This is a genomic window from Kitasatospora sp. NPDC041988 (assembly GCF_055588525.1).
This window is the reverse complement of the sequence record NZ_JBVJCO010000036.1, coordinates 1-56,638: the sequence shown is the minus strand read 5'-3', so window position 1 is coordinate 56,638 and position 56,638 is coordinate 1. Positions and strand designations below refer to the sequence as shown.

The window sequence follows — 56,638 nt, the reverse complement described above, 5'->3', positions numbered from 1 at the left end:
GGCGGCCTCGCCTTCGACCTGGCCGGTCCCGGGCGGCAGCTGGCCCGCACGCCGTTCCTGGTCGACCCGCTCCGCGGGCTGCACCAGCCGCGCACCCTGGCCGACCTCGGCCGCGCCCTGGACACCCGGCTCGCCCCGCTCGGCGAGGAGGCGTACGGGCAGGCACTGCTCGCCGTCGACGAGGAGGGCCGGGTCTACAGCCTCGACCACACGGGAGAGTGGTTCCTCGGCCACGGCATCGACCAGGCGATCACCTCGCTGGTCCTCGGCACCGCGCCCGAGCGGCTGCGCACCGCCGACGAGACGTAGCGGGCAGGAGCCGCCCCGGGCAGGGCAGGGCAGCCGCTTCCCAGCCCGGGGCAGCCGCGCCTCAGGCCAGCCGGTCGGCGCGGACCGCCAGCCGGGACGGCAGCACCGCCTCCACCCGGAACCCGCCGTCCCGCTCGGGACCGGCCGAGAAGGTGCCGCCCAGCGCGACCACCCGCTCGCGCATCCCGACCAGCCCGTTACCCCCGCTGGGCAGCGCCGCCGCGCCGCGCTCGCCGTCCGGGCAGGCGTTCACCACGCTCACCCGCACACCGTTGGGCGCGTACGCCAGCAGGACGGAGACCTCCGCGCCGCCGGCGTGTTTGTGCGCGTTGGTCAGGCCCTCCTGCACCACCCGGTACGCGGTCTGCTCGGCCTCGGTGGTGAACTCCTGGCGGCCGCCGCTGACGGTCAGGGTGACGGCCATCCCGGCGGCCCGGGACTGGTCGACCAGCCGGGGCAGCCCGGTCAGCGAGTCCGGCTCCGGCGCGGTCTCGTCCGACATCCGCAGCACCCCGAGGATCTCGCGCAGCTCGTTCAGCGCCTGCCGGCCGACCTCGCCCATCAGCTTGGCGCTCTGCGCCGCCTTCTGCGGGTCCTTGGCCACGATCCGCTCCAGCGCCCCGGCGTGCACCACCATCAGCGACACCCGGTGCGCCACCACGTCGTGCATCTCCCTGGCGATCCTGGTCCGCTCCTCCAGCCGGGCCCGGCGGGCGCGCTCGCGGGCCTGCTCGGCCAGCAGGTCCAGCTCGGTCTCCAGGCCGTGGGCGCGGTCCTTGAGCGACTCGATCAGCCGCCGCCGCGCGCCCATGTAGAGGCCGGTCACCACCGGCGGCACGGTGAGGCCGACGGCCACCAGCACCGACAGCAGCACCTGACCCCAGAGCGGCGGCTGTTCCACCGTCGTGTCGGAGGGCGTCAGCATCTGCACCAGCATCACGGCCACCGCCTCGGCGAAGGCCAGCGCCGACAGCGCCACCACCCGACGGCGCCGGGTCGGCCACTCCCAGGTCTCCGCCAGCGTGTACAGCGACACCACCAGCAGCACCACGCCGAGCATCCCGGGCATCGCGAGCAGCGCCACCAGCAGCGGCACCGCCGGCCAGCGCCGCCGCAGCACCAGGCTGGCCCCGGCCAGCGCGCCGAACAGCGCGACCCCGACGATCGCGAGCGCCCCCAGGTGGACCCGGGGCGCCAGGAAGGCGACCGCGCTCGCCGCGCACTCCAGAGCCGCCAGCGCGGCCAGCCCGATGTCCAGGAGAGCGCTGCGGCGCCGCTCCCACCACCAGAACGACCGGTCCTGCGCGCGCTCCCCAGGCGACTTGCTCATAACCACACAGCCTAAGCGCGAACCCCCTCCCCTCCCCACCCGGTTCCGTTCCGACACCCTTTCGAGTGGCCAAGTGGTCCAGACCACATGCCGAGACTGTGATCTTGTCCGCCATCCGGCCACCTCGCGGACACCACCCCTCCCGACACCTATGCTGGTCGCGTCGGACAGCGCGGTCCGCACGCGTCACCCGCGCCACACGCGCGCGGAACTGTGGCGATGAGCCGTTGCCGAACCCCACCACCACAGGGAGCCAGCCGTGACCGCTCCGGTCCCCACCCCGGCGGACAGCCCAAGCCGTGTCGGCGCAGCCGGCGCCGATGCTGACAACACCGCCCTGCGCGCGGACATCCGCCGCCTCGGCGATCTGCTCGGCGAGACGCTGGTCCGCCAGGAGGGCCCCCAGCTCCTGGGCCTGGTCGAACAGGTCCGGCTGCTCAGCCGGACCGACGGCGAGGCCACCGCCGAGCTGCTCTCCGACATCGACCTGGAGACCGCCGCCAAGCTGGTCCGCGCCTTCTCCACCTACTTCCACCTCGCCAACGTCACCGAACAGGTGCACCGCGGCCGTGAGTTCGCCACCCGCCGGGCCCGCGAGGGCTCGCTGCTCGCCCAGACCGCCGACCAGCTGGCCGAGGCCGACCCCAAGCACCTCGCGGACACCCTGGCCCACCTGGCCGTCCGCCCGGTCTTCACGGCCCACCCCACCGAGGCCGCCCGCCGCAGCGTCCTCAACAAGCTCCGCCGGATCGGCGAACTCCTCGACCGGATCCACCGCGACCAGCTCGCCTCCGGCCTCGCCGAGGCGAACCCGGCCCGCACCTCGCCCGCCCGTACCCCGGCCACCACCCCCGACCGGGCCGCTGCGCGGCGCACCTCCCTTCAGCGCCAGGCCGACCGCCGGCTCGCCGAGGTCATCGACCTGCTCTGGCAGACCGACGAGCTGCGGATCGCCCGCCCGGAGCCCACCGACGAGGCCCGCAACGCCGTCTACTACCTGGACGAGCTCTACCGCGAGGCCGTCCCGGAAGTCCTGGAGGAGCTGCACGAGGAGCTCGCCCGGGTCGGCCTCACCCTGCCCGACGGCGTCCGCCCGCTCACCTTCGGCACCTGGATCGGCGGCGACCGCGACGGCAACCCCAACGTCACCCCGCAGGTCACCTGGGACGTCCTCAACCTCCAGCACGAGTACGGCATCAAGGACGCCCTTGCCGCCGTCGACGACCTGCGAGGCTCCCTCTCCACCTCCGAGCGGCTGGCCGGCGCCTCGGTCGAGCTGCTCGCCTCGCTCAACACCGACCTGCACCTGCTCCCCGAACTCAGCCCGCGCTACAAGCGGATGAACGCGGAGGAGCCCTACCGCCTCAAGGCCACCTGCGTCCGGCTCAAGCTGGAGAACACCCGCGAGCGGCTCGCCCACGGCACCCCGCACGTCGCCGGCCGCGACTACCTGGGCACCCGCGAGCTCATCGCCGACCTCCGGCTCGTCCAGGACTCGCTGCGCGCCCACCGCGGCGAGCTGATCGCCGACGGCCGCCTCGCCCGCGCCATCCGCACCATCGAGGCGTTCGGCCTCCAGCTCGCCACCATGGACGTCCGCGAGCACGCCGAGGCCCACCACCACGCGCTCGGCCAGCTCTTCGACCGCCTCGGCGAGGAGGCCTGGCGCTACGCCGACATGCCCCGCGAGTACCGGCAGAAGCTGCTCGCCAAGGAGCTCCGCTCGCGCCGGCCCCTCGCCCCCACCCCGGCCCCGCTGGACGCCGCCGGCACCAAGACCCTCGGCGTCTTCAACACCATCCGCGAGGGCTTCGAGCGGTTCGGCGACGAGATCGTCGAGAGCTACATCATCTCGATGTGCCAGGGCGCCGACGACGTCTTCGCCGCCACCGTCCTCGCCCGCGAGGCCGGCCTGATCGACCTGCACGCCGGCATCGCCACGATCGGCATCGTCCCGCTGCTGGAGACCACCGACGAACTCCAGGAGGCCGACCGCATCCTGGACGAGATGCTCTCCGACCCCTCCTACCGGCTGCTCGTCTCGCTCCGCGGCGACGTCCAGGAGGTCATGCTCGGCTACTCCGACTCCTCCAAGTTCGGCGGCATCACCACCTCCCAGTGGGAGATCCACCGCGCCCAGCGCCGGCTGCGCGACGTCGCCCACCGCTACGGCATCCGGCTGCGCCTCTTCCACGGCCGCGGCGGCACCGTCGGCCGCGGCGGCGGCCCCTCGCACGAGGCCATCCTGGCCCAGCCCTGGGGCACCCTGGAGGGCGAGATCAAGGTCACCGAGCAGGGCGAGGTCATCTCCGACAAGTACCTGCTGCCCTCGCTGGCCCGGGAGAACCTCGAACTGACCATCTCGGCCACCCTCTCCGCCTCCGCGCTGCACACCGCCCCGCGCCAGGCCCCCGAGGAGCTGGCCCGCTGGGACGCCGCGATGGACCAGGTCTCCGAGGCCGCCCACACCGCGTACCGGGCCCTGGTCGAGCAGGAGGACCTGCCGAAGTACTTCTTCGCCGCCACCCCGGTCGACCAGCTCGCCTCGCTGCACCTGGGCTCCCGCCCGTCCCGCCGCCCCGACTCCGGCGCCGGCCTGGACGGCCTGCGGGCCATCCCGTGGGTGTTCGGCTGGACCCAGTCCCGCCAGATCGTCCCCGGCTGGTACGGCGTCGGCTCCGGCCTCGCCGCCGCCCGCGAAGCCGGCCTCGGCGACGTGCTGGACGAGATGTACGGCCAGTGGCACTTCTTCCAGAACTTCCTGTCCAACGTCGCCATGACGCTGGCCAAGACCGACCTGCGGATCGCCCGCCACTACGTCGAGCAGCTGGTGCCGGCCGAGCTGCACCACATCTTCGACCAGATCACCGCCGAGCACGACCGCACCCTGCGCGAGGTGCTCCGGCTCACCGGCGAGACCGAGCTGCTGGAGCACAACCCGGTGCTCAAGCAGACCTTCACCGTCCGCGACGCCTACCTCGACCCGATCTCCTACCTCCAGGTGGCGCTGCTGCGCCGCCAGCGCGAGGAGGCCGCCACCGGCCGGCACGAGGACCCGCTGCGCGCCCGCGCGCTGCTGCTGACCGTCAACGGCATCGCCGCCGGCCTGCGCAACACCGGCTGATCCCGGCCGCCGCACGCAGAAGGGGCCGGCGGCGGGCAACACGCCCGCCGCCGGCCCCTTCGGCATCTCAGGACGAGGACGCACCGGCCGACGGCAACGGATGAAATTCGTTCGGAACAAAGGAGCGGGGCCGGTGCCCGGACCTCCGGACACCGGCCCCGCCGGGCACCTCGTGCGTCACTCCCCCAGATCGCCCGCGCGCCGGCGCTTCACCCACAGGGCCGCGCCGCCCGCCGCCACGACCAGGCCGCCGCCGACGGCCAGCAGGCCCGCGTCACCGCCGACCGAGCCACCCAGCACCGGGCTGAACTGCGCCGCCGCGGGTTCCGAGGACACCACGCCCGGATCGGGATCCGCCACCGACTCGGCGTGCGCCACGCCGCCGCCGGAGAGCAGCACCCCGGCCGCTCCCAGCGCACCGGCCGTACCCACTCGTCGTCCGAGCTGCTTCAGCCTGACCACCCGGACCCGGCGAAGGCGCCGGACCGGCCGAAAACTCCGCATCGAGAACTCCCCAGGACCCGTTCGCGTACTGGCCCGACGCTATCGGATCCCGCACGTGATTCTCACGCCCGTTCAGGTTTGGAGGGCCAAGCGTTGTACGACCGTTGCGTACCCACCGGGTTTCTGACGATCGGTCACCGACTCAGGAGTTGTACGTCCCCTGGGCCCGCTCCAGACCCTCCGTCAGCAGCGCCTCCACCGCGTCCGCCGACCGGTCCACGAACCAGTCCAGCTCCTTGCGCTCGGCGCCGGAGAAGTCCTTCAGGACGAAGTCCGCGACCTCCATCCGGCCCGGCGGGCGGCCGATCCCGCAGCGCACCCGGTGGTAGTCCGGGCCCAGCGACTTGGTGATCGACTTCAGCCCGTTGTGGCCGTTGTCCCCGCCGCCCAGCTTCAGCCGCAGCGTCGCGTAGTCGATGTCCAGCTCGTCGTGGACCGCCACCAGGGCCGAGGCCGGCGCCTTGTAGAAGTCCCGCAGCGCCGTCACCGGGCCGCCGGAGAGGTTCATGAACGACATCGGCTTGGCCAGCACCACCCGCCGGCCCGCCAGCCGGCCCTCGGCGACCTGGGCCCGGCTCTTGTGCGCCTTGAACTTCGCGCCCATCCGCTGCGCCAGCAGGTCCACCACCATGAACCCGATGTTGTGCCGGTTCCGGGCGTACTGCTCGCCCGGGTTGCCCAGCCCCACCACCAGCCAGGGCCCCTCGTACACGTCGTCGCTCATGCGCCCGCCTCGCTCCGCTCCGCGAGGGCATTCGCCCACGCGCGCCTCTCGATGGTTCGCTCGCTCCGCTCGCTCATCCCACCGCTCCTCGTGGTCATGTTCACCGTCATCATCCCGGACATGCCGCTGCCCCGGCCGCTCCAGCACGGGAGCGACCGGGGCAGCGGTCAGGCTGTGCGAGAGGCTCAGGCCTCGGCGCCGGCCTCGGCGGCCTCGGCAGCCTCGGCGTCCGCGTCGGCCTGCGACGCCTGGGCGCCGATGACCTGCAGCACGACGGTGTCGGCCTCGACGGCCAGCGTGGTGCCCTTGGGCAGCTCGATGTCACCGGCGGTGATCGAGGCACCGGCCTCCAGGCCCTCGACCGAGACGGTCACGGACTCGGGCAGGTGGGTGGCCTCGGCCTCGATCGGCAGGGCGTTGAGGACGTGCTCCAGCAGGTTGCCGCCGGGGGCCAGCTCGCCCTCGGTGTGCACCGGGATCTCGACGGTGACCTTCTCGCCGCGCTTCACGAGCAGCAGGTCGACGTGCTCGATGGTGCGCTTGATGGCCTCACGCTGGACGGCCTTCGGCAGGACGTACTCGTCCTTGCCCTCGATCGGGACGACCAGCAGGGCGTTCGGGGTCTTGAGGGCCATCATCAGGTCGTGGCTCGGCAGGTTCAGGTGAACCGGGGCGTGGCCGTGGCCGTAGACGACACCGGGGACGAAGCCGGCACGGCGGGCGCGACGGGCGGCACCCTTGCCGAACTCGGAACGGGTCTCAGCGGCAAGGCGGATCTCGGACACGACTGCACTCCTCGTGAAAAATGGCGCGGGGGTGCAGGCAACGCGAAAAACCGCCGGGACCACACCCTCAGTACGTTCGGGGGTCACTCGGCGGCGTACGACCTCTGCCGACAGCCGAAAATCCGGCACCGGCAGCGCGTCGATCACGGAGCGAGCACCCGTCAAGCAGGCACACGGCATCCCTCGCCGAGCAGTTTCACGAGTCTAACCGCACTGGTGGCCTCTCGCGAAATCGGCGGCGGCCCCGGCCCTTCCGGGACCGGGGCCGCCTGCGCGGGGCTTCGTCAGTGCACGCCCTCGAAGAGGCTGGTGACCGAGCCGTCCTCGAACACCTCGCGGATCGCGGCCGCGATCGACGGGGCGATCGACAGCGTGGTGATCTTGTCGAGCTGCAGCTCGGCCGGGGTCGGCAGCGTGTTGGTGAACACGAACTCGCTGACCCGGGAGTTCTTCAGGCGGTCGGCCGCCGGGCCGGAGAGCACGCCGTGGGTGGCGGCCACGATGACGTCCGCCGCGCCGTTCTCGAACAGCGCGTCGGCCGCGGCGCAGATGGTGCCCGCGGTGTCGATCATGTCGTCGACCAGGACGCAGACCCGGCCCTTGACGTCACCGACCACCTCGGCGGAGAGGATGGTGTTGGCCTGCGTCATGTCGCGGCGCTTGTGGATGATCGCCAGCGGCGCACCCAGGCGGTCCGACCACTGGTCGGCGACCTTCACCCGGCCGGCGTCCGGCGAGACGATGGTCAGCCGGTCGCGGTCGACCTTCTCGCCCAGGTAGTCCGCCAGCAGCGGCAGCGCGAACAGGTGGTCGACCGGGCCGTCGAAGAAGCCCTGGATCTGCGCGGTGTGCAGGTCCACCGCCATCAGGCGGTCGGCACCGGCCTGCCGCAGCAGGTCCGCGATCAGGCGGGCCGAGATCGGCTCGCGGCCCAGGTGCTTCTTGTCCTGGCGGGCGTAGCCGTAGAACGGCAGGATCGCGGTGATGCTCCGGGCCGAGGCCCGCTTCAGAGCATCGATCATGATCAGCTGTTCCATGATCCACTGGTTGATGGGAGCCGTGTGGCTCTGCATCACGAAGCAGTCCGCACCGCGGGCCGAATCCAGGAAGCGGACGTAGATCTCTCCGTTGGCGAAGTCCAGGGCCTTGGTCGGAACCAGCTCGGTCCCGAGCGACTCGGCCACCTCCCTCGCCAGCTCAGGGTGGGCACGGCCGGAGAAGAGCTTCAGTTTCTTCTCACCCGACGTCGTGATCCCGCTCACTGCACCGTCTCCTCGCGTTGCTGACGCTGAACCCGTCCGCACCGCAGGCAGGCGCGAGCCCGCTGGCGATAGGGGTCGGGGGAATGTCGGTACGCCTGGACACGGGCGGTAAGCCCAGTGGCGCACGTATGTCCCCAAGGTTACGCGCCCGCGCAGAAACCGTCCGCCCCGGGACCGCCCCTCGGACTCCCGCCCCGCCCCGTCAGGCCTCCGCAGCCTCTTCCGACGCGGCAGCCGCGGCCTGGGCCGATGTGGTCCCGGGGCGCTTGCGCTCCACCCAGCCCGCGATGTTGCGCTGCTGCGCCCGGGCCACGCCCAGTGCGCCGGGCGGCACGTCCGAGGAGATCACCGAGCCGGCCGCGGTGTAGGCGCCATCACCGACGGTGACCGGAGCGATGAACATGTTGTCGGATCCGGTCCGGCAGTGCGCCCCGATCACGGTGCGGTGCTTGTTCACCCCGTCGTAGTTCACCGTGACGGAGGCCGCACCGACGTTGGTGCCCTCACCGATGGTGGCGTCGCCGATGTAGGAGAGGTGCGGCACCTTGGCGCCCTCGCCCAGCTCCGAGTTCTTCACCTCGACGTAGGTGCCGACCTTCGCCTTGCGGGCCAGCTTCGCCCCCGGCCGCAGGTAGGCGTACGGGCCGGCGGTGGCGAGGTCGCCCACCTCGGCGCGGTCCGCCGTGGTGTTGCTCACACGGGCGCCGGCGCCGATCCGGGTGTCCTTCAGGGTCGAGTTCGGGCCCACCTCGCAGCCCTCGCCCAGGTGGGTGAGGCCCTGCAGCTGGGTGCCCGGCAGCACCACCGCGTCCGGCTCGTACGACACCTGCACGTCGATCCAGGTGGTCGCCGGGTCCACCACGGTGACGCCCGCGCGCATCGCCCGCTCCAGCAGGCGGTCGTTCAGCAGCCGCCGGGCCTGCGCCAGCTGCACCCGGTCGTTGATGCCCAGGATGTCCCGGTAGTCCGCGGCCACCACGGCGCCGACCCGGTGGCCCGCGGTCCGCAGGATCTCCAGGGTGTCGGTGAGGTACTCCTCGCCCTGCACGTTGTCGGTGGTCACCCGGGAGAGCGCCTCGGCCAGCAGCTTGGCGTCGAAGGCGAAGACCCCGGAGTTGATCTCGGCGATCGCCCGCTGGGCGTCCGAGGCGTCCTTCTCCTCGACGATCGCCGCGACCGCGCCGTCCGCCCCGTCCCGCAGGATCCGGCCGTAGCCGAACGGGTCCGGCACCACGGCCGTCAGCACGGTGACGCCGTTGCCCTGCTCGGCGTGGGCCCCGGCGAGCGCGGCCAGCGTCGCCCCGGTCAGCAGCGGCGCGTCCCCGGTGGTGACGATCACCGTGCCGTCCAGCTCCACCCCGTCCGCGGCCAGCGCCTCCAGCGCCGTCCGCACGGCGTGCCCGGTGCCCTTCTGCTCCTCCTGCACCACGGCCCGCGCCGCCGGGTGGTGCGCCGCCAGGTGCTCCTGCACCTTCTCGCGCATGTGCCCGACCACCACGACCAGCTGCTGCGGAGTCAACTCCTCGGCCGCCGCCACCGCATGACCCACCAGTGACCGCCCGCACACCTCGTGCAGCACCTTGGGCAGGCTGTTCGACTTCATCCGGGTCCCGCCACCGGCGGCAAGCACGACAACGGCGGCAGGCGAATTGGCACTCACGGGTGGAGGCTCCTCAGTCGGTTCACAGAGAGGGCAGTGCAGCCCGGCCAGGACACAGGCCGGTCGCCTTCGCACAGTCCGCCGAGCAGCCCCGACAATACCGGCGGTCGGGTGAAAGGCCCGAAAATCGGGCGCCCGTTGGCTCCGCCGCTAGGATTCGAACCCAGACAAAGGCCTCCAAAGGGCCCTGTGCTGCCATTACACCACGGCGGATCGATCATCAACTCGCAGCGCCCCGGGCGCTGCGACACAGACTACGGGTTGCGGCCGCGGACCTCCACCACCATTGCGCCCCCGTTGCGCGACCGGCCCCGCCCGCACGGATCCGGGCCCCCGCCCGCCCAGTCGGGTGAATTCACTCAAGTGACCCCGGCGGCGTATTCCCCGGACAACCGGGCACAACCTACGATGCCGTAGGTTACGCCAACGTAGCCTCCGCCCCCTCCCCCAAGGGACGCCCATGACCATCCAGGCCGGCGAGGCGCGCGCCGACACCGCGCACTCCATCGATCCCGCCCCGACGCAGTTGTCCGCCACCCGTGGCGGCGAGAAGCAGGGGCTCGCCGAGCGGGTCGCGCTCGGGCTGTTCATCGCCGTACCGTTCGCCGCGCTGCTGGCCGCCGTTCCGGCGGCCTGGGGGTGGGGGCTGGGGTGGACGGACCTCGCGATCGCCGCCGCCATGTACTTCCTCACCTGCCACGGCATCACGGTCGGCTACCACCGCTACTTCACCCACGGCGCCTTCAAGGCCAACCGGGCCCTGCGGGTCGCCCTCGCCATCGCCGGGTCGCTGGCGATCGAGGGGCCGCTGGTGCGCTGGGTGGCCGACCACCGCAAGCACCACCGGTACAGCGACAAGGACGGCGACCCGCACTCGCCCTGGCGCTACGGCGAGACCGTCCCGGCGCTGCTCAAGGGCCTCTGGTGGGCGCACATGGGGTGGCTCTTCGACGAGGAGCAGACCCCGCAGCTGAAGTACGCGCCCGACCTGGTGCGCGACCCGGCCATAAGAGCGGTCTCCCGGCTGTTCTGGCTCTGGACGACGCTCTCGATGCTGCTGCCGCCGCTGGTCGGCGGGCTGGTCACGCTCTCCTGGCAGGGCGCGCTCTCCGCGTTCTTCTGGGGCTCGCTGGTCCGGGTGGCACTGCTGCACCACGTCACCTGGTCGATCAACTCGATCTGCCACGCGGTGGGCGCGCACCCGTTCCGCTCCCGCGACCGCTCCGGCAACGTCTGGTGGCTGGCCGTGCTCTCCTGCGGCGAGTCCTGGCACAACCTGCACCACGCGGACCCGACCTCGGCCCGGCACGGTGTGCTGCGCGGACAGATCGACTCCTCGGCCCGGCTGATCCGCTGGTTCGAGCTGGCCGGCTGGGCCCGGGACGTCCGCTGGCCGGACGCACAGCGGATCGCCGCCCGCCGCGCCGCATGAGGGCGCACCTGCAGCATGATGTAGGGGTGAACGGGAGCAGCGCAGACAGCACAGGCGGCCACGAGAGCGCGCGGACGGAGGCCGTGCCCGATGCGGCGCAGACCCGTCCGCGTGCGGCCGCCCCGGCGGGTGCGGCTGCGCCGGCGGGCCGCCGCCGGGCCGGCCGGGTGCGGATGACCGGGAAGCAACGGCGGGAGCAACTGCTGGAGATCGGCCGGTCGGTGTTCGCCGAGCGCGGCTACGACGGCACGTCGGTGGAGGAGATCGCCGAACGGGCCGGGGTGTCCAAGCCGGTGGTGTACGAGCACTTCGGGGGCAAGGAGGGGCTGTACGCGGTGGTGGTGGACCGCGAGATGCAGCTGCTGCTGGACATGGTGACGGGGGCGCTGACCGGCGGGCACTCGCGGGAGCTGCTGGAGCAGGCGGCGTTCGCGCTCATGGACTACATCGACACGTCGACGGACGGTTTCAAGATCCTCGTCCGGGACTCCCCGGTGGCCCAGTCGACCGGCACCTTCGCCTCGCTGATCAGCGACATCGCGACGCAGGTGGAGGACATCCTGGGCCTGGAGTTCAAGGCGCGGGGCTTCGACGCGCGCCTGGCCCCGATGTACTCGCAGATGCTGGTGGGGATGGTCGCGCTGACCGGCCAGTGGTGGCTGGAGGTGCGCAAGCCGCAGAAGGCCGAGGTGGCCGCCCACCTGGTCAACCTGGCCTGGCACGGCCTGGAGGGGATGGAGCGGCACCCGAAGCTGGTCGGCGAGCGGAAGGCCTAACGCCTGGCCCCGACGGCGAAGATCCGCCGGAACGGGAACACGGTGCCGTGCGGTCCGGCCGGGTAGGCCTCGCGGAGCAGGGCGCCGTACTCGGCGAGGAAGGCCTCGCGGTCGGCTGGGTCGGTGAGCCGGGTGAGGACGGGCCGCAGCGCGGTGCCCTTGACCCACTCCAGTACCGGGTCGGGGCCGGTGAGCAGGGTGCTGTAGGTCGTCTCCCAGACGTCGGCGGTGCAGCCGGCGTCGGCGAGGGCCTGGAGGTACTCGCCCGGCCGGTGGACGCCGGCCCGGGTGGCGTCGTCGCCGACGGCCTCGCGCCAGCGGGTGCTGCGGCGCAGTTCGGCGAGCACGGTGTGGCTGGGCGAGTCGAAGTTGCCGGGCACCTGGAAGGCGATCACCCCGCCGGGTTCGAGCGCCGCGGCCCAGCGCGGCAGCAGTCCGAGGTGACCCGGGAGCCACTGCAGGGTCGCGTTGGAGACGATCAGGTCCGGCGCCGCCTCGGCCGGGTCGTACGTGCCCGCGTCGGCGAGCAGGTAGTCGGCGGTGGGCTCGCCGGTGGCGCGGGCGGTGGCGAGCATCTCGGCGGAGTTGTCGATGCCGGTGATCCGGGCCTCGGGCCAGCGCTCGCGCAGGACGGCGGTGGAGTTGCCGGGGCCGCAGCCGATGTCGAGGACGGTGGCGGCGGGCTGGTGCGGGACACCGGGGACGCGGGCGAGCAGGTCGCGCAGCGGGCGGGTCCGTTCGTCAGCGAAGCGCAGGTACTGCTCCGGGTCCCAGACGGGGGTGGTCATGACGGGCCTCACAAGTATCTCGACGTCAAGATATCCAGTGCGGCTTCCACATTACATTTCTCGACGTCAAGAGACTTCACATCGACACATCCCCCGATACACTGATCGTCATGGAGGACGAGGTCGACCGCCTGGTCGCAGCATGGCGCCGAGAGCGCCCCGACCTCGACGTGGAACCACTTGAGGTGCTCAGCCGGGTCAGCCGTCTCGCCCGGCACCTCGACCGCGCCCGCCGGACGGCCTTCGCCGAGCACGGCCTGGAGCCCTGGGAGTTCGACGTGCTGACCGCCCTTCGGCGGGCCGGCTCCCCGTACCAGCTCTCCCCCGGTCAGTTGCTCACCCAGACCCTGGTCACCTCCGGCACGATGACCAACCGGATCGACCGGCTCACCGGCAAGGGCCTGGTCAAGCGCCTGCCCGACCCGGACGACCGGCGCGGTGTGCTGGTCCGGCTCACCGAGGACGGCCGCGACCGCGCCGACCAGGCGCTCGCCGGGCTGCTCGCGCACGAGCGCGAGCTGCTCGCCCAGCTCACCGGCGCCCAGCAGGGCGAGCTCGCCGGGCTGCTGCGGCAGCTGGTCGCCCCCTTCGACAACATCCCTGGCTGAGCCGCAGGGCCCTACGGCGCTCCTAGAACCCGTCCGGGTAGGGGGCGCTGAGCGCGGGCACCGGCGCCGGCTCCGCCTCCGCGGTCCGGTAGCCCGGCAGCAGCTCCGCCAGGCGGCGCCGCACCTCCTCGTCGCTGTTGCCCGCCGCCGCCTCGTACAGACCGGTCAGCCCGCCCGCCAGGTCCTCCGGGCCGGCGGCGGACTCGGCCACCGTGGCGTAGATCCGGGCGTGCGCGGTGGGCAGCCGTTCCTCGCCCTCCGAGAAGAGCGCCTCGTTCAGCTTCTCCCCGGCCCGCAGGCCGGTGTAGCGGATCTCCACCTCGTCCCGGCCGAGCTGCACCTGCTCGGCGAAGTTGTGCACCAGGTCGACGATGCGCACCGGGTCACCCATGTCCAGCACGAACACCTCGCCGCCGTGCGCCATCCGGCCGGCTTCCAGCACCAGCCCGACGGCCTCCTCGATGGTCATGAAGAAGCGCGTCACGTCCGGGTGGGTGATGGTCACCGGGCTACCGCTGCGCAGCTGCTCGGCCAGCACCGAGAGCAGCGAGCCGCGCGAGCCCAGCACGTTGCCGAAGCGGACCGCCGAGAACACCCCCGTGCCGAGGTTCCGCGCGTCCCGGGCGTTGGCCTGCACGATCAGCTCGGCCAGCCGCTTGCTGGCGCCGAGCACGGACGTCGGGTCGGCCGCCTTGTCGGTGGAGATCAGGACGAACCGCTCGACGCCGGTGGCCAGCGCGGCCTCCACCAGGTGGTCGGTGCCCAGCACGTTGGACTTGACCGCCTCGCTGGGGTGACGCTCCAACAGCGGCAGGTGCTTGTGGGCGGCGGCGTGGAAGACCACCTCGGGCTTGAGGTCACGGAAGATCTGCTGGATCCGCGGGCGGTCCCGGATGTCGGCGATCACCAGCGAGTCGTCGGTGAGCAGCGCCTCGCCCCAGATCTCCAGCTGGAGCCGGTGCAGGTTGGACTCGTCGTGGTCCAGCATGTAGAGCGCGCTCGGGTTGAACGCGTGGACCTGGCGGCAGAGTTCACTGCCGATCGAGCCGCCGGCGCCGGTCACCAGCACCCGCCGGCCCTCGATCACGTCCCGGACGTCGGCGGAGACCACATGCACCTCGTGCCGGCCGATCAGCCGGTTGACGTCGAGGCTGCGCATGTCCGAGCCGACCACCTCGCGGCGCAGTGCGGCCAGGAAGGACGGCAGGTAGCGCACGGCGGCACCGGCCGCCGCGGCGGCGGTGGCCAGGGCGCGGACGCGCTGCGGGGCGAGGCCGGGGATGGCCAGCGCGACCACCTGGGCGTGGTGCCGGACGGCCAGTCCGGTGAGCTCGGCGAGGGTGCCGAGGACGGGGACGCCGTCCACGGACCGGCCGGCCTTGGCCGGGTCGTCGTCGAGCAGGCCAATCGGGGCGAGGCCGAAGTCGGGCGTCCGGCCGAGGTCCCGGACCAGGGCGGTGCCGGCCGCGCCGGCGCCGACCACCAGGGTGCGCAGGCCCGTCGGCGGTGCGCCCCGACCCGCTCCCGGGCTGTCCTGGGCTGTGTGCGGGCGTGCGGAAGTGCTGTGCGGCGACATCTGTCCTCCGGTTTTCCCTGACCTGACGGAACTGAGCCGGTACCTGGGTGCTACGGGCGGATCAGCCGGCGCCGGGAGCTCTGGTCGTGGCGACGGACGGCGTGGCTGCGGGCGCGGCCGGTTCGGACGGGCTGATGCCCGCCCGGCGCGCGACCGCGACGGCGGCCAGGGTGGAGTGCACCCCGAGCTTGCCGAGGACGTTCTGCATGTGGGTGCGCACGGTGTGCGGGGAGAGGTAGAGGCGCTCGGCGACGGCCTGCCGGCCGAAGCCGGCGACCATACAGCGCAGGATCTGCTTCTCGCGGGGGGTGAGCGTGTCGACCAGGCGCTCGCTCTCGGTGCGGTCCCGCCGGGCGGTGGTGAACTCCCGGATGACGCCGGTGAGCAGCGCGGGCGGCAGGTGTGTCTCGTCGCGCAGGACGCCGCGGACCACGGCCAGCAGGCGGGCCAGTGAACTCTCCTTGGCCACCCAGCCGGTGGCGCCGGCGTGCAGCGCGCGGGCGGCGCGGTGGGCGTCGTCGGCGGTGGCCAGGACGACCGCCCGCAGCGCGGGGTGGTTGCGGCGGACCCGGGCGAGCAGGGTGATGCCGTCGGGGGCCGGTGCGGCGCCGTGCTGCGGCCCGGCCGGGTGCGCGGGTGCCGGGTGTGTGGCTGCCGGGTGCAGGACTGACGGGTGTGTGGCCGACGGGTACGGAGCCGCTGCGGGCGGGGCCTGCGCAGGAACGGCACCCGGGACGGGAGCCGTGGCCGGTCGGCGGGGTGCGGGCACGATGGCCGGCGGGCGGCGGCGGACGGCGTCCAGCGGGTCGGCGGCCGGCCGAGCCGGCCTGCGGGCCCCCGCGGCGGAGTCGGCACCGAGGTCGGCGTCGATCAGGATCACGTCGAAGGCGCGGCCCTCGACGGCGGCGCGTTCCAGCGCGCGCTCGGCGGCGGCCGCACTGCCGGCCGCGCCGACCTCCACATCGGGCTCGGCGGCGAGCGCCGCGGCCAGCGCCTCGGCGAAGATCCGGTGGTCGTCGACCACCAGGACGCGGATCCGCCCCATCGTCACTCCCCCCTGCTCAGGCCGGGCCGGGCCCGGGGCGACAACCCGGCCCACCACCTTGACCTGGGCACTCGTCCGCCGCCCACCCCCCGGTTGCCGGGAGGACCTAAGGCGCCGACCCCCACCGGTACCGAAATCAGCGTACGGGGTGGGGGGCGGCTCGGTGGGGGTTTGGTGAAGTTTCGTCAGGAGGTGCGTACTTGGCGCGACTTGGTGCTCTCGGCGCCGCCGTCCGGGGCCCGGCGGGAGAGCAGCAGCGCGGGCAGCAGGGCGAGCGCGAGCAGGGCGACGGCCCAGCCGTAGGTGTCCCGGAAGGCGTCCGCGAGGCCGGGGGCGAGCGCGGCCCGCGCGGCACCGTCCAGGGCGTGCACGGCGGCCAGGCCCCCGCCCGCCTCCCCGCCACCGACCGCGGCGGGCAGCCGGTCGGCCATCGCCCCGGTGAGCAGGAGGGACATCAGGGCGGTGCCGACCGAACCGGAGACCTGCTGGACGATGGTGACCAGGGTGGTGGCGGCCGGGACCTCGGCCGGGGCGACGCTGCGGGTGGCGGCCGCCATGGCCGGCATCAGCGTCATGCCGATGCCCGTCCCCGTCACCACCAGGGCGGCGATCAGGTGCCAGTACGGGGTGTCGGCGCCGACCTGGACGGTGAACCCGAGGAAGCCGGCGGCGGCCACGGCGGTGCCGGCGAGCACGATCCGACCGGGGGCGAAGCGGTCGGAGAGCCGGCCGGAGAGCTGCATGGTGATGCCGGTGGCGAGGGCCTGCGGGATGCCGAGCAGGCCGACGTCGGTGGCGCTCTGGCCGCGCACCAGCTGGTAGTAGAGCGGCAGCAGCAGCATCGAGCCGAAGTAGCCGCAGCCGAACAGGGCGATGGTGGCGGCGGGCCCGGCGAAGGCGCGCCGGCCCAGCAGCCGCAGGTCGATCAGCGGCTCGCCCGTGGTCAGCGCCCGGGCGACGAACCCGGCGACGAGGGCCGCGCCGGCCAGGGTGGGCAGCAGGCTGCCGGCGGCGCCGGGGTGTCCGTGCTCGGCGCCCAGGCCGTAGATCAGCGCGGCCAGGCCGGGGGAGAGCATCAGCAGGCCGGGCAGGTCCAGCCGGCGCCGGGCGGCACCGCCGCCGTCGCGGGGCAGCAGCCGGGCGGCGAGGGCGAGGGCCAGCGCGCCGATCGGCAGGTTGACCAGGAAGACCCAGCGCCAGGAGGCCTCGTCGACCAGCCAGCCGCCGAGGACCGGACCGGCCAGCGGGCCGATCAGGACGGGGATGCCGAGCACGCTCATGGTGCGGCCGGTGCGGGCCGGGTCGGAGGCGCGGACCAGGACGGTCATCCCGACCGGCATCACCATTCCGCCGCCCAGGCCCTGAAGCACCCGGAAGGCGATCAGCGAGGGGGCGTCCCAGGCGGCGCCGGCCAGCACCGAGCCGAGCACGAACAGGGAGAGGGCGGTCAGGTAGAGGTGGCGGGTGCCGAACCGTCCGATCGCCCAGGCGGTGACCGGTGTGACGGTGGCGAGCGCCAGGGTGTAGCCGGTGGCGACCCACTGGATCGTGGCCAGCGGGGCGTGGAAGTCCCCCGCGAGGCGATTGAGGGCGACGTTGACGATCGTGGTGTCGAGGACGGTCATCAGCGAGCCGAGGACGACGACGGCGGCGACGGCCGCGGTGCGCGGGCCGGGTGCGGCGGCTTCCGGCCTGCCGGCCCGCGCGGTGGTGGCCGGCGCGGTGGTGGTGCTCATCTTCGTTCCCCCCGGCCGCGGTTCAGACGCCGTAGGGGCGGGCGGTGCGGGCGTCCCGGAGCGCGTGCGCCCACCAGGTGAGCTGGTCGAGCATGCCCTTGGTGGCACCGTTCGGGATGGTCGGGTCGACCGGGTCGCCGTCCTGGCCGAAGAGGCCCCAGACGTTGTGGAAGCTGACGCTGTCCCGGACGGTCACGGCGTGCAGTTCGGCGAAGACCAGCCGGAGCTGCTCGACCGCGCGCAGCCCGCCGCCGAGGCCGCCGTAGGAGACGAAGCCGACCGGCTTGGCCCGCCACTCGGCGCCGTGCAGGTCGATCGCGTTCTTGAGGGCGGCCGGGAAGCTGTGGTTGTACTCCGGGGTGATCACCACGAAGGCGTCGGCGGCGGCCAGCCGGGGCGAGAGCGCGGCGTGCCGCTCGGCCTGCTCGGCGGTGGGCTCCTCGCCCACGTGGGCCAGCGGGTGCTCGGCCAGGTCGATGACGTCGAGGTCGAGGTCGGCGCGCTGCCCGGCGGTGCGGACGAACCAGTCGGCGACGGTGGGCGCGAAGCGGCCCTGGCGGGTGCTCGCGATGATGACGGCGAGGCGGAACGGGGTCGCGGACATGGCTGTCTCCAGGGATGCGCTGCTGTTGGCCACCGCCCGTTCGGACGGCACATCAGGTAAAGTACAACGTGTATGGCAACAAGTACAACGGTGACTGCAACTTTTCGAAGGAACCTCAATGAAGGAGCCTCAGTGACCAGTCGGCACGAAACGCCGGACCGGCCCCGCCGGGGGCTGGCCGAGAAGCGCCAGGCCATCACCCGGGCCGCCCGCACGGTCTTCGGCCGGGACGGCTACACCCGCGCCAGCATCGACGCCATCGCGGCGGAGGCCGGGGTGTCCACCCGCACCATCTACAACCACTTCGCGGGCAAGGAACTGCTCTTCCAGACCGTGGTCCAGGAGAGTTCGGCAGAGGTCGGCGACGCCCAGCTGGACATCATCGAGCGCCGGCTCGGGAAGGTCACCGACCTGGAGGCGGACCTCATCGCGTTCGCACTGGCCTGGGTGACCCCGCTGACCGAGTTCGCGGACCACTTCGGACTGGTCCGCCAGATCAACGCCGAGGCCCGGCACCTGCCGAAGGCCGCCCTGGACGCGTGGCAGGAGGCCGGACCGCGCCGGGTGTTCGCCGCGCTCGGGCGCCGGTTCGCCGAGCTGGCCGAGGAAGGATGGCTGGAGGCGCCCGACCCCGGGCGGGCCGCCTCGCACTTCGTGCTGCTGACCGCGACAGAGGTGACCCAGCGTTCGTACTGGGGCGCGCACCCGCTCGCCCAGCCGGAAACGGAGGAGATCGTCATCGCCGGTGTGCGGACCTTCCTGCGCGCCTATGCGGGGACCCGCCGGTGATGTCGCGCCACTGAGCACGTCAGGGCGCCGCCAGGTGCCGCAGGACCGGGCGCTTCAGGACCGGGCGTTTCACGACCGAGCGCCCCAGGACCGGGTGCTTCACAGGTGAGGCGCCGGCCCCGGCCAGGCCGGGGGCGGCGCCTCGCCAAGTCGTCCGGCCTACAGGCCGTTCTTCTCCAGGGTGAACTTCCAGGCGTCGGCCACGATGTCGTCCAGGTTCGGGCGGCGCGGCGTCCAGCCGAGCGTCTGGTGGGCGCGCTCGGCGGAGGCCACCAGCACGGCCGGGTCGCCCGCACGGCGGGCGGCGATCTGCACCGGGATCTCCCGGCCGGTGACGCGCTTGACCGACTCGATCACCTCGCGCACCGAGAAGCCGCTGCCGTTGCCCAGGTTGCAGATCAGGTGCTCGCCCGGCTTGGCCGCGTCCAGCGCCAGCAGGTGCGCGTCGGCCAGGTCCGCCACGTGGATGTAGTCGCGGATGCAGGTGCCGTCGGGGGTCGGGTAGTCGTCTCCGTACACCGCGATGTGCTCGCGCTGCCCCAGGGCGGCCTGGAAGACCAGCGGGATCAGGTGCGACTCGGGGTCGTGCCGCTCGCCGTAGGCGCCGTACGCGCCCGCCACGTTGAAGTAGCGCAGCGAGACGGCGGCCAGGCCGTGGGCGACGGCCTCGCTGGTGATCAGGTGGTCGACGGCGAGCTTGGTGGCGCCGTACGTGTTGGTCGGGGCGGTGCGGGCGGTCTCGGCGATCGGCACGACCTCCGGCTCGCCGTAGGTGGCGGCGGTGGAGGAGAAGACCAGCTTGCGCACGCCCGCCGCGCGCATCGCGCTGATCAGCTCCAGCGAGCCGGCCACGTTGTTGCGCCAGTACTTCTCCGGGTCCACCACGGACTCGCCGACCTGCGAGGAGGCGGCGAAGTGCAGCACCCCGTCGAAGGAGCCGTCCAGCACCGTGCCGGCGTCCTGGATCCGCCCCTGCACGAACTCGGCACCGGCCGGCACGCCCTCGCGGAAGCCGGTCGAGAGGTCGTCCAGGACGGTCACCTGGTGCCCCGCCTCCAGCAGGTGGGCGGCAACCACGCTGCCGACATATCCGGCGCCACCCGTGACCAGGTACTTACTCATGATGCGACCTCCAGCGGGCGATGGTCCGCCGCCTCGGCGGGCCATCGGTGACGTACGTACGGGGGCCATTCTCCCTGGCCACCGGGAGTGCTCCGGACCGCGTCCGTCCGGGCCGGCAGCCGTTCACCGGCCGTTCCGGCCGTCGTTCCCCGCCCCCGGGCCGCCGTTCCCTCCCGCTCGGGGCGGGCCCTGCTCAGCCGCGCGCCACCCGTTCGAGCAGCCCCGTCCGGGCCGCGACCGCCGCCGCCTCCAGCCGGGTCCGGGCGCCGAGCTTCATCAGCACCCGCTGGACGTGCGTCCGGGCCGTGCTGGAGGCGATCCGCATCCCGGCCGCGATCGCCGCGGTGTCCTCGCCGTCCGCGATCCGGGTCAGCACCTGGACTTCACGGCGGGTCAGCAGCCGCAGCAGCCGGACCGCCTCGTCGTCCGACTCGGCCGCCGGGCACAGCAGTTGGTCGAAGGCGCCGCACAGGACGTCCACCGCGACCGCGGCCTCCCCCGCCCGGGCCCGCGCGATGGCCCGCTCGACCACCTCGATCCGCTCGTCGCTGGGCACGTACCCGGCGGCACCCGCCGCGAACGCGGCTGCCACACCCCGCAGTTCACCGACCGGCCCGAGCACGATGACGGCCACCTCGGGCCGCTCCCGGCGGATCCGGCGCAGCCCGTCGAAGGCTCCCGGCTCGCCCGGTCCGGCCACCCCGAGCAGGCAGACCTCCGGCCGGCGCCCGGCCACCAAGTCGGCGGCGGAGCCGGCCGGCGAGCCGACCGCGAGCACCCGGTGGCCGCGCAGCTGGAGCGCGGTGGCCAGCGCCTCGGCCAGCAGCCGATGGTCGTCGACCACCACGAGTCGAACGCCCATGACGCCCTCCCGGTCGGGGTCCGGCCCGCGCCCGCACCCGGTGGGGCGGGCGGCCGATGACGCACCATCACAGCGCATTCGGGCCCGGCCCGCCAGGCCGCCTCGGCGCCGGAGCCGGCCGGGGCGTGCGAACCCGGACACGAAAAAGACCCTCGCCGTTGGGCGAGGGTCCTTCGCTTGAGCCCCCATGCGGAATCGAACCGCAGACCTTCTCCTTACCATGGAGACGCTCTACCGACTGAGCTATAGGGGCCTGATCCTTGCTGTTCTCGCTTGCTCACTCGCTCGCTCGAACAAGGAAGAGATTACACGGCCGACGGCCCGGAAGGGAAATCGACCCCGACCCCGAAACCCGGAGCCGGCCTCCACTCCTCAACCCTCGGCGTGCGCCCGGTCGAACCCCTCCCGCGCGGCCAGCATCAGGGGGGTGTGCACCTCCGTCCAGCGCCCGACGGGCGCCACCAGCGCGGCCAGCTCGCGGCCAAGCGGCAGCAGGTCGTAGACCACCCGCGGCGGCGTCTCCGGGTGGACGGTGCGCCGCACCAGCCCGTTCCGCTCCAGCGAGCGCAACGACTGGGTGAGCATCTTGCGGCTGACCCCGCCCACCGCGCGCTGCAGCTCGGAGAACCGCTGCGGACCACACCGGTCGAGGACCATCAGGATCAGCAGGGACCACTTGTCCGCCAGCTCGGCGAACACGTCCCTGCTCGGACAGAGCCGGGCGAAGACATCGCGGTCCTGGGCCTGCCCGGGCCCGGCCGTGGCCTCTTCCTTCGTCGTCATACCTCCAGGGTAGCGGCAGGTCTCCAATCCGCCCCTGGTAACTATCAGAGACCTGGTCTATATTGGAGACCGAGGCGGCCGAAAGGCCTCCCGCCTCTCTCTGCCCCCTGGTCCCGCCGTTCACCCCACCCGCTTCGCCTTTCCGTTCACCTTTTTCCGTTCGCCCTTCCGTCAGCCTTCCCGCGAGGAGCACCCGCAATGACCGCAATCCGCCCGACCGTCGCCATCGCCTACCACTCCGGCTACGGCCACACCGCCGTGATAGCCGAGGCCGTCGCCCGCGGAGCCGCCGCCACCGGAGCCGAGGTCGTCTCCGTCGCCGTCGACACCATCACCGACGAGGAGTGGGCCCGGCTCGACGCCGCGGACGCGATCATCTTCGGCTCGCCCACCTACATGGGCACCGCCTCCGGCGCCTTCCACGCCTTCGCCGAGGCCAGCAGCAAGCGCTGGTTCGGCGACGCCTGGCTGGACAAGGTCGCCGCCGGCTTCACCAACTCCGCCTCCAAGAGCGGCGACAAGGCCGGCACCCTCGGCTTCTTCCAGACCCTGGCCGCCCAGCACGGCATGAGCTGGGTCAACCTGGGCCTCAAGCCCGGCTGGAACTCCACCACCGCCACCGAGAACGACCTCAACCGCCTCGGCTTCTTCGCCGGCGCCGCCGCCTCCACCCCCTCCGACGGCGGCCCCGACACCGTGCACAAGGCCGACATCGCCACCGCCGAGCACCTCGGCGGGCGGGTCGCCAAGCACACCGCCACCCTGCTGGCCGGCCGCGCCGCCCAGGCCGTCTGACCCGGCCCCACTCCCCCGCGGGCTACGCCGCCGGATCCGCCCCCAACACGGGCGCCCGGCGGCGTCCGCCGTCCGCCCCGGCCACCGCGAGATCCGTACCGCTGGTCTCCGGCAACAGCCGCAGGCAGCCCAGCGCCACCACCCCCAGCGCCGCCAGGTACCAGCCGACCGGCTCCGCCGTGCCGTACGCCTCGGTCAGCCTGGTCGCGATCAGCGGCGTGATCGCCCCGCCCACCACCCCGCCCAGGTTGTACGTCAGCGCGGCCCCCGTGTACCGCACCCGGGTCGGGAACAGCTCCGGCAGATACGCCGCCACCGGCCCGAGCAGACAGCCCAGCACCACCATCGCGCCCGCCAGGGCCAGGAACATCAGCGGCCGGCGCACCGTCTCCAACAGCGGGAACAGCAACGGCGACCAGAGCAGCGCCAGCCCCGTCGCCCCCTGCAACGTCCGCCGCCGCCCCCACCCGTCACTGCGCCGGGCACTCCCCCAGACCGTCCCGCCCATCGCCACCCCGCCCGCCAGCAGCATCGACAGCACCAGCGTGCTCGACACCCCCAGCCCCGTCGTCGCGTACGCCAGCGCGTACGTAGTGGTCAGGTAGAACATCGCGTACCCCACGGTGATCACGCCGCAGCCGACCAGCACCGTCCGCCAGTGCCCGCGCAGCACCTCCACCACCGGAGGCCGCTCCCGCACCCGCCCGGCCTCCGCCGCGAACAGCGGCGTCTCCTCGATCCGCAGCCGCACGAACAGCCCCACCGCCACCATCGCCAGCGACGCCAGGAACGGCACCCGCCAGCCCCACCCGTGGAACGCCCGCTCGTCCAGGGCCAGTTGCAGCACCAGGAACACCCCGTTCGCCAGCACGAACCCGATCGTCGGCCCGAGCTGCAGAAACGCCCCGTACCGCCCGCGCCGCCCGGCCGGCGCGTTCTCCGCGATCAGCAGCGCCGCACCGCCCCACTCCCCGCCCAGCCCGATCCCCTGGCAGACCCGCAGCACCACCAGCACCGCCGGCGACCACCACCCCCACACCCCGTACCCCGGCAGCACCCCCACCGCCGCGGTCGACAACCCCATCAACAGCAGCGACACCACCAGCGTCGCCTTCCGCCCCAACCGGTCCCCGAAGTGACCGAACACCACCGCCCCCAGCGGCCGCGCCAGAAACGCCACCGCGTACACCGAGAACGACGCCAACAGCGCCCCCACGGTGCCCAGTCCGGGAAAGAACACCGGCCCGAAGACCAGCGCGGCCGCCGTCCCGTAGATGAAGAAGTCGTAGAACTCGATCGCCGTACCGATCAGCGCCGCCGCCGCGGCCCTCCGCAACTGCGCCGCCCGCCGGGCGTCCTGCGTATCCATACCGCCACCCTGGCGACCCGCTCACTCCCACAACAGCACCCACCCGAGTGACGCCCGCGCACGGCCCACCCCCGCGCCCCTCGACGCCCGCCCCGCGCCCCTCCGCTCCGGCACTCCCCAGAAACGCCACCGCCCGGCCGCCGGGATGAACCCAGCGGCCGGGCAGCTGTCTCGGCCTTCGACTACCGCGCGTACGGATTGTCGCTCGGCGGAGCCGGCGGCTCGTACGACGGCGGCGCGGGCGGCGACGGAACACCGGGCCCGGTCTGCTGCGGCATCTGCGGCGGCACGACCGCGGCCGGCCGGGAGCCCGCCGCCCGCCTCCGCAGCACGAAGAACACCACACCCGCCACCAGCACCAGTCCACCGACCACCGCCGCCACGACGGGCAGGGAGCTACCGGAGCCGGAGTCCTTCGCCGCCGCGGGCTGCGCAGCCGGCACGCCGGCCGGGGTACCGCCCCCGGTCGGCGGCGCGGTCGCGGCGGCCGGCGCCGACGAGGTGGCCGGGGATGACGCCGCCGCGGACGGCGACGCGGAAGGCGGTGCGGAAGACGACGCGGAAGGGGCCTCGGCCGGCTTCTCCGGAATCGGGTTCACATTCGCCGGGCCGGGGTCGCCGGGAGTGGTCAGCGCGATCCGCGGCCGAACAGCCCCGTAACCGACATTGTCAGCCCGAACTGACCCATCGCTCGGCTTTCCGGCTGAGCTGATAAGCACACGCAGTACCTGATTGGCGGTCCAATCCGGGTGCACAGACCAGACCAACGCCGCCGAGGCGGAGACCAACGCAGTCGCGTCCGACGTGCCGTGACTGTCGCAGTAGCCGGTCTGTCCCGTGCAGGCCTCGACCATCTCCATACCGGGCGCAACAAGATCAACCTGCCGTCCCCGCTCGGACTCCGAGGTCACTTCCCCGTTGCGGTCGACCGCCCCGACCCCGACGACATTGGGCAGACCGCCGGGGTACTCGACCGGATTGCCCTGCTGGGCCGAGTTTCCGACGCTGGAGATCACCAACGAACCCTTTGCGGTTGCATTCGCAATGACGCGGTTCAGTTTGGCCACGTCGTCAGGAGAGGTCTTGATGGCCGCAATACCCTGCGAGATGTTGATGACCTTCGCCCCCTGGTCAGCCGCGTAGCTGACGGCCTGGCCGATTTGGTCGAGGAAATCGGCTGAGGACACACCGCTGCCATCGGAACCGTTCTGAATCTTCAGCGGCAGAATCTTGGCACTCGGGGCCAGGCCATAGGCACCGTTGCCCCCCATTCCCTTGCCTGACCCCGCGATGAGGCTGGCCATCTGCGTTCCGTGGCCGTTGGTGTAGGACCCCACTCCCCCGGGAAGCCCGCTGAAGTCCTTGCCCGGCAGCAACTGCCCCAGGAGATCTGGGTGATCCAGCTTGAACCCGCCCTCGATGACCGCGACCGTGATCCCCTGGCCCTTCGAGATCTGCCACATCTCCGGTGCATGCATGGCATCCAGGTGCCACTGATCCTTGCGGATCGAGCCGTCCGCAGCCGCCGGAACCGCTGCGGGACCCACAGCCACACCTGCAGCCAGGAGCGCCGCAGCGAACATCCGCCCACGTACTCGCACGTTCGTCTGCCCCATCACAACTCCTCGTTGTCTCCCGTAGGCCGAGGTCAGCTCCCCGGACAGGTCTGCCCGGCCACCGGGTGGGCCCAGTGGCCGGGCAGCAGTTCCAGTCCTACTCAATCACGCCCGGATTGCTCTGCGGCGTACCGCTGGTCCAGGTCTCCTCGTCCTCGTGCAGGTAGTCGGCCCGCTGACGGCGTTCGCGCTCGCTCTTGCCTGCGCCGCCGCCCGTCATGCCGGGGCCACCCGCCATGCCGTTCTGGCCCGAACGCGACCCGCCCTCCGGGCCGGCAGCGCCGGCCCGGTTGCGCAGACCCGTGCCACCCGGGGTGAACTCGCCACCCGCGGTCGGCCCCTTGCGGCCGCCGACCGTACCGCCGCCGGTCGAGGTCAGCCCGCGGCCGCGCACGCTGCCGCCCGAGGCGCCGCCGCCGCCGTGGCCGCCCGCCCCCGGGTGCATGCCGCCACCGCCCGGGCCGCCCGGGCCACCACCGGATCGGCCCGCCTGGCCGTCGCGACCGAAGACCGTTCCACCGCTCGGGACGCCCGGGTTGCCGTTCTTCGCCGGCAGGTTGCCACCGCCGAAGGTGCTCGTCCTGCTCGGGCCCGGACCGGTGACCTTGGGCGGGATGGTGCCGCCGCCGCCGAACGGGACGGGACCGGGGCCCGGGAAGTTGTTGTTGCCTCCGGGACCGTTCGGGTAGCCCGGTCCGCCGCCCGGACCACTCGGGGGCAGCGTGCCGGGGCCGCCCGGCGTGAACGGACCGGTCTGGTCGGGCCGGGTCGGAGCGGGCGGCAGGCTGTTGAGGTCGGTCCCGGGGCGGTCCGTCGGGTACGACGGCGCCGGGCTCGGCGTGGGCACGCCCGGGTCCGGCGGCAGCGGCACCGGACCGTTGCGCGGCGGGATCGGATCGACGTGTCCCGGTCCGCTCGGACCCTGCGGGCCCGGCGCAGGCGGACGCGGCGTCACCGAACCGCCGCCACCACCACCGACGGGCGGGCTGTAGCTGCCGCCACCGCCACCACCGACTCCGGTGTGCGGGCTGCGGCTGGTGCCACCGGAGCCGGTACCGCCGCCACCACCGATCGAGTGGTCCGACGAGGAGTCTCGATCGCCGCCCTCGCCCGGCGGCTTCAGCTCCTCCGGCGTCTCGAGCGAGTTCAGCTTCGTGGTGACCGCGTCGTAGGCCTGCGCCAGCTTCACCATCTGGTTGACGGCTTCCTGGTGCTCCTGCTGGACCTTCTTCGCCGCCTCGGCCGCCTCGGCCCCGGTCACCCAGTTGGGGTTGGCCTGCTTCATGACGGAGTCCACGGTGGAACCGACGCCGTACCGGGCCTCGAAGTCGGAGGGGATGTACGGGATGTTCTGGTTCTTGTGCTTGGCGACCTTGTCGATCTCGGCCTGCGGCAGCTTGGGCATGGCGACCTTGGCCGTGCTGAGTGCCTCGCCCGCCTGGTGCATGGCATCGCCGACACCCGTGGAGTAGTCGGCGAGCTTCGCCGCCGACTTGTGGAAGTTACTGGCCCACGCCTTGAAGCCCTCGCCGGCCGGACCCTCCCAGGCGATCTGGTCGATGTGCGACTTGAGGGCCCCGCTGAGGTCCTTCAGGACACGACCGGCAGCCTGCAGCTGGCTTCCCCGTCCCAGGACCTTCCCCGGGTCGCTGCTGTCGACCATGACCTTGAGCTCTTCGTGCTTCATGGGCTCGAAGTTCGTTCCGCCTGCCATCACTCACTCCCCGTCATACCGAACGTCCCGCCCCGGACCAACATCAGAAGCCCACCTTCGGACCAGGCCCGTTCGGCCCGGCTGCCGGCGTCGCGACGCCCGCGTTCTTCGCCACGGCCTGCTGAGCGGCGACCGTGTTCTCCTCGTTGCCCGCGTAGTTGGCCGCCGCCTTCGTGACCGACTTCTGCATTTCCTCGATCTGCTTGACGAAGACCTTGTGCATGTTCACGAGCTCGTTGTGAGCGCGCTGGTAGGCCGTCGTCAGATCGGTGGACTGCGAGAAGTTCTTGCCGAAGTTGTCCGCGTTCAGCCGCTGTTCCTGGAGGTTGTACGGCGCCGCCGCCGAGCCCTCCATCGCCTGGAGCAGTGCCTCGATCTTCTTCGTGAACGCCGTCAGGGTGTCCAGCTCGACCTGGACGTTCTTGCTGCCGAATGCGGAGACCAGCTCCGAGGCACTGGCGTTCGTCTGGACGGCGCGCACAATGGTGTCGGCCGCGCCGAACACGGCGCCGAAGCCGAACAAGCTGCTGCTGTGGCCCGTACCGAGCGAGAACGGCGTCTCGTCGGGCTTGGCCGCGCCCGTCGTACCGTTGGCCGTCCCCGTACCGTCGCCTGCAGGCGCGTCTGCCACCGTAATCCACCTCTCCCCCGTGTGCGGGGCGGCCCGCAGGCCGCCGCACCGCAACACACCGTCAACTTCTCGGTCGTACAGTCGTACCCGGCTCACGCCGTCCGCCCTGGGGGACGGCGGTCGCCTCGACCATCGTAGCCACCGCCACCGTCGCACCGGCAGGCCCCATGGCACGACTGCGCGCGATCGGTACGAACTTGACACGTACAGCACCCCACGATGCCGCACGGCCCGGCGCTCTGCACACCGGGCCGTGCGGCGGACGGGCTTCGGGCTCAGACCTGCTCGGCCAGCTCCAGCCAGCTCATCTCCAGCTCCTCCTTCTCCTCCCGGACGGCGCGCAGCTGCGTGTCCAGCTCGGCGACCTTGGAGAAGTCGGCGGCGTGCTCGGCGAGTTGGGTGTGGAGCTTGGACTCCTTGCCGTCCAGCTTGGCGATCTGCCGCTCCAGCTTCTGCATCTCCTTCTTCGCCGCCCGCGCGTCCCCGGCCGACAGTCCGGGGGCCGCCGCCGCCTCGGCGGCCGAGGCCCCGGTGGCGGCAGCGGCGGCAGCGGCAGCCGCTGCCGCCATCCGGGCGCGCCGCTCCAGGTACTCGTCGACGCCGTTGGGCAGCATCCGCAGCTTCTTGTCGCCGAGCAGCGCGTGCACCACGTCCGTGGTCCGCTCGATGAAGAAGCGGTCGTGGCTGATGACGACCATCGAGCCGGGCCAGCCGTCGAGGAGGTCTTCCAGCTGGTTGAGCGTCTCGATGTCGAGGTCGTTGGTCGGCTCGTCGAGGAAGAGGACGTTCGGCTCGTCCATCAGCAGCCGGAGCAGCTGCAGCCGGCGCCGCTCACCACCGGAGAGGTCGCCGACCGGGGTCCACTGCTTGTCCTTGCCGAAGCCGAACTGCTCGCAGAGCTGACCGGCGCTCATCTCCCGGCCCTTGCCGAGGTCGACCCGGGAGCGCACCTGCTCGACGGCCTGGAGCACCCTGGTCTCCGGCTCCAGTTCGGCGACCTCCTGGGAGAGGTAGGCGAGGCGGACGGTCTTGCCGACCTTGATCACGCCGGACGCGGGCTGCACGTCGCCCTCCGAGGCGTACGCGTCGCGCATGGCGCGCAGCAGCGAGGTCTTCCCGGCGCCGTTGACGCCGAGCAGGCCGATCCGGTCGCCGGGGCCGAGCTGCCAGGTGAGGTCCTCCAGCAGCAGCTTGGGGCCGGCGGTGACGGTGACGTTCTCCAGCTCGAAGACGGTCCGGCCGAGCCGGGCGTTGGCGAACTTCATCAGCTCGCTCTTGTCCCGCACGTCCGGCACGTCGGCGATCAGGGCGTTGGCGGCCTCGATCCGGTAGCGCGGCTTGGAGGTGCGGGCGGGGGCGCCGCGGCGCAGCCAGGCGAGCTCCTTGCGGGCGAGGTTCTGGCGCTTCTGCTCCTCGGTGGCCTCGATCCGGGTGCGCTCGGCGCGGGCGAAGACGTAGTCGGAGTAGCCGCCCTCGTACTCGTGCACGGCGCCGTGCTGGACGTCCCACATCCGGGTGGAGACCTGGTCGAGGAACCAGCGGTCGTGGGTGACGCAGACGAGGGCGGAGCGGCGGTTCTGGAGGTGCTTGGCGAGCCAGGCGATGCCCTCGACGTCGAGGTGGTTGGTGGGCTCGTCCAGGACGATCAGGTCGGGCGAGCCGAGCAGCAGCTTGGCGAGGGCGATCCGGCGGCGCTCGCCGCCGGAGAGCGGGCCGATGACGGTGTCCAGGCCGTCGGCGAAGCCGGGCAGGTCGAGGCCGCCGAAGAGGCCTTCGATGATGTCGCGGATGCGCGCGTCGCCGAGCCACTCGTGGTCGGCGCGGTCGGCGATCACCTCGTGCCGGATGGTGGCTTCGGGGTCGAGCGAGTCGTGCTGGGTGAGGACGGCCAGCTGCAGTCCGCCGGAGTGGGTGATCCGGCCGCCGTCCGGCTCCTCCAGCTTGGCGAGCATCCGGATCAGGGTGGTCTTGCCGTCCCCGTTGCGTCCGACGACGCCGATCCGGTCCCCCTCACTGACGCCGAGGCTGACCCCGTCCAGAAGGGCCCGGGTGCCGTAGACCTTCGTGACGGACTCGATGGTGGCGAGGTTGACGGCCACGTGTGCTGCGCTCCTGGGTTCGGCGGTCTCGGGGCCGCCCCGGTCTCCCGGCGTGCACCCCTTTCGGGGAAGGCCCCGATCTCCCCAGCCTAGTCGGCTGTTCCCGGGCGCCTCACCCGCGAGCGCCGCCGCCCCGGAGCGGTTCCGCCCCCGGAACGACCCCCGGTAGCACCCCCGGTGCCACCATTGGAGGGCTTCAGCCGGCGAGCACCGCCGCCCCCGGCACCGGCCCGTACGTCGCGTGCGCGGTGCGGCAGGTGCCGGACGCCCGCAGCGCCTCGGCGACAGCGGCCGCCGCGTCGGCGTCCTTGGCGAGGAAGGCGCAGGTCGGGCCGGAGCCGGAGACCAGGGCGCCGATCGCGCCGGCCTCGGTGCCGGCACGCAGGGTGGCGGCGAGCGCGGGGCGCAGCGAGAGGGCGGCCGGCTGGAGGTCGTTGGCGAGCGCGCCGGCCAGGGCGACGGCGTCGCCGTCGGCGAGGGCGGCGAGCAGGGCCGGGTCGGCGTCGGGGGTGGGCACGTCGGTGTCGCTGGAGCCGGTGCCGGCCTCTTCGCGGAGGCGGTCGCACTCGTGGAAGACGGCCGGGGTGGAGAGGCCGCCGTCGGCGACGGCGAAGACCCAGTGGAAGGTGCCGGCGACGGGCAGCGGGTCGAGGATCTCGCCGCGGCCGCGGCCCAGGGCGACGCCGCCGACCAGGGCGAACGGCACGTCGGAGCCGAGCTCGGCGGCGAGCTCCAGCAGGGTTTCGGCCGGCGTGTCGAGGCCCCACAGCGCGTCGCAGGCGACCAGCGCCGCCGCACCGTCCGCGCTGCCGCCGGCCATGCCGCCGGCCACCGGGATGGCCTTGGCGATGTGCAGGTGGACGGCGGGGTCGGCGAGCCCGTGGTGGGTGGCGAGCAGGCGGGCGGCGCGGGCGGCGAGGTTGCTGTCGTCGAGCGGGACGACGGCGGCGTCCGGCCCGGAGCAGTTGAGCGTGACGCCCTCGCCGGGTGAGCCGGGCGTCGCCGTCACCTCGTCGCCGAGGGCGACGGCGAAGAAGACGTTGGCCAGGTCGTGGAAGCCGTCGGCGCGCAGGCCGCCGACCCCCAGCTGGACGTTGACCTTGGCGGGGACCCGAACCGTGATCACTCGGACTCCGACTTCGCGGGCTTGTGCTCGGCGATCGCGGCGAACTGCTCGACCGTCAGCATCTCGCCGCGCAGCTTGTGGTCGATCCCGGCGGCGGCGAGCGCCTGCTCGGCCCCGGCCGGGGAGCCGGCCCAGCCTGCCAGGGCGGCGCGCAGGGTCTTGCGGCGCTGGGCGAACGCGGCGTCGACGACCGCGAACACCTCCGTGCGGGTGGCGGTGGTCCTGGGGGGCTCGCGGCGGATCAGCGAGACCAGGCCGGAGTCGACGTTCGGCGCGGGCCAGAACACGTTGCGCCCGATGGCTCCGGCCCGCTTCACGTCGGCGTACCAGTTGGCCTTGACCGACGGGACGCCGTAGACCTTGTTGCCGGGCTTGGCGGCGAGCCGGTCGGCGACCTCGCTCTGCACCATCACCAGGGTGCGCTCGATGCTGGGGAAGGTCGCCAGCATGTGCAGCAGCACGGGCACGGCCACGTTGTAGGGGAGGTTGGCGACCAGCGCGGTCGGCGGCGGCCCGGGCAGCTCGGTGACCTCCATGGCGTCGCTGAGCACCAGGTCGAAGTCCTCGGCTCGGGCGGGCAGCCGGGCGGCGACGGTGGTGGGCAGGTGCCGGGCGAGCAGCGGGTCGATCTCGACGGCGGTGACGTGCGCGGCGACGTCGAGCAGCGCCAGGGTGAGCGAGCCCAGCCCGGGGCCGACCTCGACCACCGCATCCTCGCTCGTCACCTCGGCGGCCCGGACGATGCGGCGCACGGTGTTGCCGTCGATGACGAAGTTCTGCCCGCGCTGCTTGGTCGGCTTCACCCCGAGGGTGGCCGCAAGCTCCCTGATGTCGGAGGCGCCGAGCAGGTGCGTGTCGGAGGTGGGGTCGGTGGTGCTCACCCCGCAAGGATACGGGCGGGGCGGGTGCTCACAGTTCGACGACCTGCTTGAGATCGATCTCGACGGCGTACGGCAGCTCGGCGCGCAGGACGCCCTCGTGCTGGGCGACGGGCAGGTAGACGCCCTTCTCCGTCGAGCAGCACACAGCGCTCGACGTTGACCACGTAAGGCTGGATCCGCGCGCTCGCCAACGAGAAGAGCAGCTGGTCCCGCACCTGATCGTGCCACCACTTGGCCATCCCCGGACCACGACGGCTCCGTCCACCAGTCCCCAATCGAACGGCAGGTCCATGTCCTTGACCTGCTCGTACGTCCAGCCCTGGGACGGCGGAAGCTTCCAGTCGATCGGCTCGGCAGTCGTCGCCACCTCCCTCACCGCACTCATGCCAGCCAGCATCGAAGTCCGGTGAGAGTGCCGAATCGTTTCGGCGTGACCCGATATCTGTTCGGCAGATATCTGTTCGACCGGCTCAGTACCCGAAGGCCCGTGCCGTGTTCGCCGCGATGGCCGTCGCCAGCTCGTCCTCGTGCAGCCCCAGGGTGTCGGCCATCGAGCGGACGGTGACCGGGATCAGGTACGGGGCGTTGGGGCGGCCCCGGTAGGGGTGCGGGGTGAGGAACGGAGCGTCGGTCTCGACCAGGACGCGGTCGAGCGGGGTGGCCGCGAGGGCGTCCCGCAGGGGCTGGTTGGCCTTGAAGGTGACCGGGCCGGCGAAGGAGAGGTACCAGCCGTGCTCGGCGCAGGTCTTGGCCATCGCGGCGTCGCCGGAGTAGCAGTGGAAGACGGTCCGCTCGGGGGCGCCCTCCTCCAGCAGGACGGCGATGACGTCCTCGTGGGCGTCCCGGTCGTGGATGACCAGGGCCTTGCCGTGCCGCTTGGCCATCTCGATGTGGCGGCGGAACGACTCCTTCTGGATCTCGACGCCCTCGGGGCCGGTACGGAAGTAGTCGAGGCCGGTCTCGCCGACGGCTCGGACGTGCGGCAGCGCGGCGAGCGCGTCGATCTCGGCGAGGGCCGCGTCCAGCGCCGCCTGCCCGCCGGCCGGGCGCTGCTGCCCCGACCAGCCGTCAGGGTCGCCCAGGTAGATCCGCGGCGCCTCGTTGGGGTGCAGGGCGACGGCCGCGTGCACCTGCTCGAACTGGGCCGCCAGGTCGGCGGCCCAGCGCGAGCCGGGCACGTCGCAGCCCACCTGGACGACGGTGGTCACGCCGACCGAGGCGGCGCGTGCCAGGCCCTCGGCGGGGGTACCGGACTGCATGTCCAGGTGGGTGTGCGAGTCGGCGACCGCCACCGCCAGCGGGGCGGGCAGAGGCGGCGGCGTCGACCGGTCGTCGTCCTTCTTGGCCATCAGGCGGCGGGCTTCTCTTCGAGGCGCGGGAACAGGATCTCGCCCTTGGTGACGGTGGCGCCGACGGGCAGCCGGCCCCAGTCCGCCACGGTGGCGATGGTCTGCGCGGACAGCTCGCCGAGGCCCTCGGCGGCGCCCAGCGAGACCCAGAGCTTCTCGGCGCTGGCCGGCATGACCGGGTTGAGCAGGACGGCGGTGGCCCGCAGCGCCTCGGCGGCGGTGTAGAGGATGGTCGCGAGGCGGGCCCGGCCCTCCTCGGAGCCGTCCTTGGCGACCTTCCAGGGCTCCTGCTCGGTGAGGTAGCCGTTGACCTGCTTGACGAACTCGAAGACCGCCGCGAGACCGCCGGCGAAGTCCAGCTCCTCGCCGATCTTCCGGTCGGCGGTCGCGACGGCCTTCGTCAGGCCGTCGGCGACGGCCTGCTCGGCGTCACCGTGCGCGGCCGAGGCCGGCAGTACCCCGTCGAAGTACTTGCCGACCATGGCCGCCACCCGCGAGGCGAGGTTGCCGAAGTCGTTGGCCAGCTCGGAGGTGTACCGGGCGGTGAAGTCCTCCCAGGAGAACGAGCCGTCGGTACCGAACGGGATCGCCCGCAGGAAGTAGTAGCGGTAGGCGTCCACGCCGAAGTGCGAGGTGAGGTCCTGCGGGGCGATGCCGGTCAGGTTGGACTTGGACATCTTCTCGCCGCCGACCATCAGCCAGCCGTTGGCGACGACCCGCTTGGGCAGCGGCAGACCGGCGGCCATCAGCATGGCCGGCCAGATCACCGCGTGGAACCGCAGGATGTCCTTGCCGACGAGGTGCACCGAGGCCGGCCAGAGCTCGGCGAAGCGCTCCGGGTCGGCGCCGTAGCCGGCGGCGGTGATGTAGTTCTGCAGCGCGTCCACCCACACGTACAGGACGTGCTTCTCGTCCCAGGGCAGCGGCACGCCCCAGTTGAAGGTGGAGCGGGAGATGGAGAGGTCCTGCAGGCCCTGCTCGACGAAGCGGAGCACCTCGTTGCGGGCGGACTCGGGGGCGATGAAGCCGGGGTTCTCGGCGTAGAACTCCAGCAGCTTCGGGCCGTAGGCGGAGAGGCGGAAGAAGTAGTTCTCCTCCTCCAGCCACTCGACCGGCTTCTTGTGGATCGGGCAGAGCTTCTCGCCCTCGGTGGCGCCGTCCAGCAGCTCGGCCGGGAGCTTGTACTCCTCGCAGCCGACGCAGTACGGGCCGGAGTAGCCGCCCTTGTAGATCTCGCCCTTGTCGTACAGGTCCTGGACGAACTCCTGCACCCGGTCGGTGTGCCGCTGCTGGGTGGTGCGGATGAAGTCGTCGTTGGCGATGTCGAGGTGCTGCCAGAGCGGCTTCCACGCCTCTTCGACCAGCTTGTCGCACCACTCCTGCGGGCTGACCCCGTTGGCCTCGGCGGTACGCAGGATCTTCTGGCCGTGCTCGTCGGTGCCGGTCAGGTACCAGACCTTCTCGCCGCGCTGGCGGTGCCAGCGGGTCAGCACGTCACCCGCCACGGTGGTGTAGGCGTGGCCCAGGTGCGGGCGATCGTTGACGTAGTAGATCGGGGTGGAAACGTAGTACGCCGGGGTCGTGCTCCCGGTGGTGCTGTGCTCTGCAGTGGCCGCCATGGTCGGAAAGCTTAATCGGGTGCGGGGGCCGCCCTCGACCGAGTTACCCCGGCGGGCGGCCCCGTCACCAGCGACCCCGTCACCTCCCGGGCGGCCCCGCTGCCGGCCGGGCGGTCAGCCCGTCAGCCGCGACCAGAGCCGCGCCAGGCGCCCGCGCGGCCGGACCGGGGCGGCGGCCGCGGGGGCGGCCGCCGGGGCCCCGGCGGGCTCGACGCGCGCGGAGAAACCGGGGGCGTGCTGCACGAGCTGGTCCGTGAAGGCCACCCGGCCCTCGCTCATGATCCGGACGGTGTGGCCGCCGCACCCCGGGCAGGTCGGCTTGAGCAGCGGGGACGGCACCCGGACACCGTTGGCGTGGTACTCGAACACGACGCGCCCGTCGCGGGCCACGTGGTGCTCGATGTCGTACGCCTGCTCCCAGCCGTACCCACAGCTCAGGCACGCGAAGGAGTAGGCCTCCCGGACGGTTTCCACGGGAGAGTGCGGCCGGCCGGTCAGGCCGGGGTCGCTCAGCGCGTTACCACCACGAGGGCTACCGATCGTCTCGCTCATAGCCGTCTCCCAGCGCCCGCCGGACGCTCGCCCGGCTGGGTCTTTCCAAACCAGGAAATGCCCGGATCGCCCCGGCCGATGCCCGTCTTGTGAAGTCTTGGACGCGGATTGGGAATCCCTATACGAAAGGGTGGGTCGTCTCCCGAAACCACGGGCAAAGCTTCAGCTCAACGGGTGTTTACCCGGGGCCTTCTCTCCAAGGTACGCGCCCCCGCCGCCTGCGGCACCCCCGGTTTCAGGGCTTCACCACCGCCGCGTTCTTGGCCGCGACCACCGCGTCGAACACGTCCCGCTTGGGCAGCGCGAGCTCCGCCGCGACGGCCGCGATGGCCTCCTTGCGCCGCTCGCCGGCCTCCTCCCGGACGGCCACCAGGCGGGCCAGCTCGGCCGGGGTCAGCTCCTGCGGGGCAGCGGGCGGGGCGCCCGCGACCACCACGGTGATCTCGCCCCTGACGCCGTCGGCCGCCCAGGCCGCCAGCTCGCCGATCGGGCCGCGCTTGACCTCCTCGTACGTCTTGGTCAGCTCGCGGCAGACGGCGGCGGGCCGGTCGGCGCCGAACGCCTCGGCCATCGCGGCCAGCGCCTCGGCGATCCGGTGCGGGGCCTCGAAGAAGACCATGGTGCGCGGCTCTGCGGCGACCGTGGCGAGCTGGCGGGCCCGGTCTCCGGTCTTGCGCGGCAGGAAGCCCTCGAAGGTGAAGCGGTCCACCGGCAGGCCGGAGAGCGCCAGCGCGGTGAGCACGGCGGACGGCCCGGGCACCGCCGTCACCTTGACGTCGGCGGCGACGGCGGCGGCGACCAGCCGGTAGCCGGGGTCGGAGACCGAGGGCATCCCGGCGTCGGTGACCAGCAGCACCCGGGCGCCGCCGAGCAGCGCCTCGACCAGTTCGGGGGTGCGGCCGACCTCGTTGCCCTCGAAGTAGGAGACGACCCGCCCGGCCGGGGTCACCCCGAGCGCCTGGGTGAGCCGGCGCAGCCGCCGGGTGTCCTCCGCCGCGATCACGTCCGCGGTGGCCAGCTCGGTGAGCAGTCGGGGCGGGGCGTCCGAGACGTCGCCGATGGGTGTGCCTGCGAGAACGAGTACTCCTGTCACGTGCCCCATCCTTCCAGCATTGAGGCTCCGGGTGCTTTTGGTGACGATTCGGGCAGCTTCGGAGGGAGCCGTTCCCCGTGTGGGGACCGCCCCTACGATGTGGCGGATGAACGGCGACACGGCGGCAGAGACGCCCACTGGTACAGACCGCACCGCACAGGGCGGCGTCGGCGTGCCGGTCCTGACGGACCAGGCGTCCCCCGCCGTCCCGGCCCCGCGGGCGCCCGAGCCCGAGCGCCCGCGGTCCGCGCGCCCGACCTGGCTGCACGGTCTGTCCCCGTACGGCTACACACCGACGTCGCAGGCCACGCCGGCCGAGCGGCTGGTGCCGCCGATGCCGGACGGCCCGGGGGTGACGCCGGACCGGGTCGCGCCTTCGCCGCTGCTGCTGCGGCTCGGCGTGGCCGTGCCGGTGGCCCTGTGGTCCTGGCTCTGCCGCTGGGCGGGCTGGATCGGCCCGCTCGCGGTGGCGCTGTTCGCCGGGCTCCTCCGGTTCGGCAACCTCGGGGAGCCGCACGCGATCATCTTCGACGAGACGTACTACGCCAAGGACGCCTACGCGCTCTGGCACGGCGGCTACGAGATCAACTGGCCGGACGGCGCCAACGAGCAGATCATCGCGGGCGGGCCGGTGCCCTACCGGCCGGACGCGAGCTACGTGGTCCATCCGCCGGTCGGCAAGTGGATCATCGGCGCGGGCGAGCAGCTGTTCGGGATGAACCCGTTCGGCTGGCGGTTCGCGGTGGCGCTGCTCGGCACGCTCTCCGTCCTGATGGTGGCCCGGATCGCCCGCCGGCTGTTCCGCTCGACCCTGCTGGGCTGCGTGGCCGGGCTGCTGCTCGCCGTGGACGGCCTGCACTTCGTGCTCAGCCGCTCGGCGCTGCTGGACCTGGTGGTGATGTTCTGGATCCTCGCCGCCTTCGGCTTCCTGCTGCTGGACCGCGACCACACCCGGGCCCGGATCGCCGAGCGGCTCGGCGGTGTCGCGGACGCGGCGGCCGCCCAGCGACTGAACCTGGGCTGGCGCCCGTACCGGATCGCGGCCGGTGTCTGTGTCGGCCTGACCTGCGCGACCAAGTGGAGCGGCCTGTACGTGGCGGCCGCCTTCGGTGTGCTGACGGTGCTCTGGGACGCGGGCGCGCGCCGCCTGGCGGGGGCGGGCCGCCCGTACCTGTGGACGCTGGTGCGGGACGTCGTGCCGGCCTTCGTCTCGGTCGTCGTGGTCTCCGCGGTGGTCTACGTGACCTCCTGGTGGGGCTGGTTCGCCAGCAGCACCGTGCCCGGCAAGGGCGGCTACGGCCGCGACTGGGCGGTCGGCCGGTCCACCGACTACCCGTGGATACCGGAGGGCCTGCGGGCGCTCTGGCACTACCACTCGACGGTCTACGACTTCCACACCCACCTGAGCGACCCGCACACCTACCAGTCGAACCCGTGGAGCTGGCTGGTGGTGGGCCGCCCGGTCTCCTTCTTCTACGAGTCACCCAAGCAGGGCCAGGCCGGCTGCACCGTGAGCGACTGCGCCCGCGAGGTGCTGGGCATCGGCACCCCGCTGCTCTGGTGGACCGGCGCGGTGGCGCTGGTGTACTGCCTCTGGCGCTGGGCCGCCCGGCGCGACTGGCGGGCCGGCGCGGTGCTCTGCGGCCTGGCCGCGGGCTACCTGCCCTGGTTCGTCTACCAGCAGCGGACGATCTTCCTCTTCTACGCGGTGGCCTTCGTGCCGTTCCTGGTGCTCGCCGTCACCATGCTGGTCGGCGCCCTGATCGGCCCGCCCGGGGCGTCCCGGGACCGCCGGATCATCGGTTCGACGGCGGCCGGTCTGCTGGTGCTGCTGATCGTGTGGAACTTTCTCTTCTTCTACCCCCTGTTCACGGGGGAGACGATTCCGATGGACGACTGGCGCAGGCGGATGTGGTTCAACAGCTGGATCTGAGCGGGGGAACCGTGCCGACGTGGTGCGGGACACGTACCAGATCCGTCACAAGACCCCGGCATTTCGCCGGTGCGCGGAGCTCGTCTGCCTAGGCTGAGCACCGAACGCGTATCCGGCCACCTCCGAAAGCGGCCAGTCGCCAGACCCTTGGGGGAGCAGCACCATGCGCAGAGGCGCGAAGATCGGCATCATCACCGGCGTGTCCCTGGCCGTGCTCGCCGGCGGCGGGTACGGGGCGTACAGCCTCGTCGGCGGCTCGGGCGACTCGGACGGATCACAGGCCAAGAAGGCCCGCACGGTGGTCGCCGAGCCTCCCAGCGCGGAGCAGGCGACGGCCGGTGCCAAGGACTTCCTGGAGGCCTGGGCCGCCGGTGACCTCGCCAAGGCCGCCGGGCTGACCGACGACCCGGCCGCCGCGACCACCGCGCTGACGGCCTTCAAGGACCAGGTGAAGCCGAGCGGGCTGACCCTCGCGCCGTCCGGCCCGGCGACCCCCGCCGCCTTCGCCTCGTCGACCGGCGCACCCTCCCCCGCCGCCAAGGCCACCGGCGCGGCCTCCGCCTCGGCGACGCCGTCCGCGGCGGGCACCGACACGCCGTCGGCCTCCGCCTCGACGGCCCCGACCGGTGTGCTGATGGGCTTCAAGGCCCGGGCCGAGTTCGAGGGCACCAGCCGGGTCTGGGACTACAACGGCTTCCTCAGTGTCGTGAAGATGAGCGACAACACCCCGGCCGTGCACTGGGCACCCACGGTGATCCACCCGCACCTGGGCCCGGGCGAGGTCATCTCCACCCAGCCGGTCTTCGCCCCGCCGGGCAACGTGGTCGACCGCAACGGCAAGGCGCTGCAGAGCAGCTCGATCACGCCGGCGCTGCTCTCCACCCTGCAGACGAACTACCGCAAGATCCTGCAGTCTGACCCGACCAAGGACCAGAGCGACGCGGGCAGCGGCGTGGTGATCACCGACGCGGCCGGCAAGGGCGCCCAGGACAAGCTGTTCACCATCGTCGAGCCCAAGCCCGCCAAGCCGTTCAAGCTGACCATCGACAACGCGATCCAGGCCGCCGCCGAGAAGGCGATGACCGACCTCGGCGGCAAGTCGGGCTCGATCGTGGCCATCGAGCCGAGCACCGGCCAGGTCCTGGCCTTCGCCAACGCGCCCGCCAACGGCCAGAACCGGGCCTTCGAGGGCCAGCTCGCCCCCGGCTCGACGATGAAGATCGTCACCTCGACGGCCCTGCTGGAGGCCGGCGTCAACCCGGACACCGTGGTGCCCTGCCCGGTGAAGAGCAGCAACGCGCAGGCGATCCCGAACTCCTTCCCGGACGCCTACCCGAACAACACGCTCCAGCAGGACTTCATGATCTCCTGCAACACCGCCTTCATCAACCAGGGCCTGGCCAGCCTCAAGCCGAACACCCTGGGCAGCACCGCCAAGGACGTCTTCGGCATCGGGATGGACTGGAAGACCGGCCTGACCAACTCCGACGGCAAGGTGCCGGACCCGGGGAACAACAAGGACGAGCAGGCCATGCAGTCCATCGGCCAGGGCAAGGTCCAGATGAACCCGCTGGCCATCGCCTCGATCACCGCCACCGTGCAGAGCGGCGAGTTCAAGCAGCCGATCCTGGTCGCCGACCTGCCGCAGCAGAAGGCCACCCGGCCGCTCTCCCCCGACGTCGCCGGCAAGCTGCGCGCGATGATGGCGGCCACTGCCAAGGACGGCACCGCCAAGGCCGTCATGAACGGGATCTCGGACAACGCGGGCGCCAAGACCGGCTCGGCGGAGGCCACCGGCGTCGAGACCACCAACAGCTGGTTCACCGCCTACCGCGGCAACATCGCCATCGCCGCCGAGGTCCAGGGCGGCGGCCACGGCGCCGACGCTGCCGGCCCGGCCGTCGCCTCCGTCATCAAGGCGGCCGGCACCCGCTGAGCCCTGCCGAGGATGTGCCGCCCTGCCCCGGTCAGCTCCGGGGCAGGGCCGGCTCCGGCCGGGCCAGCAGGCAGTTGGCCGGGACGGGCCGCCGCCCGCTCCAGCGCCGGGCCGCCAGCCGGGGCCAGATCACCAGCACCACCGGCAGCGCCAGGTATCCGAACCGCCCGGCCGGCGCCAGCATGAACGCGATCGCCAGCCCCGCCGCCAGCAGGTCGGCGGCGGCGATCGCGGAGACCGGCGGCCGGGCCACCAGCCAGATCGCCACCCCCAGCCCGCCGACCGTCATCAGCGCCAGCGACACGGTGTGCCCGGTCGGCCCGAACCCGGCCAGCACCTTGCCGGGCAGCGGGCTGCCGGCCGGCGTCTGGATCGCGGTCAGCCCCAGCGGGAACCGCACCACCTGCTCGCGCAGCGCGTCCGCCCGGGCCAGCGCGGAGGGCACGATCACCGCCAGGCCCGCGCCGAGCGCGGTCAGCCCGGCCCGGGTGGCCGGGCGCCGCCCGTACAGCCGCCAGAGCAGCAGCACGGCCACCGGCAGGGCCGGCCAGGCCGTCCACTTCAGCGTGCAGGCCAGCGCCAGGACCAGCCCGGCACCGATGGTGCGGTCCCGTTCGGCCAGCGCCATGGCCAGACAGCAGACCCCGATCAGCGGCAGGTCCACCCCGCCGACCACCAGCGCCAGCGCGATCAGCGGCGAGGCGGTGAGCACGGCCAGCGGCAGCAGCGGGGCGCGGTCCCGGGAGGGCCGCAGCAGCCGCCAGCTGGCCAGCAGACAGGCCAGGAAGGTCAGCGCGAACCAGATCCGGGCGTCCCCGACCACCTGCGCCACCGGGTTGCCGCTGCCCACCAGGGCGCGCGGCATCCCGAACAGGGTCATGGCCGGCAGGTACGGGTTGTAGTCGGTGACCACCACCGGGTGCGGCAGGTACGGGCTGCCGGTGGTGAGCAGCAGGTGCGCCGAGCGTTCGACCACCATCACCTCGGACTGGTGGCGGCCCTCCAGGGCCAGCAGCGCAAGCGGCACCAGGACGGCGCCGAGCAGGGCGACCCCGGCCGCCGCACGGGCGGCGAACCGCCGGGGCAGGGTCAGGCAGAGCAGCCCGGCGAGGGCGTACGCGGGGGCCGCGATGGTGCCCCAGAGCCGTTGGTTGGGCAGGTCGGAGACGAGCGGGAAGGCCGCCGCCCAGCCGGCGGCGATCAGGCAGCCGAGCAGCTGGACGCGGCGCAGTGAAGCGAGCCGGGCCGGGTTCAGCCGATCGGGGGGTGGCGCAGGCGTGCCGTCACCACGCTGGCGGGGGAACGGCCGGGCGGTCAGACTGCGGCGCAGACGTTCGCGCCCGGTCGGCGGTCCGGCCGCCGCGGGCGGGACGGCCGCGCCACGGCCGGTGAAGCGGCCGCGCGGGCGGGAGTGGCCGGGCGTGCGGGTGCTCACCATGGTGGAAGGTTATGGGTGGGGGCCGCGCCCTGTCGCCATGTCCGGGATGTGGGTGTCCACGGGGACGAAAGGGGCCGCCGGGGTGTGGTCACCGTCCGGCGGCCCCGTCGTCGGGTGGCCGCGATGGTCAGCCGACCTTGCTGTCGGCCGGCGCGTCGACAGTCTCGGACTGCTCCGCGCGCTCCAGCTTGGAGTGCTTGATGCTGTAGCCGAAGTAGACGGCCAGGGCGATCGCGAGGGCGACCCCGCCGGCCTCGAAGGTGTCGGCGTGCAGGCCGGTGATCAGGTAGATGCAGAAGCCGACGCTGACCAGCGGGACGACCGGGTAGCCGGGCACCTTGAAGCCGCGGGGCAGGTCGGGCTGGGTGCGGCGCAGGACGATCACGCCGATGGAGACCACCGAGAACGCGATCAGGGTGCCGAGGCTGGTGATGTCGGCCAGCTTCTCCAGCGGGATGAACGCGGCCAGTGCGCCGACGCCGAGGCCCACCACGATGGTGTTCCAGACGGGGGTGCCGGTGCGCGGCGAGAGCTGGGCGAAGCGCTTGGGCAGCATGCCGTCGCGGCCCATCGAGTAGAGGATGCGGGTCTGGCCGTAGATCACCACGAGGGTGATGGAGAAGATCGAGAGGATCGCGCCGATCGCGAAGACCATCGCGGGCCAGCTCTGGCCGGTGATGTCCTGCAGGATCTGGGCGAGGCCGGCCTCCTGGCCGTCGAACTTCTCCCAGGGCTGGGCGCCGATGCCGGCCAGGGCCACCAGGATGTAGAGCAGGGTGACCACGACCAGCGAGATGATGATCGCCAGCGGCAGGGTGCGGCGCGGGTTCTTGACCTCCTCGCCGGCGGTGGAGACGGCGTCCAGGCCGATGAACGAGAAGAAGATGCTGGAGGCCGCGACCTGCACGCCACCGATGCCGAGCGGCATGAACGGGGTCAGGTTGCCGGAGTGGAAGCCGGTCAGCGCGACGCCGACGAAGAGCACCAGGATGAGGATCTTGACGGCCACCATGGCCGCGTTGACCTTGACGGACTCGCTGACGCCGCGGATCAGCAGGAAGCAGACCATCGCGACCAGCAGCAGCGCCGGCAGGTTGAACCAGTGGGTGCCGTCGGGGGCGCCGGAGAGGTGCTCGGGGATGTGCAGGGAGCCGCCGCTGGCCAGGTCGAGGAACTTGTTCAGGTACTCGGCCCAACTGACCGCGATCGCGGAGGCCGAGACGCCGTACTCCATCAGCAGGCAGATGCCGACGGCGAACGCGACACCCTCGCCGAGGGTGGCGTAGGCGTACGAGTACGAGGAGCCGGAGACCGGGATCGCGGACGCCATCTCGGCGTAGCAGAGCGCGGTGAGGCCGGCGGTGACGGCGGCGATCACGAAGGACAGGATCACGGCCGGGCCGGCCGACGGCACCGCGGTGCTGAGCACGAAGAAGATGCCGGTGCCGATGGTGGCGCCGATGCCGATCGAGGACAGCTGCCAGAGGCCGATCGAACGCCGCAGGTGGATGCCGGAGCGTCCGCCCTCTTCGGGCGCACCGGCGGGGAGGGCGTCGTGGCCCTCACTCTCGGCGATCAGGGTGGAGACGGGCTTGCGCCGCAGCAGGCGCGCGCCGAGGGTGTTGCTGGCCAAAACGACGATCCTTCTAGGCGGGGGAGGGTGTCCTAGCGGCCGGTCACTCGATACGCCATGGGGTGACATCAAGGACCAACCGAACAAACATGGGACAGTACCCCGCGAAAGCACCAGTGTCGCAAACGAACAGTCGCACCGCGCGCATTGTACGAATTGTCGCATCAGCCTGTACAAACCGGACACTTCGCAAACGGCGGATCTCCCACCGAGCAGCTAAGTCGCAGGTCAGGGCTGCTTCGGCGCCGTCAGCCGCCCAGCACGGCCTGCATCACCGAGCGCGCGATCGGCGCCGCCAGGCCACCGCCGGTGACGTCCGTGGCGTCACTGTCCGCGATCACCACGGCGACGGCCACCGGCGGCACGTCGTTCGAGTCGGCCGGCCTGGCCCAGGAGATGAACCAGGCGTACGGCGTCCCGGTGTTGTCCACCCCGTGCTGGGCGGTGCCGGTCTTGCCTCCGACCACCGCGCCGGCGATCCGGGCGTTGCGCCCGGTGCCGTCCTCCACCACGTCGGTCATCAGCTTCCGCACCTGCCCCGCCACCGCCGGGCTCATCGCCTGCCGGTACACCTCCGGACGCATCAGCTGCACGGTGGTGCCGTCGCTCTTGGTCAGCTTGTCCACAAGCTGTGGACGCATCACGGTCCCGTTGTCGGCGACCCCGGCCGCGACCATCGCCATCACCAGCGGGGTGGCCGCGGTGTCGAACTGGCCGATCGAGGAGAGCGCCACCTGGGACTGGTTCATCTCGGTGTCGAAGTTGGAGCGCGCCGGCCGGACCGGGGTGTCCAGCTTGGCGTCGTTGAAGCCGAAGTTCTCGGCCATCGCCACCATCCCGTCCAGCCCGACCTGCACCCCGAGATAGCCCATGGTGCTGTTGCAGCTGTGGACCATCGCGGTGTCCAGCGACTGCCCCGGCTCGTCGCAGGCCGCGGTGTCGTTGACCAGCGGCGTGGTGGTGCCGGGCATCACGTACGGGTACGGCGCGCTGGTCGGCACGTCGATGTCGGAGACCACGCCGCTCTGCAGCGCGGCCGCCGCGGTGACCACCTTGAAGGTCGAGCCCGGCGGGTAGGTCTGGCGCAGCGCCCGGTTGAGCATCGGCTGGTCGGTGTCGGCCTGCAGCTTGTTCCAGGCCGCCTGGTCGGCGGCGGAGGAGCCGGCGAAGCTCCCCGGGTCGTACGAGGGGGTGCTGGCCAGCGCCAGGATCCGGCCGGTGGCGGGCTCGATCGCGGCGACCGCGCCCTTCTGGCCGCCCAGCCCGCGCATCGCGGCCTGCTGGGCGGCCCGGTCGATCGTCGTGTGGACGTCACCGCCCGGGTTCTGCTTCCGGGCGATGGCGTCCCAGACTGCCCAGCTCGCCAGCCGGCTGTCGGTGCCGGAGAGCAGGTCGTCCTCGGTCCCCTCCAGCTGCGTGTTGCCGTATGCCTGCGAGGAGTACCCGGTGACGGCCGCGTACAGCGGCCCGTCGGTGTAGGTGCGCTTGTAGTCGTACCGGCCGCCGGTCGGTTCGGAGCCGGTGACGCTGTCGGCGCCGACCCGGATGTTGCCGCGCGGCTGGGAGTACCGCTCGATGGTGAGTCGCTGGTTGGCCGGGTTGTGGTCCAGCTCCTCGGCCTGGAACACCTGCACCCGAGTTGCCTGGACGCAGAGTGCCCCGATCAGCAGCAGGCAGAAGGTGCCCGCCCGGCGCCCGGTGACGGAGATCCCGGGCCGGCCCTGCGGCCCGTTGCCCCGGCCCAGCGCCATCAGGCCTCCTCGGGGGCCGGCCGGCGGGCGAAGTCGCTCATCCTCACCAGTAACGCGACGATGATCCAGTTGGTCACCACCGAGGAGCCGCCCTGGGCGACGAACGGCAGCGTCATCCCGGTCAGCGGGATGAGGTCCAGCACCCCGCCGGCGACCACGAACACCTGGAGGCCGACGATCGCGGCCAGCCCGATCGCCAGCAGCCGCCCGAACGGGTCGCGCAGCGCGATGCCGGTCCGGAACCCCCGGGAGACCAGCAGCGCGTACAGCAGGAAGAGCGCGATCAGCCCGGTCAGGCCCAGTTCCTCGCCGATGGTGGCGAGGATGAAGTCGGACTTGGCGGCGAAGCCGATCAGCACCGAGTGCCCGTTGCCGAGCCCGGTGCCCAGCTCCCCGCCCCAGGCGAAGGCGAACAGCGACTGGGCGATCTGGTTGGCGCCCCGCCCGGCCGCGATCGAGCCGAGCGGGTCCAGCCAGTCGTTGACCCGGCTGTGCACGTGCGGCGAGAGCCAGCCGACCCCGACCGCCGCCACCGCGGCCAGGAACAGCCCGATCGCGATCCAGCCGCTGCGCGCGGTGGCCACGTAGAGCATCACCACGAAGAGGCCGAAGAAGAGCAGCGAGGTGCCGAGGTCGGTCTCCAGGACGAGGACCCCGACGAAGGCCGCCCAGATCAGCAGCACCGGCCCGAGCACCCGCCCGCGCGGCAACTGGAACCAGAGCACCCGGCGGCCGGTCAGCGCCAGCGCGTCCCGGTGCACCGCCAGGTAGGCGGCGAAGAAGACCGCCAGCAGGATCTTGGCGAACTCCCCCGGCTGGAAGGAGAGCGGCCCGATCGTGATCCAGATGCGCGAGCCGTACACCGGCGGGAAGAAGATCGGCAGCACCAGCAGGACCAGCGCCACCAGCGCGCCGATGTACGCGTAGCGCTGCAGCCGCTTGTGGTCGCGCAACAGCAGGACGACGGCGATGAACAGGCCCACCCCGAGGGTGGACCAGAGCAGCTGGGTGGGCGCCGCGCCACTGCCCGCCGTGGCCCGGTCCAGGCGGTAGATGACGACCAGGCCGATCCCGTTGAGCAGCACGCCGATGGGCAGCAGTAGCGGGTCGGCGTACGGCGCCTTCCAGCGGACCACGGCGTGCGCCAGCAACGCGAGCACACCGAGCGCGGCGCCGTACTCGGCCGCGTCGGCGGGCACCGTGCCGTCGATGTCGACCCCGACCTCGGCGTAGCCGAAGACGGCGATCAGCACGGCGGCGAGGACCAGCGCGAGTTCGGTGTTGCGCCGGGTGGGCACCGTCCGGCGCGGCCGGCCGGCGCTTCTCGTCACGGCGGAGGGTGTCGCCACGGACCGTCCTGGGTGTCCCTGCTGCGGTGATGGTGCGGGGGTGGGCCGTCCTACGACGGCGATCGGGGCGGACGGGCGGCCGAGCCCGTTGCCCCTTTCGTCACCCTAACGAGCACTATCCATATTTATTGACTCTTATCCCCGGTGTGTCCCGCATTGCCCGGAACCCCTCCGGGGCCCCCTCGGCCCCTCTCGGCGCATCCCTCGGCGCCCGGCGCCCGATCGCCCACCGGCGTCCGGGAGTTCACGCCGGATCCCGGCCGCCCGCGCACCGGACCGCGTTGGCCACGGCGAACTGATGATCCCTAGGATCTGGCGGGTGACTACCGGACGACGACCGAAAGCCAGGCTCGGCAGCCTGCTGGCCGCCCTGGCGATAACAGGCGGTGCGCTGCTCAGCGGCCTGCCCGCCCATGCCGACGAACCATCAGCCGGCGCCGCCGCCGGCAAGGAAGCCCCCCGGGTCGACCTCGTCCTGGACGTCAGCGGCTCCATGCGGGCTACCGACATCCAGGGCAAGAGCCGCATCGCGGTGGCCCAGCAGTCCCTCAACGAGGTGATCGACGCCCTGCCCGCGGAGACCGAGTTCGGCATCCGCACCCTCGGCGCCAACTACCCCGGCGACGACAAGGCCCAGGGCTGCCTGGACACCAAGCAGCTCTTCCCGGTCGGCAAGACCAACAAGGTCGAGGCCAAGACGGCCGTCGCCACCCTGCGCCCGACCGGCTGGACCCCGATCGGCCTGGCCCTGCGCGGCGCCGCCCAGGACCTCGGCAAGGGCGAGACCACCCGCCGGGTGGTGCTGATCACCGACGGCGAGGACTCCTGCGCCCCGCCGGACCCGTGCGACGTGGCCCGCGAACTGGCCGCCCAGGGCATCCACCTGGTGGTCGACACGCTGGGCCTGGCACACGACGACAAGACCCGTCAGCAGCTGCTCTGCATCGCCAACGCCACAGGCGGCACCTACACCGACGTCCGCACCCAGGAGCAGCTCACCGACAAGGTGAAGCAGCTGGTCGACCGCTCCAGCGACACCTACACCGTGGCGCCGGTCAAGACCGCGGGCACCGACAAGTGCGAGAGCGCGCCCGTGCTCACCCCCGGCGTCTACAGCGACCGGGAGAAGTTCTCCGAGCACCGCGTCTACCGCGTCCCGGTCAAGGCCGGACAGGAGCTGCGCGCCTCGGTCAGCGTCTCCGTGGACCGGGCCGTGGCCCGCGACTACGGCGTCCTGCTCCAGGCCACCAGCACCGCCGGCCAGGAACTGGTCCGCGGCACCGACGCCGGCAGCGGCCGGACCGACGTGATCTCCACCGGCCTGCGCTGGTCCACCGACGACTCCAAGGGCTACGCCTCCGCGACGCCCTCCGCCTCCCCGAGCGGCAAGCCGGAGACCACCGTCTGCCTGGTCGTCAGCAACTCGCTGGCCGCCCAGCCCGGCGTCCAGGCCGAGCCCGGCCTGCCGCTGGAGCTGACGGTCGACCTGACCGCCGCCTCGCCCGCCCCGGACGGCCCGGCGATGGGTCTCGGCCGCGGCTGGATCCTGCTGCTGGTGCTCACCCTGGCCGGCCTGCTGACCGGCCTGCTCTTCGGCTGGATCGCACGCTGGCGGATCGCTGTCTGGCGGGAGAACTGACCATGCGCAACTCGACGACTCGCAGCGCCTTCCGTAGCGCCCTGGCCGGGCTCGCACTGCTCCCGGCCCTCGTGGTCGCGGCCCCGGCCGCCTCCGCCGCCTCACCGTCCCCCTCCGCCGGCGCGAGCGGCAGCCCCGCCCCCGTCACCAAGGCCGGGACGTCCTTCCTGACCGCGGTCAACCTCGCCGCCGGCCAGGACGCCAACGTCGCCGCCTCCACCGGCGACTACCTGTACTGGGCGTTCGGCGCCTCCGAGGGCCAGACCCCGACGGTCGGCCTGACCGTCAACCTGGCCCCCTCCGCCGACCGGCACGGCCCGCAGACCTGGAGCGTCGAGGTGTTCGACGGGCTGCGCCGCCGCCAGTCCTGCACCGCCGGCACCCAGAACGCGACCGCCGAGCCCGCCGCGGCGTCGCTCGCGCTGAACTGCACCCTGCGCGAGGTCCGCTCCTGGGCCGAGCCGTGGTCCGGCGACCCGCTGCCCGGCACCTACTACGTCCGCCTCTCGGTCTCCGACGTCCCGCAGCCCGACCTCGGCCTCGCGGCCTCCGTCCAGCTGCACGTCGCCGCCAAGGGTGACGCGGACAACGCCCAGCCGGAGGGCGGCGAGCTCAAGGCCCCGCTCGTCCCGCCGGCCGGCGGCGGCGCCCCGACCGCCAAGGCGGCCGCGCCCGAGGAGCCCGAGGACCACTGGTACACCGGCTGGTTCTCCGGCTGGAACAGCCGTTGGTTCTGGACCGTGGCGGGCGGCGCCCTGGCCGCCCTGGCCGGCGTCGCGGGCTACACCCTGACCCGCCACCCGCGCGGCCGGCGTCCGGCCCGCTACGGCACCGTGCCGCCGCAGGCCGGCGCCCCGCAGCCGGGCCCCTACGCGGGCTCGGGCCAGCCCTGACGGACCCCGCCCACCCCGAGGGCCGGCCGGAGCACCCGCTCCGCCCGGCCCTCGGCCGTTCCCCCGGAAACGGCACTGGCACACGGGAGTGATCACCGTCACGTCGCCGAACCGGCGCCCCACCCCGCCCGCCTGACCCACCGTCCGGCGCCCCTGCCCCCACAACGCAGAAGTCCCGCCCGATCTGATGATCGGGCGGGACTTCCTGTTGGGTGGAGCTGAGGGGATTCGAACCCCTGACCCCCTCGATGCGAACGAGGTGCGCTACCGGACTGCGCCACAGCCCCAACGAGAAGAAACTTTAGCACCTTTCGGAGGGGGGTTGTGACCACCCCCCGGGACGCCGTCCTGGTCGGCGGCCCGGCGCGGTCATTCGTTGGCGGCGCGAGGGCGGGTCTCGGGGGCCGGGGCTTCGGCGTACTGGTCGAAGAGCGGTGTGGTGCGGGCCTCGGTGGGGCGGCCGGCGGTCCAGGTGCCGGGGGCCGACAGATCGAGGCCGCGGGTGACCCGGGGCGCCACCGGGGCGGTGACGTAGGTCGGCAGCGGGACGGGGACGGGCTCCCAGGAGTCCGGGCCGGCCGCGCCGCGCTCGCGCATGCCGTCGACCCACTCCTCGTGCTCGGTCGCCTCCGCCACGGCGGACGCCGAGGCGGAGCCGCCGGCAGCGGCCGGGGCGGGGTCGGCGGGGGCCGGGTCGGTGGCGAGCCGCAGGTGCGGGCGGGCACGGACGGGCTCCGCGGGGGCATCCGGCAGCGGCTCCTCGGCCGGGCGGGCCTCGGCGCGCTGCTGCTCGCGCTTGCGCAGCCGCTCGGCGGCCTGGGCGGCCCGGGCGCGGTCGAGCTTCACCTCGTACCGCTGGCGCTCCAGCTTGCGCAGGTGGCCGATGTAGAGGGTGAGGAGGACCGCCGGCACGGCCGGGACCCAGAGGAAGGCCAGACCGGCCACCGCCGCGACGACCGCGCCGAGCGCGAACGCCAGGAAGAGGAAGCTGACCATCCGGCGCCGCCGGGCCAGCAGCCGGGCCCGGCGCTCGGCCCCGGCCCGCCGCTCGGCGGTCTCCTCGGCCGCACGCTCGGCCGTCCGCTCCGCCGGGTGCCCGGCGGGGTGCTCCGCGGGACGCTCGGCCGGATCGTCCGCCGGGCCCTCCACGGGCTCCTCGACGGTGCCGCTCCCAGGGTCGCCGGAGGCGGCCTCGTCCCGTCCGGGAGGGCCGTCCTTGCTCTGCTCGTCGTCACGCGGTTCGTCGCCCAGGGCCCGGGATGCCCGCCGCTCCAGCGCCGATCGCCCGGCCAGCAGGCGGATGGCGGTGCTGAAGCGTTCCGTCGGGCGCGCCTCGTTGAGCTCGTCCTGCCTGCGGAGCCACATCGGCACGAGATAGGCGGCCCAGGCCCCTACGATGACGGCGTAGATAAGGCCGCTACTGCTCACGTTTCACACCGTACGGGCGCCGGGGAAGGCCTGGCAGCAATTTGGCACGGCGTGTCGTGTGATCAAGCTGATTCTCCGACTATTTTGCCGGCATTTGTGCCCGTCCGTCGCCACGCCGATGCCATATCGATATTTCCTTCGAACATATATTCAATTCCTGCGGCGGTGCCCGGAACTGAGCGCCCGCCAGCGCTCCAGCATCCCCTCGGGGACCTCCTCCGCGGTGAGCGCGTACACCAGGTGGTCCCGCCAGTCGCCGTCGATGTGCAGATAGCGCGGCCGCATTCCCTCCGAGCGGAAGCCGAGCTTTTCCACCACCCGCCGGCTCGGCCCGTTCTCCGGGCGGATGCAGACCTCGATGCGGTGCAGTCCGAGCGTGCGGAAACAGTGGTCCACCGAAAGTGCCACCGCGGTCGGCATGATGCCCCGGCCGGCCACCGCCTCGTCGACCCAGTAGCCGACATTGGCCGAGCACATCGAACCCCAGGTGATCCCGCCCACGGTCAGCTGGCCGACCAGCCGGCCCTTGTGGAGCACGACGAAGGGCAGCATCCGCCCGGCCGAGGCCTCGCCGCGCAGGAACCGGACCATCTGCCGGTAGGTGGGCCGCGGACCGGCGCCCTGGCCGGCCGGGCCGGGCGGCACGGTGGCCTCCCAGCGGCGCAGCCAGTCCCGGTTGCGCCGGCTGACCTCCTGCCACTCGCGCTGGTCGCGGACCCGGATCGGGCGCAGCGCGACGTCCCCCTCGTGGAGCTCTACCGGCCAGCCGGCGTTCAGTGCGCTCTCCCGGAAGCAGGTGCGTCGGGCCGGGGGTGGTCCCCGCCGCCGAGCTGGTCGACGGCGTGGGCGAGCAACGGCTCCAGGACGGCCAGGCCGTCCTTGACGCCGCCGGTCGAGCCCGGCAGGTTGACGATCAGGGTACGTCCGGCGAGGCCGGCCAGCCCGCGGGAGAGCGCGGAGGTCGGGACCTTCTCTCGGCCGTGGGCCCGGATGGCCTCGGCGATGCCGGGGACCTGCCGGTCGATGACCCGGGAGGTCATCTCGGGGGTCAGGTCCATCGGGGAGATGCCGGTGCCGCCGGTGGTCAGCACCACGTCGTAGCCGGCCGCGACGGCCTCCCGCAGGGCCGCCTCGACCGGTTCGCCGTCGGGGACGACCACGGGGCCGTCGACGGTGAAGCCCATCGCGCGCAGGCCCGCCACCAGCAGCGGGCCGCCCTTGTCCTGGTAGACGCCGGCCGAGGCCCGGTTGGAGACGGTGACGGCCAGCGCGCGCATGCCCGGCTCGCTCATGCGCCCGCCTCCGGGGTGAACCAGTCGCCGCTCTTGCCGCCGGTCTTGCTGAGCACCCGGACGGACTCGATGGTGGCGCTCTTGTCGACGGCCTTGACCATGTCGATCACGGTGAGGCCGGCCACCGCGACGGCGGTGAGCGCCTCCATCTCGACGCCGGTGCGGTCGGCGGTCTTCACGGTGGCGGTGATCTCGACCGCGTCGTCGGCGACCGAGAGGTCGACCTTGACCCCGGAGACCGCGATCGGGTGGCAGAGCGGGATCAGGTCCGGGGTCTTCTTGGCGCCCATGATCCCGGCGATCCGGGCGACGGCGAGGGCGTCACCCTTGGGCACGCCCTCCCCGCGCAGCAGCTCGACCACGCGCGGGGAGACCCGGACCCGGCCGGCCGCGACGGCGGTGCGCGCGGTGGTGGCCTTCTCGGAGACGTCGACCATCCGGGCCGCGCCCTGGTCGTCGACGTGGGTGAGGCGGTCGCCGGGGGGTGAGGTGCTCACGGGTGCTCCAGGGGGCGCGCAGGTCGAATACCGCGCTACCGTACCCCCCGTCCCGGCCGGGGCGTGGGACGGGCCGCGTCCGCGAGACGGCCCGCCGCGCCGGGCGGTCAGCCGCCGAGCAGGACGACGTCCACCTCGCTGCCGGCGGGCAGCTCGGTGACGTCCTCGGGGACGGTGATCAGGCAGTCGGCCCGGGCCAGCGCGCCGACCAGGTGGGACCCGGCCCCGCCGACCGGCTCGACCACGCCGGCCGCGGCGTCGTACCGGCCGCGCAGGAACTGCCGCCGGCCGGCGGGCGAGCGCAGCGTCGCCGGGCAGAGCGCGCGGACCACCGGGCGGTGGACGTCGGCGGCGCCGAGCATGGTGCGGATCACCGGGCGGACGAACAGCTCGAAGGAGATGTAGGCGCTGACCGGGTTGCCGGGCAGAGCCAGCAGGGGCACCCCGGAGCCGCCGGCCCCGGCACCGCTCCCGGCGCCGATCCGGCCGAAGCCCTGCGGCTTGCCGGGCTGCATCCGCAGCCGCCGGAAGTCGACCCCGCCGTAGGACTCGAAGACCTCCTTGACCACGTCGTACGCGCCGACGCTGACGCCGCCGCTGGTGACGATCAGGTCGGCCCGGCTGAGCTGGTCCTCCAGGACGGCACGCAGCCGCGCCGCGTCGTCCGGCACGCCGCCGACGCGGTAGGCGATGGCGCCGGCGTCGCGGGCCGCGGCGGTGAGGGTGTAGCTGTTGGAGTCGGAGATCTGGCCGGGGCCGACCGGCTCGCCGGGCTGGACCAGCTCGCTGCCGGTGGAGAGGACGACCACGCGCGGGCGCGGGCGGACCTTCACGGTGGCCCGGCCGATCGCGGCGAGCAGGCCGAGCTGGGCGGGGCCGAGCCGGGTGCCGGCCTCCAGTACCCGCGAGCCGGCCGCGACGTCGCTGCCGCGGAGGCGGATGTGGGCGCCGTCGGAGACCGGGCGCAGTACCCGGACCTCCTCGTCCTCGACGGCGGCGGTCATCGCGTCGGCGGCCTGCCCGCTGCCGCTGGAGCCGTCGGTCCACTCGACCGGGGCGACGGCCTGGGCGCCGGGCGGGACGGGGGCGCCGGTCATGATCCGGGCGGCTTGGCCGGGGCCGACCTTCGGCAGTTCGCCGGCGCCGGCGGCGATGTCGCCGACCACCGCGAGCACCGAGGGGTACTCGGCGGTGGCGCCGGCGGTGTCGGCGGTGCGGAGCGCGTAGCCGTCCATCGAGCTGTTGTCGAAGGGCGGCAGGTCGCCGTCGGCGTGCACGTCCTCGTCGAGCCGGCAGCCCTGGGCGTCGAGCAGCTGGAGCTCGATCGCGGGCAGCGGGCCGACGGTGGCCAGGACGTCGGCGAGGTGTTCGTCGACCGTCCAGAGCCTGACCGGGCGAGCGGCCGGTGCCGGGTCCGCGGCTCCCTCGCAGCAGGCTGCGGCAGGGGTGGTGCTGCTTTCCGTGGACCCGGTCATCGGCTCACTCGCTCTCTGTCGGTAGGTCAGTCCTGCAGCTCGGAGGCGACGAACTCGCGGAGCCAGGAGCGGAACTCCGGGCCCAGGTCCTCGCGCTCGGAGGCCAGTCGGACGATAGCGCGCAGGTAGTCCGCGCGGTCGCCGGTGTCGTAGCGGCGGCCCTTGAAGAGGACGCCGTGCACCTGGCCGCCGACCTCCGGTTCGCGGGTGGCCAGCTCGCGCAGGGCGTCGGTGAGCTGGATCTCGCCGCCACGGCCGGGCGGGGTCTCGCGCAGCACGTCGAAGACCGAGGGGTCGAGGACGTAACGGCCGATGACGGCGTAGTTCGACGGGGCGTCGGCGGTGTCGGGCTTCTCGACCAGGTCGGTCACCTGGAAGACGTCCTCGCCGAAACCGTTGGCCTTGACGGCCGCGCAGCCGTAGAGGTGGATCTGGGAGGGGTCGACCTCCATCAGCGCGACGACCGAGCCGCCGAGCTCCTGCTGGACCTCGATCATGCGGGCGAGCAGCGGGTCGCGCGGGTCGATCAGGTCGTCGCCCAGCAGGACGGCGAACGGCTGGCCGGCGACGTGCTGCTCGGCGACCGAGACGGCGTGGCCGAGGCCCTTGGGGTCGCCCTGGCGGACGTAGTGCATGTTGGCCAGGTCGACGGACTCGCGGACCCGGCGCAGGCGGTCCTGGTCACCCTTGCGGGCGAGCAGCTCCTCCAGCTCGTACGCGCGGTCGAAGTGGTCCTCCAGAGCGCGCTTGTTGCGGCCGGTGACCATCAGTATGTCGGACAGCCCGGCGGCGGCCGCCTCCTCGACGACGTACTGGATCGCCGGCTTGTCGACGACCGGCAGCATCTCCTTCGGAGTCGCCTTGGTCGCCGGGAGGAAGCGGGTGCCCAGTCCGGCCGCGGGGACCACGGCCTTGGTTACCGGCACTCGAGAGCTGGTCGTCGTCATGCGTTTTACCTTACTAAGGCATGTTTACGCCTGGCCGAGCGCGGTTGACCGGTGATGACAGCACGTCGCTGGGCCCGGCCACGATGGCAGGCAGAGAGGAAGTGACGGGAGAGGCGAGGGTGTCCCCTCCGGCACAGGCGGACAGACTACCCGCCTTTCCGGAACGGTCACGCTCGGCGTCGGAGCCGCCCTCCGACCGCGGGGGAACCGTTCCGCGCCAGCAGTCCCCGCCGGCCGCCCGGGCCTCGGCGAGGGCCCGGTCGGCGGCCCGGAGCAGGACGGCGGCGTGGGTGCCGTCCTCCGGCAGCACCGCGAGGCCGACGGCGGCGGTCAACCCGTTGCCGTGCGGGCGGCGGTCCTCGCGCGGGCCGGAGGACCAGTCCAGCAGCAGGTGGCGGCGGACCGACCAGGCCAGCCGCTCGGCGACCTGCGCGGCGCCCTCGGCGCCGGTGTCCGGCAGCACGGCCAGGAACTCCTCGCCGCTGTACCGGCCGAAGGTGTCCGAGCGGCGGATCTCCATGCCGAGCCGCTGGGCGAGGTCGCGCAGCACCGCGTTGGCCCGGGCCCGACCGTGCTCGGCGATGACCGCCTCGAAGCCCGCGATCTCCAGCAGCAGCACGGCCAGCGGGCGCGGGCCCTCCTGCTGCTCGGCCTGCTCGGCGCGGCGGGCGCGCTCGATCTCCTTGTCCAGCGTGAGCTGCAGGTGCCGGTAGTTCCAGACGCCGGTGAGCGGGTCGCAGGAGGCGGTGCGCTCCAGCTCGGCGCAGCGGGCCTCCAGCTCGGCGACCCGCTCGCGCAGCCGGGCCTCGCGGGCGGCCTGGCCCCGGTCGCCGCGGCGCAGTCGCAGCCCGAGCACGGTGGCGCCGGCCAGCGCGGGGACGCTCAGCGCGGCCAGGGCCTGGACCAGCAGCGGGGTGGACATCGGGGCGCCTTCCGCGTGTCAGGCTCTGGGCGTCGCCCGCACAGAGCCGGGGAGCACCGAGCCGGGGAGGATCGAGCCGTGAAGGGTCGAGCCGTGGAGGATCCCATGCACAACGAGAAGAGCGCGCTGAGGACACGGCTGCTGTCGCAGCGGCGCGCGCTGTCGCCGGAGGCCCGGGAGGCGGCCGCGCAGGCGCTGGCCGGGCACGCCGGGGAGCTGGCCGCGCCGGGTGCCACGGTGGCCGCGTACGTGTCGGTCGGCGCCGAGCCGGGCACCCGGCCGCTGCTGGACGCACTGCTGGCACGCGGGGTGCGGGTGCTGCTGCCGGTGCTGCTGGCCGACAACGACCTGGACTGGGCCGCCTACGAGGGCCCGGGTGCGCTGGCCCCGGCCGGGCGGGGGCTGCTGGAGCCGGTCGGCGGCCGGCTCGGCCCTGAGGCGGTGACCGGGGCGGAGCTGGTGCTGCTGCCGGGCCTGGCGGTGGACCGGCAGGGTCTGCGGCTGGGCCGGGGCGGCGGCTCGTACGACCGGGTGCTGGCCCGGCTGGGGCGGGCCGGAGTGCGCCCGCTGCTGGCCGTGCTGCTGTACGAGCACGAGCTCCTGGCAAGCGTGCCGGCCGAGCCGCACGACCTGCCGGTGGACGCCGCGCTCACGCCGTCGGGGCTGCACCGGCTGGACCGGGAACGGCTGGGCTGACGGCAACCGGGCTGACGGCAACCGAGCCGACGACGGCCTGGCCGGAACACGACCGCGGCCCCGCCTTCCCCCGGTGCGGGGAGGGGCGGGGCCGCGGCCGTGCGGTCGGTCAGCCGGTGGTCAGCCGGTGGTCAGCACCAGCTTGT

At 73.0% G+C, this 56,638-nt stretch carries 48 protein-coding genes and 3 tRNA genes (1 of these 51 cut by a window edge); 12 read left to right on the top strand and 39 right to left on the bottom strand.

The features are described 5' to 3' along the window. Window positions 1-309, top strand: the 3' portion of a protein-coding gene (locus ACZ6NC_RS29995; RefSeq protein ID WP_465737001.1) for an SUKH-3 domain-containing protein. The gene continues 237 nt to the left of window position 1, outside the view; only the last 309 of its 546 coding nucleotides appear in the window; its start codon lies beyond the left edge, outside the window; it ends in the stop codon at window positions 307-309. 61 nt (window positions 310-370) lie between these two features. Here the strand turns inward: ACZ6NC_RS29995 and ACZ6NC_RS29990 are convergent, their stop codons facing one another. Next, the gene (locus tag ACZ6NC_RS29990; protein ID WP_465736939.1) at window positions 371-1,639 is read right to left on the bottom strand and encodes a sensor histidine kinase; all 1,269 of its coding nucleotides are present in this window, start codon (window positions 1,637-1,639) and stop codon (window positions 371-373) included. A 259-nt stretch (window positions 1,640-1,898) separates the two neighbouring features. Between ACZ6NC_RS29990 and ppc the strand changes: the two genes are divergently transcribed. After that, on the top strand, window positions 1,899-4,763 hold the full coding sequence (ppc, locus tag ACZ6NC_RS29985) for a phosphoenolpyruvate carboxylase (protein WP_465736937.1): 2,865 nt from the start codon (window positions 1,899-1,901) through the stop codon (window positions 4,761-4,763). A 177-nt stretch (window positions 4,764-4,940) separates the two neighbouring features. Here the strand turns inward: ppc and ACZ6NC_RS29980 are convergent, their stop codons facing one another. The 6 genes from ACZ6NC_RS29980 to ACZ6NC_RS29955 all read right to left on the bottom strand — a co-directional run bounded on the left by ACZ6NC_RS29980 (window position 4,941) and on the right by ACZ6NC_RS29955 (window position 9,911). Next, entirely contained in the window at window positions 4,941-5,267 is a 327-nt protein-coding gene (locus ACZ6NC_RS29980; protein ID WP_465736935.1) for a hypothetical protein, read from the bottom strand. A gap of 142 nt (window positions 5,268-5,409) precedes the next feature. Next, entirely contained in the window at window positions 5,410-5,991 is a 582-nt protein-coding gene (gene pth / locus ACZ6NC_RS29975) for an aminoacyl-tRNA hydrolase (protein WP_465736933.1), read from the bottom strand. Window positions 5,992-6,176: 185 nt separating this feature from the next. Beyond that, on the bottom strand, window positions 6,177-6,776 hold the full coding sequence (locus ACZ6NC_RS29970) for a 50S ribosomal protein L25/general stress protein Ctc (protein WP_465736931.1): 600 nt from the start codon (window positions 6,774-6,776) through the stop codon (window positions 6,177-6,179). A 284-nt stretch (window positions 6,777-7,060) separates the two neighbouring features. Further along, on the bottom strand, window positions 7,061-8,038 hold the full coding sequence (locus ACZ6NC_RS29965) for a ribose-phosphate diphosphokinase (protein ID WP_465736929.1): 978 nt from the start codon (window positions 8,036-8,038) through the stop codon (window positions 7,061-7,063). Between the two features lie 202 nt (window positions 8,039-8,240). Then, window positions 8,241-9,698, bottom strand: a complete 1,458-nt coding sequence (gene glmU / locus ACZ6NC_RS29960) for a bifunctional UDP-N-acetylglucosamine diphosphorylase/glucosamine-1-phosphate N-acetyltransferase GlmU (protein ID WP_465736927.1) — start codon at window positions 9,696-9,698, stop codon at window positions 8,241-8,243. 139 nt (window positions 9,699-9,837) lie between these two features. Further along, window positions 9,838-9,911 (bottom strand) — tRNA-Gln (locus ACZ6NC_RS29955). 247 nt (window positions 9,912-10,158) lie between these two features. On the opposite strand from ACZ6NC_RS29955, the gene ACZ6NC_RS29950 reads away from it, so the two are divergent. Then, a complete protein-coding gene (locus ACZ6NC_RS29950) occupies window positions 10,159-11,130 on the top strand; it encodes an acyl-CoA desaturase (protein ID WP_465736925.1) in 972 nt (323 codons plus the stop codon). Between the two features lie 167 nt (window positions 11,131-11,297). Next, window positions 11,298-11,906 carry a TetR/AcrR family transcriptional regulator gene (locus ACZ6NC_RS29945; RefSeq protein ID WP_465737000.1) on the top strand — a complete coding sequence of 203 codons (609 nt, stop codon included), beginning with the start codon at window positions 11,298-11,300 and terminating at the stop codon, window positions 11,904-11,906. Here ACZ6NC_RS29945 and ACZ6NC_RS29940 read toward each other — a convergent pair. Then, complete coding sequence (locus ACZ6NC_RS29940; protein WP_465736923.1) at window positions 11,903-12,694, bottom strand: trans-aconitate 2-methyltransferase; 792 nt, start codon at window positions 12,692-12,694, stop codon at window positions 11,903-11,905. The two genes, ACZ6NC_RS29945 and ACZ6NC_RS29940, sit on opposite strands and share 4 nt — an antisense overlap. A 110-nt stretch (window positions 12,695-12,804) precedes the next feature. Between ACZ6NC_RS29940 and ACZ6NC_RS29935 the strand changes: the two genes are divergently transcribed. Then, window positions 12,805-13,302: a MarR family winged helix-turn-helix transcriptional regulator gene (locus ACZ6NC_RS29935; protein WP_209417545.1), complete on the top strand. Its 498-nt coding sequence runs from the start codon at window positions 12,805-12,807 to the stop codon at window positions 13,300-13,302. Window positions 13,303-13,324: 22 nt separating this feature from the next. On the opposite strand, the gene ACZ6NC_RS29930 is transcribed toward ACZ6NC_RS29935, so the two are convergent. The 4 genes from ACZ6NC_RS29930 to ACZ6NC_RS29915 form a co-directional block, all read right to left on the bottom strand. After that, entirely contained in the window at window positions 13,325-14,878 is a 1,554-nt protein-coding gene (locus tag ACZ6NC_RS29930) for a polysaccharide biosynthesis protein (RefSeq protein WP_465736921.1), read from the bottom strand. Between the two features lie 61 nt (window positions 14,879-14,939). Next, window positions 14,940-15,923 (bottom strand): LuxR C-terminal-related transcriptional regulator, encoded by a 984-nt coding sequence (locus ACZ6NC_RS29925; protein WP_465736919.1) that lies wholly within the window; start codon window positions 15,921-15,923, stop codon window positions 14,940-14,942. Window positions 15,924-16,108: 185 nt separating this feature from the next. Continuing rightward, window positions 16,109-17,659 carry a DHA2 family efflux MFS transporter permease subunit gene (locus ACZ6NC_RS29920; protein WP_465736917.1) on the bottom strand — a complete coding sequence of 517 codons (1,551 nt, stop codon included), beginning with the start codon at window positions 17,657-17,659 and terminating at the stop codon, window positions 16,109-16,111. A gap of 22 nt (window positions 17,660-17,681) precedes the next feature. Continuing rightward, on the bottom strand, window positions 17,682-18,263 hold the full coding sequence (locus tag ACZ6NC_RS29915) for an NADPH-dependent FMN reductase (RefSeq protein ID WP_465736915.1): 582 nt from the start codon (window positions 18,261-18,263) through the stop codon (window positions 17,682-17,684). Between the two features lie 132 nt (window positions 18,264-18,395). On the opposite strand from ACZ6NC_RS29915, the gene ACZ6NC_RS29910 reads away from it, so the two are divergent. After that, entirely contained in the window at window positions 18,396-19,052 is a 657-nt protein-coding gene (locus tag ACZ6NC_RS29910; protein WP_465736913.1) for a TetR/AcrR family transcriptional regulator, read from the top strand. Between the two features lie 159 nt (window positions 19,053-19,211). On the opposite strand, the gene galE is transcribed toward ACZ6NC_RS29910, so the two are convergent. The 4 genes from galE to ACZ6NC_RS29890 all read right to left on the bottom strand — a co-directional run bounded on the left by galE (window position 19,212) and on the right by ACZ6NC_RS29890 (window position 21,819). Further along, on the bottom strand, window positions 19,212-20,174 hold the full coding sequence (galE, locus tag ACZ6NC_RS29905; RefSeq protein ID WP_465736911.1) for a UDP-glucose 4-epimerase GalE: 963 nt from the start codon (window positions 20,172-20,174) through the stop codon (window positions 19,212-19,214). Between the two features lie 193 nt (window positions 20,175-20,367). Further along, a complete protein-coding gene (locus ACZ6NC_RS29900; RefSeq protein WP_465736909.1) occupies window positions 20,368-21,036 on the bottom strand; it encodes a response regulator transcription factor in 669 nt (222 codons plus the stop codon). A gap of 180 nt (window positions 21,037-21,216) precedes the next feature. After that, window positions 21,217-21,289 (bottom strand) — tRNA-Thr (locus ACZ6NC_RS29895). A gap of 119 nt (window positions 21,290-21,408) precedes the next feature. Beyond that, entirely contained in the window at window positions 21,409-21,819 is a 411-nt protein-coding gene (locus ACZ6NC_RS29890) for a winged helix-turn-helix transcriptional regulator (protein ID WP_465736907.1), read from the bottom strand. Between the two features lie 198 nt (window positions 21,820-22,017). Between ACZ6NC_RS29890 and ACZ6NC_RS29885 the strand changes: the two genes are divergently transcribed. Beyond that, window positions 22,018-22,614: a flavodoxin family protein gene (locus ACZ6NC_RS29885; protein WP_465736905.1), complete on the top strand. Its 597-nt coding sequence runs from the start codon at window positions 22,018-22,020 to the stop codon at window positions 22,612-22,614. A 22-nt stretch (window positions 22,615-22,636) separates the two neighbouring features. Here ACZ6NC_RS29885 and ACZ6NC_RS29880 read toward each other — a convergent pair whose 3' ends face one another. The 11 genes from ACZ6NC_RS29880 to rsmI form a co-directional block, all read right to left on the bottom strand. After that, window positions 22,637-23,983: an MFS transporter gene (locus ACZ6NC_RS29880; RefSeq protein WP_465736903.1), complete on the bottom strand. Its 1,347-nt coding sequence runs from the start codon at window positions 23,981-23,983 to the stop codon at window positions 22,637-22,639. 182 nt (window positions 23,984-24,165) lie between these two features. Then, window positions 24,166-25,599, bottom strand: coding sequence for a S8 family serine peptidase (locus ACZ6NC_RS29875; RefSeq protein WP_465736901.1), 1,434 nt, complete (start codon window positions 25,597-25,599; stop codon window positions 24,166-24,168). Window positions 25,600-25,696: 97 nt separating this feature from the next. Further along, entirely contained in the window at window positions 25,697-27,286 is a 1,590-nt protein-coding gene (locus ACZ6NC_RS29870) for a WXG100 family type VII secretion target (protein ID WP_465736899.1), read from the bottom strand. Between the two features lie 70 nt (window positions 27,287-27,356). Continuing rightward, window positions 27,357-27,944, bottom strand: coding sequence for a hypothetical protein (locus ACZ6NC_RS29865; protein WP_465736897.1), 588 nt, complete (start codon window positions 27,942-27,944; stop codon window positions 27,357-27,359). A gap of 275 nt (window positions 27,945-28,219) precedes the next feature. Next, window positions 28,220-30,043, bottom strand: a complete 1,824-nt coding sequence (locus ACZ6NC_RS29860) for an ABC-F family ATP-binding cassette domain-containing protein (protein ID WP_465736895.1) — start codon at window positions 30,041-30,043, stop codon at window positions 28,220-28,222. A gap of 196 nt (window positions 30,044-30,239) precedes the next feature. Then, complete coding sequence (locus tag ACZ6NC_RS29855) at window positions 30,240-31,169, bottom strand: 4-(cytidine 5'-diphospho)-2-C-methyl-D-erythritol kinase (protein ID WP_465736893.1); 930 nt, start codon at window positions 31,167-31,169, stop codon at window positions 30,240-30,242. After that, window positions 31,166-32,050 (bottom strand): 16S rRNA (adenine(1518)-N(6)/adenine(1519)-N(6))-dimethyltransferase RsmA, encoded by an 885-nt coding sequence (gene rsmA, locus ACZ6NC_RS29850; protein WP_465736891.1) that lies wholly within the window; start codon window positions 32,048-32,050, stop codon window positions 31,166-31,168. Before rsmA ends, ACZ6NC_RS29855 begins: the two co-directional genes overlap by 4 nt. 470 nt (window positions 32,051-32,520) lie before the next feature. Next, window positions 32,521-33,399, bottom strand: coding sequence for a TatD family hydrolase (locus tag ACZ6NC_RS29845; protein ID WP_465736889.1), 879 nt, complete (start codon window positions 33,397-33,399; stop codon window positions 32,521-32,523). Beyond that, window positions 33,399-35,018: a methionine--tRNA ligase gene (metG, locus tag ACZ6NC_RS29840; protein ID WP_465736887.1), complete on the bottom strand. Its 1,620-nt coding sequence runs from the start codon at window positions 35,016-35,018 to the stop codon at window positions 33,399-33,401. The genes ACZ6NC_RS29845 and metG overlap by 1 nt, the downstream gene beginning before the upstream one ends. Before the next feature lie 114 nt (window positions 35,019-35,132). After that, complete coding sequence (locus ACZ6NC_RS29835) at window positions 35,133-35,570, bottom strand: hypothetical protein (protein ID WP_465736885.1); 438 nt, start codon at window positions 35,568-35,570, stop codon at window positions 35,133-35,135. Between the two features lie 235 nt (window positions 35,571-35,805). Further along, complete coding sequence (gene rsmI, locus ACZ6NC_RS29830) at window positions 35,806-36,663, bottom strand: 16S rRNA (cytidine(1402)-2'-O)-methyltransferase (protein ID WP_465736883.1); 858 nt, start codon at window positions 36,661-36,663, stop codon at window positions 35,806-35,808. Between the two features lie 106 nt (window positions 36,664-36,769). On the opposite strand from rsmI, the gene ACZ6NC_RS29825 reads away from it, so the two are divergent. After that, window positions 36,770-38,596, top strand: a complete 1,827-nt coding sequence (locus ACZ6NC_RS29825) for a dolichyl-phosphate-mannose--protein mannosyltransferase (protein ID WP_465736881.1) — start codon at window positions 36,770-36,772, stop codon at window positions 38,594-38,596. Window positions 38,597-38,759: 163 nt separating this feature from the next. Continuing rightward, window positions 38,760-40,532 (top strand): penicillin-binding transpeptidase domain-containing protein, encoded by a 1,773-nt coding sequence (locus ACZ6NC_RS29820; protein WP_465736879.1) that lies wholly within the window; start codon window positions 38,760-38,762, stop codon window positions 40,530-40,532. 31 nt (window positions 40,533-40,563) lie between these two features. Here the strand turns inward: ACZ6NC_RS29820 and ACZ6NC_RS29815 are convergent, their stop codons facing one another. From ACZ6NC_RS29815 to ACZ6NC_RS29800, 4 genes are all read right to left on the bottom strand, one after another. Next, entirely contained in the window at window positions 40,564-41,970 is a 1,407-nt protein-coding gene (locus ACZ6NC_RS29815) for a glycosyltransferase 87 family protein (RefSeq protein WP_465736877.1), read from the bottom strand. A 127-nt stretch (window positions 41,971-42,097) separates the two neighbouring features. Beyond that, window positions 42,098-43,672, bottom strand: coding sequence for an amino acid permease (locus ACZ6NC_RS29810; protein ID WP_465736999.1), 1,575 nt, complete (start codon window positions 43,670-43,672; stop codon window positions 42,098-42,100). A 179-nt stretch (window positions 43,673-43,851) separates the two neighbouring features. Beyond that, window positions 43,852-45,354 (bottom strand): penicillin-binding transpeptidase domain-containing protein, encoded by a 1,503-nt coding sequence (locus ACZ6NC_RS29805; RefSeq protein ID WP_465736875.1) that lies wholly within the window; start codon window positions 45,352-45,354, stop codon window positions 43,852-43,854. Continuing rightward, window positions 45,354-46,685 carry an FtsW/RodA/SpoVE family cell cycle protein gene (locus tag ACZ6NC_RS29800; RefSeq protein WP_465736873.1) on the bottom strand — a complete coding sequence of 444 codons (1,332 nt, stop codon included), beginning with the start codon at window positions 46,683-46,685 and terminating at the stop codon, window positions 45,354-45,356. Before ACZ6NC_RS29800 ends, ACZ6NC_RS29805 begins: the two co-directional genes overlap by 1 nt. Window positions 46,686-47,022: 337 nt before the next feature. Here ACZ6NC_RS29800 and ACZ6NC_RS29795 point away from each other — a divergent pair, with 337 nt between their 5' ends. Continuing rightward, entirely contained in the window at window positions 47,023-48,342 is a 1,320-nt protein-coding gene (locus ACZ6NC_RS29795) for a VWA domain-containing protein (RefSeq protein WP_465736871.1), read from the top strand. A gap of 2 nt (window positions 48,343-48,344) precedes the next feature. Then, entirely contained in the window at window positions 48,345-49,235 is an 891-nt protein-coding gene (locus ACZ6NC_RS29790; RefSeq protein ID WP_465736869.1) for a peptidase, read from the top strand. Window positions 49,236-49,448: 213 nt separating this feature from the next. Here ACZ6NC_RS29790 and ACZ6NC_RS29785 read toward each other — a convergent pair. The 8 genes from ACZ6NC_RS29785 to ACZ6NC_RS29750 all read right to left on the bottom strand — a co-directional run bounded on the left by ACZ6NC_RS29785 (window position 49,449) and on the right by ACZ6NC_RS29750 (window position 55,796). Then, window positions 49,449-49,522, bottom strand: a tRNA-Ala gene (locus ACZ6NC_RS29785). An 82-nt stretch (window positions 49,523-49,604) separates the two neighbouring features. Next, the gene (sepX, locus tag ACZ6NC_RS29780; RefSeq protein WP_465736867.1) at window positions 49,605-50,663 is read right to left on the bottom strand and encodes a divisome protein SepX/GlpR; all 1,059 of its coding nucleotides are present in this window, start codon (window positions 50,661-50,663) and stop codon (window positions 49,605-49,607) included. A 150-nt stretch (window positions 50,664-50,813) separates the two neighbouring features. Further along, on the bottom strand, window positions 50,814-51,440 hold the full coding sequence (locus ACZ6NC_RS29775) for a GNAT family N-acetyltransferase (RefSeq protein WP_465736998.1): 627 nt from the start codon (window positions 51,438-51,440) through the stop codon (window positions 50,814-50,816). Further along, a complete protein-coding gene (locus ACZ6NC_RS29770) occupies window positions 51,437-51,955 on the bottom strand; it encodes a MogA/MoaB family molybdenum cofactor biosynthesis protein (protein WP_465736865.1) in 519 nt (172 codons plus the stop codon). The genes ACZ6NC_RS29775 and ACZ6NC_RS29770 overlap by 4 nt, the downstream gene beginning before the upstream one ends. Continuing rightward, window positions 51,952-52,392, bottom strand: coding sequence for a cyclic pyranopterin monophosphate synthase MoaC (moaC, locus tag ACZ6NC_RS29765; RefSeq protein ID WP_465736997.1), 441 nt, complete (start codon window positions 52,390-52,392; stop codon window positions 51,952-51,954). The genes ACZ6NC_RS29770 and moaC overlap by 4 nt, the downstream gene beginning before the upstream one ends. Window positions 52,393-52,559: 167 nt before the next feature. Next, window positions 52,560-53,927: a molybdotransferase-like divisome protein Glp gene (gene glp / locus ACZ6NC_RS29760; RefSeq protein WP_465736863.1), complete on the bottom strand. Its 1,368-nt coding sequence runs from the start codon at window positions 53,925-53,927 to the stop codon at window positions 52,560-52,562. Window positions 53,928-53,953: 26 nt separating this feature from the next. Next, window positions 53,954-54,874, bottom strand: a complete 921-nt coding sequence (gene galU, locus ACZ6NC_RS29755) for a UTP--glucose-1-phosphate uridylyltransferase GalU (protein WP_465736862.1) — start codon at window positions 54,872-54,874, stop codon at window positions 53,954-53,956. Window positions 54,875-54,887: 13 nt separating this feature from the next. Continuing rightward, window positions 54,888-55,796 (bottom strand): GGDEF domain-containing protein, encoded by a 909-nt coding sequence (locus ACZ6NC_RS29750; protein ID WP_465736861.1) that lies wholly within the window; start codon window positions 55,794-55,796, stop codon window positions 54,888-54,890. A 105-nt stretch (window positions 55,797-55,901) separates the two neighbouring features. Between ACZ6NC_RS29750 and ACZ6NC_RS29745 the strand changes: the two genes are divergently transcribed. Beyond that, entirely contained in the window at window positions 55,902-56,492 is a 591-nt protein-coding gene (locus ACZ6NC_RS29745; RefSeq protein ID WP_465736860.1) for a 5-formyltetrahydrofolate cyclo-ligase, read from the top strand. The last annotated feature ends 146 nt before the right edge of the window (window positions 56,493-56,638 follow it).

Coding starts and splice junctions, on each gene's coding strand:
- ACZ6NC_RS29990 (WP_465736939.1), bottom strand. CDS start 1,639: ATGAGCAAGTCGCCTGGGGAGCGCGCGCAGGACCGGTCGTTCTGGTGG.
- ACZ6NC_RS29980 (WP_465736935.1), bottom strand. CDS start 5,267: ATGCGGAGTTTTCGGCCGGTCCGGCGCCTTCGCCGGGTCCGGGTGGTC.
- pth (WP_465736933.1), bottom strand. CDS start 5,991: ATGAGCGACGACGTGTACGAGGGGCCCTGGCTGGTGGTGGGGCTGGGC.
- ACZ6NC_RS29950 (WP_465736925.1), top strand. CDS start 10,159: ATGACCATCCAGGCCGGCGAGGCGCGCGCCGACACCGCGCACTCCATC.
- ACZ6NC_RS29940 (WP_465736923.1), bottom strand. CDS start 12,694: ATGACCACCCCCGTCTGGGACCCGGAGCAGTACCTGCGCTTCGCTGAC.
- ACZ6NC_RS29935 (WP_209417545.1), top strand. CDS start 12,805: ATGGAGGACGAGGTCGACCGCCTGGTCGCAGCATGGCGCCGAGAGCGC.
- ACZ6NC_RS29930 (WP_465736921.1), bottom strand. CDS start 14,878: ATGTCGCCGCACAGCACTTCCGCACGCCCGCACACAGCCCAGGACAGC.
- ACZ6NC_RS29925 (WP_465736919.1), bottom strand. CDS start 15,923: ATGGGGCGGATCCGCGTCCTGGTGGTCGACGACCACCGGATCTTCGCC.
- ACZ6NC_RS29920 (WP_465736917.1), bottom strand. CDS start 17,659: ATGAGCACCACCACCGCGCCGGCCACCACCGCGCGGGCCGGCAGGCCG.
- ACZ6NC_RS29915 (WP_465736915.1), bottom strand. CDS start 18,263: ATGTCCGCGACCCCGTTCCGCCTCGCCGTCATCATCGCGAGCACCCGC.
- galE (WP_465736911.1), bottom strand. CDS start 20,174: ATGAGTAAGTACCTGGTCACGGGTGGCGCCGGATATGTCGGCAGCGTG.
- ACZ6NC_RS29900 (WP_465736909.1), bottom strand. CDS start 21,036: ATGGGCGTTCGACTCGTGGTGGTCGACGACCATCGGCTGCTGGCCGAG.
- ACZ6NC_RS29890 (WP_465736907.1), bottom strand. CDS start 21,819: ATGACGACGAAGGAAGAGGCCACGGCCGGGCCCGGGCAGGCCCAGGAC.
- ACZ6NC_RS29885 (WP_465736905.1), top strand. CDS start 22,018: ATGACCGCAATCCGCCCGACCGTCGCCATCGCCTACCACTCCGGCTAC.
- ACZ6NC_RS29880 (WP_465736903.1), bottom strand. CDS start 23,983: ATGGATACGCAGGACGCCCGGCGGGCGGCGCAGTTGCGGAGGGCCGCG.
- ACZ6NC_RS29875 (WP_465736901.1), bottom strand. CDS start 25,599: ATGGGGCAGACGAACGTGCGAGTACGTGGGCGGATGTTCGCTGCGGCG.
- ACZ6NC_RS29870 (WP_465736899.1), bottom strand. CDS start 27,286: ATGAAGCACGAAGAGCTCAAGGTCATGGTCGACAGCAGCGACCCGGGG.
- ACZ6NC_RS29845 (WP_465736889.1), bottom strand. CDS start 33,399: ATGGCCAAGAAGGACGACGACCGGTCGACGCCGCCGCCTCTGCCCGCC.
- metG (WP_465736887.1), bottom strand. CDS start 35,018: ATGGCGGCCACTGCAGAGCACAGCACCACCGGGAGCACGACCCCGGCG.
- ACZ6NC_RS29835 (WP_465736885.1), bottom strand. CDS start 35,570: ATGAGCGAGACGATCGGTAGCCCTCGTGGTGGTAACGCGCTGAGCGAC.
- ACZ6NC_RS29825 (WP_465736881.1), top strand. CDS start 36,770: ATGAACGGCGACACGGCGGCAGAGACGCCCACTGGTACAGACCGCACC.
- ACZ6NC_RS29820 (WP_465736879.1), top strand. CDS start 38,760: ATGCGCAGAGGCGCGAAGATCGGCATCATCACCGGCGTGTCCCTGGCC.
- ACZ6NC_RS29815 (WP_465736877.1), bottom strand. CDS start 41,970: ATGGTGAGCACCCGCACGCCCGGCCACTCCCGCCCGCGCGGCCGCTTC.
- ACZ6NC_RS29810 (WP_465736999.1), bottom strand. CDS start 43,672: ATGTCACCCCATGGCGTATCGAGTGACCGGCCGCTAGGACACCCTCCC.
- ACZ6NC_RS29805 (WP_465736875.1), bottom strand. CDS start 45,354: ATGGCGCTGGGCCGGGGCAACGGGCCGCAGGGCCGGCCCGGGATCTCC.
- ACZ6NC_RS29790 (WP_465736869.1), top strand. CDS start 48,345: ATGCGCAACTCGACGACTCGCAGCGCCTTCCGTAGCGCCCTGGCCGGG.
- ACZ6NC_RS29770 (WP_465736865.1), bottom strand. CDS start 51,955: ATGAGCGAGCCGGGCATGCGCGCGCTGGCCGTCACCGTCTCCAACCGG.
- moaC (WP_465736997.1), bottom strand. CDS start 52,392: ATGGTCGACGTCTCCGAGAAGGCCACCACCGCGCGCACCGCCGTCGCG.
- glp (WP_465736863.1), bottom strand. CDS start 53,927: ATGACCGGGTCCACGGAAAGCAGCACCACCCCTGCCGCAGCCTGCTGC.
- galU (WP_465736862.1), bottom strand. CDS start 54,874: ATGACGACGACCAGCTCTCGAGTGCCGGTAACCAAGGCCGTGGTCCCC.
- ACZ6NC_RS29750 (WP_465736861.1), bottom strand. CDS start 55,796: ATGTCCACCCCGCTGCTGGTCCAGGCCCTGGCCGCGCTGAGCGTCCCC.
- ACZ6NC_RS29745 (WP_465736860.1), top strand. CDS start 55,902: ATGCACAACGAGAAGAGCGCGCTGAGGACACGGCTGCTGTCGCAGCGG.